The organism is Halomonas sp. NO4 (genome assembly GCF_010994375.1).
Classification (GTDB): domain Bacteria; phylum Pseudomonadota; class Gammaproteobacteria; order Pseudomonadales; family Halomonadaceae; genus Halomonas.
On the sequence record NZ_WHMA01000024.1, the window covers coordinates 1 to 50977 of the forward strand.

Sequence of the window (50977 nt, forward strand, 5' to 3'; positions counted from 1 at the left end):
AGAACACCACCGATGCCGTATCGGCTCCTGAAGCTGGCTGAGCCTTATGCGTAATCAGGACACCTTTTGAGCGAACACGAGCCGTCATTCAGGCACGCGCGTTCCTGATCGAGATCGCACAGGATCTTTCGCTCCCCGAGGCTATCCGCCAGGAAGCCTGGCGCCTGCTGCGACACTACCCTTCCCGAGAGGAGATGCTGTTGGCCGGGAAACTGGAGGAGCGTGCCGGCGAAGGAACGCTCCTCTCGCCGCTCTTCAGCTCGACCACGGATGTGAAGAAGCCGCAAGGCGAGTGGCCGGCATGGTTTGCCAGCGAAGGCGTGAGCGATGATGCCTTCGTCCACCGTGATCAGATTCTGGAGCGTCTGAAGGGGTCGGTGCGTGAATACGACCGACCGTTCGAGCCGGTGGGCGCCGAGGACTGGGAAGCCCATGACAATGCCGCCATGAGTGCCGCGATCATGCGCACCATGCCGAACATCGCTGCCGAGTGGGGCCTGTCGCACGTCGATATGGCGGCTCTGCTCGGCGTGGAGATGGCGACGTATCGAACCTGGTTGGGCGACCCATCCCGAGCGGCACTGAATCCTGAGCAGGCCGAGCGAGCCTCTCTGCTGCTGGGGATCTACAAGGCGCTGGCACTCTTGTTCCCCCCGCCGGAACGGCAACGGCGCTGGCTTCACCAGCCAAACCAAAACGCACTGTTCCAGGAAGTCGCGCCGATCGAGCGTATACGCCATGGCGGACTGGAAGGCATGTGGGCCGTGCGTCGGCATCTCGATGCTGTATGCCAAGGAGGGGAGTCGTGATTGAGCCACCATCGCCACCCGACCGCACGGCAGTCACAGAGTGACCCTGCCTTCATCAGCGATGACCGCAGGACGCTCCATGTTCACGCGCAGCCACGTCTCGCGTAGCGTGCCAAGGTCGCCGCAGGCGATGACTTCCAGTGCTGACCGGCCATCGAAGCCTTCGTTGTCATTGGCCATGCTCATGAAGCCATACAGGTTATCGGGGTTGTCGAAGAGAACCCGAAGCGCGGCATGGATGTTAAGCACGTAGCTGATGCGGGTGAGCTGATCATCGTCCAGACTGACGCGCCATTCCGGATCACGGCGCTGCGCTTGACTGTAAGTGGCAGGAGTGACGTTCAGAATCGCCGTACCCTGATCAGTGGTGGCGCCCCACTTCCCCAGGATCGTGACAGCGGTCTTTAGCCCCGTGGTGTCCCTGTCTTGGTTCGGCATAGTAGCATCCCTCTATCTGTCCACACGCTGCGCAAGCGCTGGAGGCTGCGATGATGGGCCGACGCGACGCGCCACTGGAGCCCACGAAGGAGGATAGCGCAATCGCCGTTTGGCGGGCAGCGATCGAACTGTTCGAAGGTGATCGCAGCGCCGCCGACCGCTGGCTGCACAAAGAAGCGAAGGGCCTGGGGCTGCAGCGTCCCATCGATGTCATGGAAGACGATCCCCAACCAGTGCTGGATCTGTTTGGACGGCTGGATCGAGGAGTTGGCACATGATTCCGCCGAGAGACAGCAATGACGCCTTTACCAGTCGCGCGACGCTGAGCGCTTCCCTGGAACACGAGGACCTGGCCAAGGCGGCAAACCATTCCGAGCTCGAGCAGCTGTTGGCCGAGTGCGATCCGGAGGCGCCCGAGATGGAAGCGGTGCGAGCCTGGCAGGCGACACCGGCCGTGGGGCGAGAGGTGGTGTAAACGACAGGCCCCATGACTACCGCGACCGCTTTCAGCAACCTGCCCCTGATCACCTTCCTCGATGTCGAGGCATCAGGGCTCGAGCAACCGGATAGCTACCCCATCGAGATCGGCTGGGCCGACACACTGGGCAACAGCGATGCCTTCCTGATCCGTCCCATCGACACCTGGTCCCACTGGGATGGCAATGCCGAAGCCTTGCATGGCATCCCGCGTTTACGGCTGTTCGAGGAAGGGATCACCGTGGTCGATGCCGCCTGTCGGCTGAATGACATGCTGGGCATCGAGAGAGTCTTCTGCGACGCCTTGACGTTCGACGGCATCTGGCTTGACCGGCTCTTCAAGGCCGCAGGAATGGAGGCATCGTTCCAGCTGGCTGATGTCTTCCAACTGTACGGTGCGCTGGGTGCCAAGCGGGCAGCACGGATGATGAAAATCCTGAGGGACACACCGGCTCCACACCGGGCACGGGAAGACGCCGAGCGGTACGCGGCGGCATACTGTGCGTCGATCATCGACCCGTAGCCGTCAAGGATGCCGACCCGTGCGAGCAGCACCTCTCCAAGCCACTCTCCTTGCCGCTCTCACCGCCCTACCGCTCTCTGTCAGTGCTGATGCACTGATCGCGAGCTGGAACATCAAACACTTGGGCTGGAACAACGACAAGGCCTTTGATGCCGTCACGCATGTGGCCAACCACTTCGACCTGCTGGCCATCCAGGAGCTGATGGATCCCACGGCCCTGCAACGGCTTGAGCGCGAGCTGGAAGCCCTATCCGGAGAAGCGTGGTCAGCCATGGCCAGTGATGACCTGGGCCGCAGCAGCTACCGCGAGCACTACGGCTTTCTGTGGCGCGAGAGAGAGGTGGAGTACACCGGCGGCGCCGTCGTTTTTCTCGACCAACGCGACGTCTTCGCCCGCGAGCCCTATTCCGCTGTGTTCCAGGACCGAGATGTCGGCACCGAGTTCGCCGCTGCCACAGTGCACGTGGTGTACGGTGACAGCATCAGCGACCGTCTGCCGGAGATCGACGCACTGGCAGACTACTGGCAGTGGCTGGCTGAGGCCTATCCGGACACGCCACGTCTGCTGATGGGAGACTACAACCTACCGCCACAGCATGACGGCTGGTCGCCGCTGCGCGACCTCGGCGCAGCACCGTCGATCACGCAGGGCGCGACGACCCTCAGCAGCACCAACGGCCAATACGCCAACCTCTACGACAACCTCTGGAGCGAGGCGGGCCGGCTGCCCATCACCGGGCAAGGCATTCTGCGCTTCCCGGAGCTGCTGGGCATGGGTCACGAAGAAGCCCGCGATCTGGTGTCGGACCACGCGCCGGTCTACGTCGCACTCAATGGTGCCGAGCTGGATCGGCAGGCAGCCAGCTTCACCACTGAAAGCAGCGCCAGCACGGACGATGCCGTATCCCGCCGCTGCATCGATCTCAACAACGCCTCCGCCGAGCAGCTCGACGCACTGCCGCATATCGGCCCGGCCCGTGCCGACGACATCATCGAAGGCCGCCCATGGCCCAGCGTTGAGTCGCTGACACGCATAAACGGCCTGGGACCGAGCCGCGCCGGAGATATCCGAGACAGCGGGCTGGTCTGCATGTAGTGAACGCAGCCTCACTGGGCCTGGAGCCTCCAGGATAATTGTCCTCCAAGACTCCATCACACGGCCCCGCCCCAATCGAGGGCGTGAAGAATGCGTTTGACCTGCTTGGTACCAGTCTCTGTACCACAGAGCATGATCGGCGGCTGACCTCCCAGCGCCTCATTGGGACGAGCCAGCCAAGTGATTGCCTTATCCCTATCCCCGAAGATCTCTTCAGCGAGGTGGATTACGGACTGGGGAGGAACTGTTGTCTCAGCCATGGGTTGACCTCATCCGACGACAGGGTTGGCTGAACTCAGTATGACACCACACGACCCTCGGCTACTCGAAGCAGCAGATTTTCCGGCTGTCACCGAGAGAGGGAGAAACTGTCGCGAGATGCGACAGGATACGGCGCTACTCAGGAGAAATTGTCACAACCGTGATAATCGGTCAGCCAGTCCAGCCAGCCTCCAGCGACTGGAGGTAGCGGAGAAGGTCGGGCTTGCGGCCCGCCTCGACCAGTTGCTGTGGCGTCTGATGATCGAAGACCGGCAGCGGCTGGCGATACCATGCCAAGGCCTTCGTTCTATCACCGCTGATCTGCTCGGCAGCGCGCAGCACCTCGAAGTCGATGACACCCATGATCACCCTCCATTGCGCAGCCAGCGTGAAAGATGAACGCAGGACGTGGCTTCTGTCATGTATACCCTCCCTTGTCGGCATGTGACAGCAACATCAGCACATCATCGGCATGCCCATCCTCAACCAGCTGCAGAGCGACTGCCTGGCGCGGCAATCAGGTAGCTGCGGTACCACACCCAGGCGGCGTCTTCGGAGCCGGCCCAGGGCGCTGTTTTCTCCGCGATCCGTCGGGCTTGCTGCTCGAGGGAGAGATGTGTCAGTGGGTGAACAGCCATACTCGCAGCAGCCGTCAGGCATTGCTTGCCTTCATCCTAGCCTATCGACCAGACGCTGCTGCCAGGCCAACAGGCAACTACAGCTGCAGTAGGATCTTTCCGTTGGCATCCGGCAGTGAAGCCATTTGCCCCAAGGAGCCTTCTTGAGGCCTTCACCTACGTGCTGGCGAAGTCGGATGTTGCCGAGGCTTCAGAATACATGAATTTCATTGATTCACTGTCCGCACGGTTTTCAATAATTTTCATATGGAGGTGCCGCAAAACGGCTCGATGTCTTCCCCGCCTCTATTCCCAGTCGCTGCACTATATCCAGTAGCGCTGCCTGATATGTTGGACATGCCCTCGATATAATGAATACGTAGTCACACCTTATACTAAAGTATATTTACCAATTAATTAGGTAGTTATACGGCTCTCCTTCGAGGGATTGCCGGATCTTGCTTGCATACGTATGCATCATCGCCTAGAACATCCACTGGGCTTGGCCTCTGGTAAGGGCACCGACTGCAGAGCCCACATCGACGTAGATGACAGACCACAACGACAACGCGCCCAGCGCTAACGCTGGATCACCATCAGGAGTATTGCATGAATCGTTTACAGACCAGGATCTTTCCCCTCATTTCCTTGGCCGGTGCCGTCGCCTTGGCCGCATCAACGACCGCCTTTGCCCAGGCAGAGCGCGTCATCAATGTGAGCCTTCCGCTCGGACCAGAATCACAGCAGGGTATCGGAATCCTCAAGTTCGGCGAAGAGCTGGAGCGCCTTTCCGATGGACGACTGACCATTGAACCTCATTATGACAATGCACTCGGCGCCGAACGTGAAGTGGTAGAGGGCATGGGTTTCGGCATGATCGATGCCGGCATTACATCGACTGGCCCAATGGGAGGCTTCGTCGACGAATTCATGCTCTTCGATCTCCCCTATGTGTTCGAAAATCACGAGCACGCCTACGCCTTCATGGATAGCGAGCATGGCGAGTATCTTGCCCAGCTGGCCGAGGAAGGCATGAACGTCAAGTTCTTGTCGTGGATGGAGAATGGCTTCCGGCATAACACCAACTCGGTACGACCGATCGAGCATCCCAGTGATCTGGAAGGTATCAACCATCGCACCCAAGAGAGCCGTGTCCAGGTCGACACCTGGGAAGCCCTGGGAGCAAACGCCACACCCATGGCATGGACTGAGGTCTATACCGCGCTCCAGCAAGGCGTGATGGACAGCCAGGAAAATCCGCTGGCCACTATCTATGACGTGAACTTCTACGAGGTTCAGGACTACCTGAACATGACCCAACACGTCTACTCGCCGGCGCCTCTGATGATGGGCCTGGACCTCTTCAATTCCTTCAGCGAGGAGGATCAAGAGATCATCATGGAAGCGGCACAGATCGCACTGTCCGTCCAGCGTGAAGCCAGCCAAGAGCTCGAGCAGCGCTACCTCGGAGAACTTGAAGAGCTGGGAATGACCGTGACCCACCCCGATCTCGCCCCCTTCCGTGAAGCGGTACGTCCGGTCATCGTTGAGTGGGCTCCCACTGTCGGTGAGGACCTGGTCGACGCTGCCATCAACTTCGAGTACTGAGCCCCACCCCGCCCGCAGGAGATTTCATGTCCTGCGGGCGCCGCGCTAACGCATGAGGCATGCCATGAAGACATACCTACTGCTGGCCAACAGGGCCATCGATCAGTTCAACCGTCTGATCGGCTGGGGGCTGGCCGCACTTTTGCTGGTGATGACAGTGCTCATCTTCTGGCAGGTCTTCGCCCGCTTCGTGGTGGGCAGTCCCCTGTTCTTCTCCGACGAGATCGCCCGTTTCGCCATGCTCTGGCTGACCTTCCTCGGGGCCGGTTATGCCTATCGCAAGGGGGCGCTGATCTCCGTGGACATCGTGCTGGAATATGCCGGCAAGACGCTGGGTTGCCTGCTGCGGATCTCCATCATCCTCTGCTCCGCCGTCTTCGCCTTCATCATGGTCAAGTACGGCTACGACCTGATGGATCGTGTCTCCAGCCAGACCGCCCCCAGCACCCGCATCTCCATGATGTGGCCTTACATGGCGATTCCCGCTGGCGGCGTGGTCATCATGGTCAACAGTCTTGGCCTGTTGCTCGATGAAGCGCTCGGCATTCCGCATGCACCCAAGCAGGAGGCGAACTGACCATGGCACTTCTCCTGTTTCTGGTACTGATATCGCTGTTCATCATCGGCGTACCCATCGCCTTCTCGCTAGGGCTGGCCTCCGCCGTGACCGTCTGGCATGGCGACCTGATGCCGATGCTGGTTATCGCTCAGCAGCTCATCGCCTCGGTGAATTCCTTCCCGCTAATGGCAATCCCGTTCTTCATCCTGGCGGGCTATCTGATGCAAGGAGGTGGCATCTCCCAGCGTCTGGTCGACTTTTCAAACACCCTGGTCGGCAGCATGACAGGGGGGCTGGCGATGGTGGCCATCGTCACCTCGCTGTTCTTTGCGGCCATTTCCGGCTCGGGAGCGGCCACCACCGCAGCGATCGGCTCCATCCTGATCCCCGCGATGCTGGCAAAGGGCTACCCCGGGAGCTATGCCGCCGCCAACCAGGCCGCCTCCGGCGCCCTCGGCGTGATCATCCCCCCCAGTATCCCGCTGATTCTCTACGGCATTGCCGCCAACGTCTCGGTGGGCGACATGTTCATCGCCGGAATACTGCCGGGCATCCTGGTCACCTTGACCCTCCTGATCTTCGCTTACTTTTTCGCCAAGGCCAACGGCCTGGGAGGCAACGAAAAGAGCTCCCTGATGGACGTCCTGCGCGCAGGACGCAAGGCCATCCTGGCGATCCTCATGCCGATCATCATCCTAGGGGGCATCTACGGTGGCATCTTCACGCCGACCGAAGCCGCAGTGATCGCCGTTGCCTACTCCTTCATGATCGGCTTCGTCATCTATCGAGAAATCAAGCTGACCGATCTGGTCGACATTCTGAAGCAGGCTGCAGTCACCACTGCCGTGGTGCTCAGCATCATTGGAGCCGCGGGGCTCTACGGACGCATCCTGCAGCGCTTGCGGGTGCCGAACATGATCTCCGATTTCGTTGTGTCAGCCATCGACAGCCCGCTGCTGTTCATCATCCTGGCCAACCTCCTGCTGCTGGTGGCCGGAATGTTCATCGAGGCGGCCGCCGCAATTTTGATATTCGTGCCAATCCTGCTGCCCATTGCGATCGGCTTCGGCTTCGACCCGGTCCACTTCGGCGTCATCATGGTGGTCAACCTGGCCATGGGCATGTTCACACCGCCGGTCGGGCTCAACCTCTTCGTGGCCTCGCAGATCACCCATATCGGTATCGCCCGTCTCACCTGGGCCGTCATGCCCTTCGTCGGCATCGTGCTCATCAACCTGCTGATCATCAGCCTGCTGCCCTTCCTGTCCACCTGGCTGCCTTCGCTGTAAGTCCCCTTTAAGGAGTGAACCCTATGTCCGTCGTAGAAAGTCTGGCGCCGCGCCACGGCCTCAGAGTCCTGATCACCGCCGGCGCCAATGGCATCGGCCTGGCCATGGCCAAGGCCTTCCAGGAGGCGGGCGCTCGCGTGCACGTCTGTGATATCGACACTCAGGCCCTGGCGGCCCTTCCCGAAGGCATCACGCACACCCAGGCCGATGTCAGCCAGAAAGCGGATGTCGACCGACTCTTCCAGGATGCAGCCGCTCTGGGCGGACTCGATGTGGTAGTCAACAACGCCGGCATTGCCGGGCCCACCGCCGGGATCGACGAGATCGATGAAGACACCTGGACCCGCACCATCGATATCAATCTCAACGGCCAGTACCGCGTCGCCCATCGCGCCGCATCACTACTGCGCGAAAGTCAGGGCCTTTTGATCAACCTGGCCTCGGTCGCCGGCCGCCTCGGTTTTGCCTATCGCACACCCTACGCCGCCAGCAAATGGGCTGTCGTCGGACTGACCAAGAGCCTGGCCTGTGAGCTTGGCCCCGAGGGGGTGCGAGTGAACGCCATCCTGCCCGGTATCGTGCGCGGGCCGCGCATCGAGAAGGTCATCGAGGATCGCGCCGCCAAGCGCGGGATCAGCTACGCCGAGATGGAGCAGGAAAACCTCGCCAAGATCTCGATGCGACGGATGGTGGAACCTACCGATATCGCCGCCATGGCGCTGTTCCTGTCGGCGCCGGGCGGCACCAACATCTCGGGTCAGGCGCTGAGCGTCTGCGCCAACGTCGAATCCCTGTGACCGGCAAAGGAGTCAACTCATGACAGCTCGCATAGGTATTCTCGGTGCCGGCTTGATTGGTCGCGCCTGGGCCATCGTCTTCGCCAGGGCCGGTATGCCCGTGTCCCTCTACGATGTGGATGCCGGCGCCCTGGACAAGGCACGGGAGGCTATCCGCCAATCCCTCGATGATCTCCAGCAGGCTGGCCTGATCGAGGACGTAGAAGCCCCCCTGTCGCTGATCCAGACAGAGAGCGATCTGGCACGCGCCATGGCTGGCGCAGAGTACATCCAGGAATGCGGTCCCGAGGATGTCGAGGCAAAGCAGCGCATCTACGCCGACCTCGAGGCAGTAACGGCCGTGGACACCGTGCTGGCCAGCTCCACCTCGGGCATCGCCGCCTCGCAGTTCACCGATCACCTGGAGCATCCGGAACGCTGCCTGGTCGCCCATCCGGTGAACCCGCCCTACCTGATCCCTCTGGTCGAGGTCGCCCCCGCCCCGGCCACGTCGGAGGCAGCGGTGAACCGCACCATGCGTCTCATGGAGCAGGCCCGCCAGGCACCCATCCTGGTCCGCAAGGAAATCCAGGGCTTCATTCTCAACCGCCTGCAGGGCGCCCTGCTCAACGAAGCGCTGCGCCTGTTCCGCGACGGTTACGTCTCCGCTGAGGATCTCGACAAGACCGTCAAGCACGGGTTGGGGCTGCGCTGGTCCTTCATGGGGCCCTTCGAGACCATCGATCTCAATGCCCCATCCGGCGTGGTCGATTATGGCCAGCGCTACGGGCCCCTGTACCGCGACGTCGATCGCCAGCGCGGTGACGACGATCCGTGGGATCCCGCGACGCTCGCCGAGCTGGACAAGGAGCGCCGGGAGCGGTTGCCAACCGGCGGTCTCGCCGACCGGCAAGCCTGGCGCGACCGTCGCCTCATGGCGCTGATGGCCCATCAGCGCCGCTTTTCCCCTTCCTGACATCCATTACCCACGAGGAGAAACATTCCATGGCTACCCAACGCAAGGTCATCATTACCTGCGCCGTGACCGGTGCCATTCACACCCCCTCCATGTCACCGCACCTGCCGGTTACCCCGGAGGAGATCGCCGAGGCGGGCATCGCCGCCGCCGAGGCAGGGGCCTCCATCCTTCACCTCCATGCACGCGACCCCGATACCGGAAAGCCCACGCAGGATCCCGCCATGTTCGAGCGCTTCCTGCCGCGCATCAAGGCTTCCACCGATGCAGTCATCAACCTCACCACCGGCGGCAGCCCCCACATGACCGTGGAAGAGCGAATGCGCCCGGCCATGGAGTTCAAGCCGGAGCTTGCCTCGATGAACATGGGCTCGATCAACTTCGGCCTGTTCCCCATGCTCAATCGCTATGACAGCTTCCAGCACGAGTGGGAGCGCGCCCACCTCGAGAACAGTCGCGACCTGGTGTTCAAGAACACCTTCGCCGACATCGAGAAGGCCATGACCCTCGGAGGGGAGAATGGCACACGCTTCGAATGCGAGTGCTACGATATTGGCCACCTCTACAGCCTGCGCAACCTGATGGATCGGGGCATCGTGGGAGGTCGCATCTTCGTGCAGAGCGTGTTCGGCATTCTCGGCGGCATCGGTCCCCACCCGGAGGACGTGATGCACATGCGCCGCACCGCCAACCGACTGTTCGGCGATGACTACGAGTGGTCCGTGCTGGGTGCCGGTAGCGGTCAGATGCGCATCGCCGCCCAGGCGGCGGCCATGGGCGGCCATGTTCGCGTGGGACTCGAGGATTCCCTGTGGCTCTCACCGGGCAAGCTGGCCGAAAGCAATGCCAGTCAGGTGACCAAGGTTCGTGAAATCCTCGAAGGCCTCTCCTTCGAGGTAGCGACCCCCGACGAGGCACGTGAGATGCTGCAGCTGAAAGGCGCCGACCAGGTCGGCTTCTAAGGAGATTTGCTCATGCCGGTCTATCGACTGGAAGGTCACGCGCCAGACATCGAACCTGGCGCCATGGTGCTGGATGAGGCCACGCTGATCGGTCGCATCCATCTCGCCCATGAGGTCACTGTCTGGCCCGGAGCTGTGCTACGCGGTGACAATGAACCGATCACCGTAGGGGAAGGCAGCAACCTGCAGGACGGCTGCGTAGTGCACACCGATCCCGGTTATCCGGTCACCATCGGCCGCCAGGTGACCGTCGGTCACCTGGCCATGCTGCACGGCTGCCGTATCGGCGATGGTGTGCTGGTGGGTATGAACGCGACACTGCTCAATGGCGCCGAGATTGGCGATCATTGCATCATCGGTGCCGGTGCGCTGATCACGTCCGGCAAGCGGTTCCCACCCCGCTCGCTGATCGTCGGCGCCCCGGCGAAGGTGGTGAGGGAGCTGAGCGACGAAGAAGTACAGGGAGCGCTGGACAACAGCTCCGTCTATGTGAAGAAGATTGCCCAGTACCGGTCTCTGGAGAGGCTGTGAAAACAGGGTGGGGCAAGTCACGGTCTCCGGTTCTGATGAATCGCGTTGTGCATGATCTGTCCGATCCTCTGAGAGCGTGATACATGAAAAGGAAATCCGTAACGTCCCGTGATGTGGCCAAGCTGGCTGGCGTGTCGCAGTCGGCGGTGAGCCGCAGTTTTTCGCCTGATCCCAAGGTGGCGGAAAAAACGCGCAAGAAGGTGATGGCGGCGGCGCGAGAGCTGGGGTATCGCCCCAACTCGATCGCCCGCTCGCTGATCACCCGCTCCAGTCGCACCATTGCCGTGGTGACCTACAGCCTTGAAAACCCCTTCTATACCTTCATGCTGGAAAAGGCCTCGCGCTTCTTTCAGCAACAGGGGTATCACCTGCTGCTGTTTTTCGCCCCGTCCGACAGGGGGTTCGCCACGGTCATCGACGACATCATCAGAAGCCAGGTCGAGGGCGTGCTGATGCTGGCCATCACCCTCGACAACGCTCAGGCAGAGGAAGTCGCGGATTTCGGCATTCCTGTCGTGATCATCAACCGCACCGTGAACTATGCCGGGATCAGCCAGGTCGGCAGCGACAACGTCAGCGGGGGGTACTGGGCCGGTCGTTACCTCGCCTCACTTGGCCATCGCCGCATCGCCTACCTTGCGGGGCTGCCCGACTCCTCCACCGATCGGCAGCGACACGACGGCTTTATCGAAGGGCTTGCCACCGAAGGCGTAGCCTGCCAGGCGCTGGAAGTGGGCAACTACCGCTACGCAGATGCCTGTCAAGCCACGCGACGCCTGTTTGCCGCCTCGTCGCCTCCGGATGCGCTGTTCTGTGCCAACGATCTGATGGCGATCGCCGCCATGGAGACCTTGAGCCATGAGTTCGGCCTGACGGTGCCGGATGACGTCTCGGTAATCGGTTTCGACGATGTGCCGATGGCGGCCTGGCCCAGTCACTCCTTGACGACCCTGCAGCAGCCCGTCGATCAGATGATCATGAAGGCCACGGAACTGCTGATGGGACAGATAAACCAGACCGACACCGCCCCGGAGCACATCACGCTGCCGGTCACGCCGATGCTACGCGGCAGCACCCGGCGCCCGGCGCGTGACCCCGAGGACAGTTAAGAGGAGGTACAGCGTGCACATCATCCTGGCGCCAGATAGCTACAAGGATGCCCTGACGGCCCGTGAAGCCGTCAATGCGATGGTGGCTGGGATTCGGCGAGCCTTGCCAACGGCGCAATGGGATGCGTGTCCCATGGGGGATGGTGGGGAAGGAACGCTCGACGCCCTGGTTGTCTCGACGGGGGCGCAGCGGCGTTACCAAACGGTACAGGATGCCTTGGGACGTGCCTGCCGGGCAGAGTGGGGCTGGCACCCGGCTACCCGAACGGCCTACATCGAGCTGGCCGAGGCCTGTGGGTTACAACAGCTAGCGCCACACGAGCGTACCGCGCTGAACAGCTCCACCCATGGGGTCGGCGAGCTGATTCTCGCCGCCCTCGATGCCGGCGCCGAGCGCCTGTTGCTCATGCTCGGCGGCAGCGCGACCAACGATGCGGGCGCCGGTATGTTGCAGGCCTTGGGCGCCAGGCTGCTGGATGACCAGGGACGACCCTTGCCACCCGGAGGTATGGCACTGCTCAATCTGGCCCGGCTGGATCTCGACGGCCTTGATCCCCGCCTGGCTGACGTGGTCGTCGAGACGGCCGTGGATGTGGATAATCCCCTGCTCGGTGAACGCGGGGCCAGTGCCGTATTCGGCCCCCAGAAAGGCGCCAGCAAGGAGGATGTCGCCAGGTTGGACGCTGCGCTTGCGCATTTCGCCGACAAGGTGACCGAGACTCAAGGGGGCGATTACCGCGATTTACCCGGTTCGGGAGCGGCCGGCGGCATGGGGTTCGCGGCACGCACATTTCTTGGGGCAGCGCTGCGCCCGGGCATTGAGCTCGTGATGGCCCAGGTGGGGTTTCGGCAGCGACTGGAACAGGCCGATCTGGTCATTACCGGCGAGGGAAGGCTGGACGGGCAGAGCCTGGCCGGGAAGACGCCGATTGGCATCGCTCGCTGTGCACGGGACGCGGGAGTCCCCGTGGTCGTCCTGGCCGGCAGCCTCGGCGATGGGTGGCAGTTGGCATACCACGAAGGCGTGACAGCGGCCTTTGCCCTTGCCAGTGGACCTATGGACCTGCAGGAGGCTCTGGAGCGCTGTGCCGAGCTGCTGACAGACCGCACCGAAAGCATTGTGCGCTTGTTGGATTCAGTACCAGCACACTCGCCTTGAACCGCACTCGCAAGCCCATAGCGCATGCTGCACCCATCCCAACATGTTCCGGGCAGCCCTTGACCAGCAGGTCGGAGGAGAGACTCACTGCCCCGTCCATCCCGGCTAGGGCATGCCACCGATTGCCGGAAGACACCGTGAGATCATCCCGCCTTCAACACCTCGGCATGCCGGCGGAAATTCTTCGCGGTAACGAAGAAGGCTCTGACGATGGGGTCCTGCGTTTCGGATAGGCGAAATACCGATTCAGGGCAAGGCGCTCCCATGCCGGTGACGGTGATGCGGTGGATGGTATCGGTGCGCCCCGTTCCGTGTCGCCACATGAAACCCACGCCCAGGCGGTTGGCCACTGCCTCGCAGACCCCATCGCGCGTATCCAGCACCAGCCTGGCGCGTGGCTCGAGACCAGCCTGACGGAAGGCGGCGTCGACCATCGCCTGGGTCGACGAGCCGCGGCTACGAAAGATCAGGGGGCTCTGCATCAGCTGTTCGCAGTCGATGCGGTCGAAACGCGAGATAGGGTCGTCGGGGTGAGCGATGGCCACCACGTCCTGGTCGATCAGGCTCTCCCGAACGAAGCGTCTGTCCTGCGGCACGTTGGGCAGCACGCCGACATCCAGCTCTCCTTCCACTACGCCCCGGATGATGTTGGCGAAGTCGCTGAGCACCACCGACAGCGTCACGGCGGGGTATTCACGTTGAAAGGCAGCGATCAGCGCCATGCCGGGCATCGAGTTGCCCAGGCCGATGCGCAGATGGCCCGACTGGATCGATTGGCGGCGTTCCAGCAGCCGGGCCGCCTGCGCTTCCAGAACGTCGATGCCCTCGGTAATGCCGGTCAGCTCCTCGCAGAAGGCAGTCGGCACCAGGTGGCCGTCGCGGCGTTCGAAGAGCGGAGTGCCGCAATGGCGCTCCAACGCCTTGATCTGTTGAGCGATGGCGGGCTGGCTCACCCCGGCATGGCGTGCCGCCGCGGCATAGGAGCCGGTGGTCAGCACGGCATGCAGCGCGCGTCTCGCCGAAGCGGAAAAGGTCATGGTCGATTCCTAGTGAAAGTTCAGTCACTAAAAGATCAGCTTTAGATTGCAACAATATTGTCAAAGCGTGACTTCACTCTGCTCCCGTGAGCCCATTCACCGGAGCCCGACCCTTGCCGCAACGTGCCCCCACCCTGGCCGCCGAAAACCGGCCTTTCCGATCACCCGATGTCATGGACCCGCACTGGCAGGCAATTCTCTGCGACCTGGACGGCTGCTTGATCAGCGGCGAGGTGGCGTTGCCGGGCGTCCAGGCGTTCTGCCGCTCCATTGGCGAACGGCTCTGGATCGTCTCCAACAACTCGACGGATTCGCCCGCGAGCCTTGGGGCTCGGCTGCGCGACCTGGGGCTGCCGATCGCCGACGAGCGGTTGATCCTGGCGGGGGCCGAAGCGGTGAGAGCCTTGTCGCAGCGAGCGCCCGCAACGCCGGTCGCCCTTTTCGCCAGCCAGACGCTGGTCGCCTACGCCGAGCGGCTGGGTCTCGACGTCTCGGAGCAGGAGCCCGGCACCGTACTGCTGTGCCGTGACGTCAGCTTCGACTACGCCGCATTGCAACGCATCCTTGACCTTCTCGAGGCCGGCGCGGAACTCGTCGTGGCGAATCCGGACGTCAGCCATCCCAGCCTTGCGGGCACGCCGGTACCGGAGACCGGCGCGCTGCTGGCGGCGATCCGCAGCATTCGTCCCCGGCAGCGCTTCCACGTGATCGGCAAGCCGGAACCTCACCTGTTCGCCATCGCCATGGAGCGTGCCGGGGCGACCGCCGACCGAGCGGTAATGATCGGGGACAACGAGGCGACCGACGGCGCCGGTGCCGACGCGCTGGGCATGGCGTTTCTTCGGGTGGTGCCGAACCTCGGTCTCGGGCATCTGCTGGGAGACGCGACATGCTGAGCTTTCTGTCGATGCGCCTGGTCAAGCTGGTCGTCACCCTGTTCGTGGTGATCACGCTGGTATTCTTCGCCACTCGCCTGTCGGGAAATGCCATCGACTTCATTGCCGGCGAGGGGCTGGATGCCCAGAGCCGCAGCGAGCTGATCGCCTACTACGGCCTGCGCGAGGATATCCTGACCCAGTACTGGCGCTACCTGCGCGGTATCGTCGAGGGGGAGTTCGGGCTTTCCTTCACCGAACGGCGCCCGGTCACCCAGGTATTCTGGGAGCGCGTCGGCCCCACGCTGCAGCTGATCGGCGGTGCCATCCTGCTGACCCTGGTCGTGGCCGTGCCCGCCGGCATCTTCGCCGCGGTGAGGCGGCGCGACGCCTCCGCCCAGGGGGTCATGACGCTGGCATTCCTCGGCTATGCCACCCCCAACTTCGTGCTGGCCACCCTGCTGCTGCTGGTCTTCTCCTACTGGCTGCAGATCCTGCCGAGTGCCGGCAATGATACCTGGGCCCACTACCTGATGCCGGTCACGGCACTGTCGCTGACCTACATCGCGGCACTCATTCGCTACACCCGCAATGCCACCCTGGATGTGCTGGGGCAGGATTACCTGCGCACGGCGCGCGCCAAGGGACTGTCCGAGCGCGAGGTCGTGACTCGGCATGTGCTCCGCAACACGCTAATCACGGTGCTGTCGGTGTTCGGCCTGATGGTCACCGCACTCGTCTCCTCCGGCGCGGTGGTGATCGAGAGCATCTTCTCCTGGCGGGGCATCGGCGATCTGCTGGTCCGCGCCGCGATACGTCGCGACTACCCGGTGCTGCAGTTCGGCGTACTGGCGGTAGCGGTTGCCGTGGTCACGATCAATACCCTGATCGACATCGCCTATGCGTGGGTCGATCCCCGCGTGCGCCTGGGGGCGCGTCTCACATGACAGTCCTTGTTGCCCATGCTTCCCGTGCGGCCGCCGCCTGGCGCGATAGCGGCCTGTCGTTCCGCCTGGCTGCCATCGCCGGCCTGGTGCTGCTGACGGTGGCTGCCCTGGCGCCCTGGCTGGCGCCGTTCGATCCCGACCAGCAGACGCTGCTGGCACGGTTGAGCCCGCCTGCCGGTTTCGAGGGGGCCAAGGCGGGACACTGGCTGGGTACCGACGAGCTGGGGCGCGACATCCTCTCGCGCGGGTTGCATGCGCTGCGCATCACCTTGGGTATCGGCATGGCCGGCGCCTCGCTCGGCATGCTGCTGGGCCTGACGCTGGGGCTCTTCGCCGGGCTCAAGGGTGGGGTCGTCGACGACCTCGTCGCCGGGGCCATCGACATCCAGATCGCCTTGCCCTTCACGCTGCTGGCACTGCTTGCCGTGGCGATCTTCGGCGGCGACCTGATGGTGCTGATCATCGTGCTGGGCATCGCCGGCTGGGAAACCTTTGCCCGGGTGGTGCGTGGCGAGGTCATGAAGCTGCGTGGCCAACCGTTCATCGAGGCGGCACTGGCGGCCGGAGCGTCTCCCTGGCGGATCGCCACGCGGCATCTCCTGCCCAATCTGGTCTCGCCGCTGGTGGTGATGTTCGCCCTCAGCTTCTCGCAGATCGTCCTTCTCGAATCGACCCTGTCGTTCCTGGGGCTCGGGGTGCGCCCACCGACCGCCACGCTCGGCAGCATGGTCGGCCAGGGCCGCGACTACATGCCCAGCGCGCCCTGGCTGGTGATCGTTCCTTCGCTGCTCGTCCTGCTCGTCACCCTGGTCGTGCAGCTGCTTGGCGACTCCCTGCGCGACCGCACCGACATCCGGCTGCGGCAGCGCTGAACCCAGACCCAAGTACCATCGCAAGTGCCATCAATCGCGGCCCAAGGCCGCTCAAGGGGGAATCATGAAACGTGTCTTGTTAGGTGCCATTGCCGCCGTGCTGGCGGTGCAGTCCGCCAGCGCCCAGGAACTGCGCGTCGGCGTCCAGAACATGAACAACTATCTCGACCCGGGCAGCGACCACTCCAATGCCGGCTCGCAGTACTACTACAACAGCTTCGATACCCTGATCGATCGCGACCACGGCGGCTCGGGCGATTTCGTGCCGGGGCTCGCCACGGAGTGGGAGATCGTCTCTCCGCAGATGATCGAGTTCACTCTGCGTGAGGGGGTGCGGTTTCACGACGGTTCGGAAATGACCGCCGAGGACGTGGTCTTCTCGCTGAATCGCATGTTCTCGCCGACCTACCCGCCCTACCTGGTGCGCAAGCGCGACCGTCTGGGCAACTTCACCCGCGCCGAGGCCACCGAGGATGGCAAGGTGCGCGTCTACACGGCGCGCCCGGAGCCGATCTTCGAGACGCTGCTGTCGATGCAGCAGACCATGATCGTGCCGAAGGGCTACCTCATGGGGCTCACGGGGCATCCCGAGGTCGATGAGGTGGGCGACTACGAGGCCTTCGGCCTGGCCCCGATGGGCACCGGCCCGTACCGGATCGCCGAGTTCGTGCCGGGAGAGCGCATCGTCTACGAGCGCTTCGACGACTTCTGGGGCGAGCCGGCGCCCTACGAGCGTGTCGTCGCCACGCGCATTCCCGAGACGGTCAGCCGGGTCACCGCGCTGCGCTCCGGGGAGGTGGACATGATCACCAACCTGGCGCCCGACCAGCTCGACCTCGTCGACGGCGACCCCAACCTGAAGACGGCCGGTTCGGTCACGCCGCTCTTCCACGTGATGATAATGAACGTCAATCATCCCGAGCTGGAAGATCCGCGCATCCGCCGCGCGCTGAGCCTGGCCATCGACCGCGACCTGCTCAACGAGTCGCTGTGGAAGGGCATGGCCGAGGTGCCCTCGACGCACACCATGGAAGAGTTCGGCGAGCTCTACATGCCCGAGCTCGAAACCTTCCGTTACGACCCCGAGGAGGCACGTCGCCTGCTCGACGAGGCCGGCTACGACGGCGCCACCATCACCTACGACACCCACTCCGCCTACTACACCAACGGCCTGCTGGCCGCCCAGGCGATCATGGAGATGTGGGACGCCGTGGGCGTGAATGGCGAGATCAACGTGACCGAATCCTGGACCACCTGCGTGCCGGAGATGATGACCCGCAACTGGTCGAACCCCATGTACTTCGCCGACCCCTTCGGCTCCTTCGGGGTGATGTGGGGCCCCGGCGGTCCGTCGGAGAGCTGCGATCGCTTCAATACCGACGAGGCCTACCAGGAGTCATGGGAGCGCTTCCGCTTCTCGGAAACGGTCGAGGAGCGTCGCGCCGCCTACGCCGAGCTGATGGAGTTCATCGAGCAGGATCCCCCCGTTCTGCCGCTCTACCGCCCTTATGAGGCCTGGGGCATGCAGGCGGATATCGACTGGGAACCGCTGCCCAGCCATATCCCCTACGTGCTGGACTTCCGCGCCGGCCGGATCACGCCGGCAGCCAACTGATCCGTCAGCGACTGCGCGCCGTCCCTGGGGCGGCGCGCTCGATAGGAGCTCAACCATGCCCCTGCAACTGGCCGTCATCACCGATATTCACCATGGGCCGAACACCCGCACCAAGTGCGGGCAAGCCGCCCTCGAACTGACCCGCGAATTCGTGGCGGACGTCAATGCCCGTCAGCCGGATGCGGTCATCGAATTGGGCGACCGTATCTCCGACGTCGACCCCGGCACCGACCGGCGCCTGGCACGCGAGGTGGCCGAGGTTCTTGCCGATATTCGCTGTCCCCGCTTCCACGTCAACGGCAACCATGACCTCGAGCACCTCTCGGTCGCCGAGAATGCCGAGATCCTTGGCCAGCCCATGGCGCATGAGGTGGTTTCGCTGGGAGACTGGGATCTGGTGCTGTGGCGGGCCGACCCCCGGCTGCATCCGGGCGGCGCGCGGCGGCTGATCCTGCCGGATGCCGATCTGGAGTGGCTCGAACGCACCCTGAGCTGGGCAAAACGGCCGCAACTGGTCGTCAGCCACATTCCGGTTTCGCCGAACGCCCCCTCGGGAAACTACTATTTCGAACGCGCGCCTCACCTGAGCGCCTATCCGGAGGCACCCCGGGTGCGCAATGTCCTGTCTCGGGCGGCAGTGCCGGTGGTTCATCTCTCCGGGCACGTACACTGGAATGCCTTCACCCAGCTGGGCGGTATCTTCTATCTTGCCCAGCAGTCGCTCACCGAGAGCTTCACCACGGATGGCCAGCCGGCCGGGGCCTGGGGACGCCTCGAACTCGGCGACACCGTCCGCTGGCAGGTCGTCGGCAAGGATCCGCTCAGCGTGGGATTCACCCCCCGCGCAGGCCGGTGGATGGCGCCGCTGCAGCCCGAGTCGCGGCCGCTGACCAGGCAGGCGGTCTCATGAGCGCCCCGCTGCTCGAGGTGTCCGACCTGCACGTCCGCTTCGGTGACAACGAGGCGGTGAAGGGGCTCGATTTCACCCTGCACCGCAATGAGACCCTGGCGCTCGTCGGCGAATCGGGGTCGGGCAAGTCGGCCACGGCGTTGGCCCTACTGCGCTTGATCGAGCGTGAAGGAGGCACCATCACGCGCGGACGCATCCGCCTGTTCGATGAAAAGCCCCATGACCTGACCCGGCTCTCCGACCGGCAGATGCAGGCGATACGGGGTCGCCTGGTGTCGATGGTCTTCCAGGAGCCCATGACCGCGCTCAATCCGACCATGACCGTTGGCCGGCAGCTGACCGAGGTACTGGAGCGGCATGCGTCCCTGACGCGCCGCGAGCTGCGCCGTCAGGCAGTGGCGGCACTGGAGCGCGTGCAGGTACCGCGAGCCGCCGAACGCCTGGGCCAGTACCCGCACGAACTCTCCGGCGGCCAGCGCCAGCGGGTCATGATCGCCATGGCGCTGGCCACCGGGCCGCGCCTGCTCATCGCCGACGAACCGTCGACGGCGCTCGACGTCACCACCCAGGCAGAGATCCTGGCACTGTTGCGCCGGCTGCAAGCCGAGACCGAGATGGGGGTGCTGTTCATCACTCACGATCTGGGTGTCGTGGCGGAAATGGCCGACCGCGTGCTGGTACTCAAAGCCGGCAGGCAGATCGAGTCGGCTCCCGCTCGGGCCCTGTTCACCGCGCCGCAAGCCCCCTATACCCGTCGACTGCTGGATGCCGCCCCGCGCCTGGGTGGCGGTTCGCCGACGCCCCCCGCGACGTCGCCGCTACTGGAAGTCAGCGACCTGGTCACCGCCTATCCGGGCCGGCGAGCTCACCCCTTCGCGGCGCGTCAGCCGGTGCGCGCCGTGGATGGCGTCAGCCTGCAGATCGGCCGCGGCGAGACGCTGGGGCTGGTCGGCGAGTCGGGGTGCGGCAAGTCGAGCCTGGCGCGCTCGATCCTGCGCCTGGCCCCGATCCAGTCCGGCTCGATACGCCTGGAGGGGCGCGACGTCTCGCAGCTGCACGGACGGCACCTGCTGCCGATGCGCCGCGCGGCACAGATGATCTTTCAAGACCCCTTCGCCTCGCTGAATCCCCGCCTGCCGGCCTGGAAGCTGGTGACCGAGCCCGCCCTGATTCACGGCCTGGTCAGCGAACGCGAGCGGCGCGACCTGGCCGTCACGCTGCTGTCGGAGGTGACGCTCGACAGCGCGCACCTCGACCGCTATCCGCATCAGTTCTCGGGTGGCCAGCGCCAGCGGTTGTGCATTGCCCGGGCGCTTTCGGTGCGGCCCCGCTTGATCATCGCCGACGAGCCGGTATCGGCGCTGGATGTGTCGATCGCCCGGCAAGTCACCGAACTCCTGCAGGACATACAACAGCGTCACGGCTTGTCCCTGCTCTTCATCACCCACGACATGGCCGTGGTGGAGCGCATCAGCCACCGTCTGGCCGTGATGCTCGGGGGGCGCATCGTCGAGACCGGGCCTACCGCCGAGGTGCTGACGTCGCCCCAGCACGACTACACGCGAAAGCTGATCGATGCGGTGCCCCACACGGAAATCCCCAGACGAGTGTCGACGGCGGTTTCGCCGCCGGAACGCTATGCCGGGGCGTGGGTGTGAGCTCCCAGGTACCGCGATGGCAACGCCTTGACACGCGGCTGTCACACTCGCCCGCCATGCTCGAGGCGAAGTGCCACGGGAGTCCGACTGCATGCCGCCGCGTCAACCGCTCAGCCCAGCAGAGTTGAAAACTCTCACGCGACTGGCCCAAGGCAATGCCTTGACCTTGCAGCGCCAGGTAGCCCAGTAGGGCGCATGCTTGATCAGGCCAAATCCACATGAGACGACGAAGAGCCAATAAACAGGGGCATATCAAGAATCACTGTGGTATTTCTTGAAACGATGAAAGACCTTCCAGCCCGCTTGTGGCGCGGCTATTGGCATTTCCTGGAATGTAACGAAACCTAAATTTGGTGGGCCCAGCTGGACTCGAACCAGCGACCAAGGGATTATGAGTCCCCTGCTCTAACCAACTGAGCTATAGGCCCTTACCGGAGAAACGCCGAACGGCGCCGCCGTATGATAGCGAAAGGCGGTGGCCGAGACCATAGCCACCGCCCTTCGATTCACTCCACGTCGGCCGTGGCCAGCGCCCCGGTCTGCACCCGCCACTGGGCGGCGTAGCGGCCGTCGGCGGCGAGCAGGCTGTCATGGGTGCCGCGTTCCAGCACCCGGCCGCCCTCGATCACCACGATCTCGTCGGCATGGACGATGGTGGAGAGGCGATGGGCGATCATGATCACGGTGCGGCCGTGACCGATCCGCGCCAGCGAGCGCTGGATCGCCGCTTCGGTTTCGTTGTCCACGGCGCTGGTGGCCTCGTCGAGCACCAGGATCGGCGGGGCCTTGAGCAGCGCCCGGGCCAGCGAGAGGCGCTGGCGCTGGCCGCCGGAGAGGCGTACGCCGCGCTCGCCCACCGGGGTGTCGAGCCCTTGGGGGAGCGCCTGGATGAACTCCCACGCCTCGGCGGTCCTGGCCGCCTCGATCACCGCTTCCTCCGAGGCCTCCGGCTTGCCGTAGGCGATGTTGTCGCGCACCGTGCCCTCGAAGAGGTAGACGTCCTGGCTGACCAGGCCGATCGCCTGGCGCAGTGAGTGAAGGCTCACCGCGTCGATCGGCTGACCGTCGATGCACACCCGCCCCGCGCTGGGGTCGTAGAAGCGCAACAGCAGCTTGACCAGGGTCGACTTGCCGGAGCCGGTGGAACCCACCAGCGCCAGGGTGTGGCCGGCCGGAACGTTCAGGCTCACCTGCTCCACGCCCCCTTCGCTTGCCGCGTAGTGAAAGCTCACCGACTCGAAGCTCACCTCGCCGCGCACCGGTGCGGCCAGGGGGGTGTCGTGGTTGTCGCGCACGCGGATCGGTACCGCCAGCAGGTCGAGGATACGCCGCGTGCTGGCCATGGCGCGCTCGAAGAGATCGATCACCTGGGCCAGGCCGGTGAGCGGCCACAGCAGGCGCTGGGTGAGGAATACCAGCACCCCGTAGGCGCCCACATTGAGATCGCCACGCAGCGCCAGCATGCCACCCACGGTGAAGGTGGCCAAAAAGCCGGCGAGGATCGCCATGCGGATCACCGGGATGAAGGCCGAGCTGACCTGGATGGCACGGCGGTTCGACGCCACATAGGCCTCGCTCGTCTCGCGCAGGCGCGCCGCCTCACGCGCCTCGCTGGTGAAACTCTTGATGGTGGCGATACCGGCCAGGTTGTTGCCAAGCCGACTCGACAGGTCGCCCACCTTCTCGCGCACGTCGGCGTAGAGCGGACCGGCCTTGCGCTGGAAATAGAAGGCGCCCCAAATGATCAGCGGGATCGGCGTGAAGGCGAGCAGCGCGATCAGCGGCGAGAGCACGAAGAACACCGCGCCCACCGCCACGACGGTGACCCCCACCTGGATCAGGGCATTGGCGCCGCCGTCGAGGAAGCGCTCGAGCTGGTTGACATCGTCGTTCATGGTCGCCACCAGCTGGCCGGAACTCTTCGACTCGAAGAACGCCATGTCGAGGCGCTGGGCGTGCTCATAGGCATCCTGGCGCAGGTCGGCCTGCAGGCGCTGGGCCAGGTTGCGCCACAGCACCTGGAAGAGGTATTCGAACAGCGACTCCCCGGCCCAGATGAAGAAGGTCAGCACGGCCAGGATCATGATTTGCTCCTGGGCCGACTCGAAGCCCAGCCGGGCCACGAAGCTCGCCTCCTGGTTGACCACCACGTCGATGGCCACCCCGATGAGGATCTCCGGGGCGATGTCGAAGAGCTTGTTGATGATCGAGCAGGCCGAGGCGGCGATGATGCGGCGCCGGTAGCCGCGGGCATAGCGCAACAGGCGCAGCAGGGCCTGGAAGCTGTTGGCGGAAGTCGACATGAGAATGCGTCCGAGTACGAGAAAAACATCAGTGTAACGCGTTTAGCGGCCTAAGGGTTTGCGCAATGCCGCACGAATCATGACAATGATGCACCTGTGTCCTGCATCCTCTCTCCCCGACACGGGAACCGCGCATGCTTGCCGAACTCTTTGCCGTCATGGCCCCGGTGCTGGCCGGTGCCGGCCTGGGCTTCACCTGGATCCGCCTGGGTCACCCCTACCCCGTGGAGTTCGTTACCCGCCTGGTCTTCAACATCGGCACTCCCGCGCTGGTCATTGCCTCGCTCTCCGATGCCGAGATCGACGCCGGCAGTTTCGGACGCACCATGCTGGCCACCGCCCTGGTGATCACCCTGATGGCCGGGGTCGCCTTCCTGCTGGCCCGACTGCTGCGCCGCGACTGGCGAGTGCTGCTGGCGCCCACCATGTACCCCAATACCGGCAACATGGGGCTGCCGGTGGTGCTCTACGCCTTCGGCAGCGCGGGTTTCGTGTACGGCATCACGATGATGGTCACGGTGTCGTTGTTCCAGTTCACCCTGGGCACCATCCTGGCGAGCCGTGGCAATCCGCTGAAGTCGCTGGCCAAGACGCCCACTGTCTACGCCATCCTGATCGCCCTGGCATTGCTGCTCACCGACACCGACCTGCCGCTGTGGGCGGCCAACAGCGTCGATCTGATCTCTGGCTTCACGGTGCCACTGATGCTGATCACCCTGGGCGTATCGCTGGCCAGCATCCAGGTGAAGAGCCTCCGATCGGGCATCGGCTTCAGCCTGCTGCGCATTCCAGCCGCCGCCCTGCTCGCCTGGGGCATCGGCCACCTGCTCGAGCTGCCGCCCATGGCCCAGAGCATCCTGGTGCTGCAGATGAGCATGCCGGTGGCGGTGTTCAACTACCTGTTCGCCCAAAAGGCGCGCCGCGAGCCGGAATACGTGGCCAGCCTGGTGTTCTGCTCCACCCTGCTGTCGCTGTTCTACCTGCCGCTGCTGCTGGCCCTCTTCATGTGAGCGCTTCCGGAACACTCGCTCCCCCGCGAAGTCACTAGCCTGTCAGAGAGCCGGTCCGAAAGAACCGATCCGATAGCAACAACCGGAGGGAAGCGGGATGGACAGCACACGCAAGCGGCGAACCACCACCCTGGTGCTGGGCCTGGCCCTGGTGGCCGGCCTCGCCCAGGCGCAGGAGGTGATCGACGAGCGTCTCACCACCGACCACCTCGACTTGCGCCTGGAGCGCCTGGCCGCCGGCCTTGAACACCCCTGGGCAGTGGCCCGGCTGCCCGACGGCGACTTCCTGATCAGCGAGCGCGCGGGACGGCTGGCACGGGTCGAAGAGAGCGGAACGATCACCCACCTGAATGGCCTCCCCGAGGTCAGCACCCACGGCCAGGGCGGCCTGCTCGACCTGGTACTCCACCCCCGCTACGGCGACAGCCAGGATGGCGAGCACGACTGGGTCTACTTCACCTGGAGCCAGCCCGGCCCGGGCGGCACGGCCACCACCCTGTCGCGTGCCCGCCTGGAGGGCGAGGCACTGGTCGACGTGGAGCAGCTCTTCGTCCAGGATCGCTTCTCCGACCCCGGCCGCCACTACGGCTCGCGGCTCGCCTGGCTGCCCGACGGCACCCTGCTGATGAGTATCGGCGACCGCGGCCGCGAGCCGCCCCGTGCCCAGGACAAGGGCGACCACGCCGGCAGCGTGCTGCGCTTGACCGCCACCGGCGAGCCGGCCGCCGACAACCCCTTCGTCGACGAGCCCGACGCCCACGACGAGATCTACACCATCGGCAATCGCAACATCCAGGGTATGACCGTACGCGCCAACGGCGAGGCCTGGGCCAGCGAGCACGGCCCGCGCACCGGCGACGAGCTCAACCGCCTGGAGGGCGGCGTCAACTACGGCTGGCCGGAGGTCACCCTGGGCCGCGACTACGCCACCAACCAGCCCATCGGCGCCGATTCCCTGCCCGGCATGCGCGACCCGGTGCACGTCTTCGAGGGACGCTTCGCGCCCTCGGGGCTCGCCGAGGTGGAAAGCGAGGCCTTCGCCCCCTGGCGGGGCGATCTGCTTGCCGGCGGGCTGCGCAGCGAGACCCTGCTCCGCCTGCGCCTCGACGGCCATGACGTGGTCGAACGCGAGGTCATCCTCGACGGGCACATCGGCCGCATCCGCGACGTTCACCAGGGCAGCGACGGCGCCCTTTACCTGCTCAGCGACGAATCCGATGGCGGGCTCTACCGGCTCACACCCGCGGACTAAAGCCCCGCGCCCCGACATCGCCCCCCTGGGCAACACCTCCGGGACGATGCCGGGGCCTCCTCCCCCGACCCAGCCGAGCGACCATGCGTCTACGCACCCTCATCCTGCTCACCGTTATCGTCCCGCTGTTTCTCGTGCTACTGGTCTTCAGCCTGGTGGCCATCACCTCTCTCGAGGAGAACGTGCGTTCCCGGCTCGAGCGCGAAGTGCAGGTGATCACTCAGGTCATCGGCACCACGCTCGGTCAGGCGCTGTCTCGCGATGCGGCGGAGCCCTTGGATGAGACGTTGCACTCGGCGTTTTCCTTCCATCGCATCTATGGTGCCTACGTCTTCGATGCCCAGGGCCGCGAGATCTATGGGCTGGGCCTCGGGGAAGCCCTGTTCAGTCCCGAGGATATCCGTGCCGTGGTGGAATCCGGCGAGATGCAGGCCGACTATCGCCAGCATGACGAGTGGCACTACTACTCGGCGCTCAAGCCGCTGACCGCACCCACCGGCGAGGTGCTGGGCGTGCTGCAGGTCAACCGCCTCAACACCGGCATCGAGAACTACACCGGCTTTCTCAGCCAGATCGCCCTGCTCGCCTTCATGATCGGCGCCGCCGGCGTAACACTGGGGCTGTGGTGGTCCTTTCGCCATCACATCGAACGCCCGGTCAATCGCCTGCTGGCGGTCATGCAGCAGGTCGAGGCGGGAAACCGCCACCAGCGCGCCGCGGTCGACGGGCCGGTGGAGTACCAGCAGCTTGCCGTGGCACTGAACGGCATGCTGGATGGCCTGGCCGAGAAGGACGCCGACATCGAGGTGCGACGGCAGAAGGAGATCGAGCTGGAGCAGCGCCTGCGCAAGTCGAAGAAACTGGCGGAGCTCGGCGTGCTGGCTGCCGGCGTCGCCCACGAGCTCGGCGCCCCGCTCACGGTGATCAAGGGCCAGGCACAGCGCCTGGCGCGCAGCCCAGCCATCGGTGACCAGGAGCAGGCGCGCCTCACGCGCATCCACGGCGAGGTGGATCGCATCGTCGACATCGTGCGCCAACTCATGGAGCTGGGGCGTCGCCACAACGTGGCCAAGGAGCGGCTGGCCCTGGACCGGCTGATCGACACCGCTCGCGAACTGGTCGAGGAGGATTTGGAGGCGTACGCCATTCGCCTCGAGCACGACCTCCCCGACCCGTCGCCGGTGGTGCTCGCCAACACCCAGCAACTGGTCCAGGTGCTCACCAACCTACTGCGCAACGCCGCCCAGGCCGAGGGCGTCCACCGGATCGCCATTCGCGCCCACCAGGAGGGCGACTGGCTCACCTTAACGCTGGAGGATGACGGCCCGGGCATCACGGATGACGACAAGTCCCGGATCTTCGACCCCTTTTTCACCACCAAGCCGGTAGGCCAGGGCATCGGCCTGGGGCTCTCCATGGTCCATCGCATCATCAACGACCATGGCGGCACCATCGGGGTCTTCGACAGCGAGCTCGGCGGTGCCGGCTTCGAAATCGGTCTCCCCATGGACGACAACCTGAACGCCCCGGAATCTCCACACCACACGACCCAGAGAGGCAGTACGACGTGACCAGGACGGCCCCCGCTTTATCCTCCTCCCCTTGGCTGTTGATCATCGAGGACGACCCGGCGATTCTCGAACTACTCGAGGAGGAGCTCCAGGACGCCGGCTACGCCACCCTGGGCGCCACCAGTGCCGAGGAGGCCCTCGCCACGCTCAGCCACAGTGAGGTAGCGCTGGTGATCAGCGACGTACGCTTGCCCGGCCTCAGCGGCATGCAGCTACTCGAGCAGCTGCGCGACGCGGGCAACACGGTGGGCTTCATCGTGATCACGGCCTTCGGCACCATCGACCAGGCCGTGGAGGCGTTGAAGATCGGCGCCGACGACTTCCTGACCAAGCCGCTTGACCTGGAAGGCGTCCGCGAGGCGGTCTTTCGCGTGCTCGAGAACCGGCGGCTCGTCGAGCACTTCCGTCAGCAAGCGCCAGAGGTGGATGACTTCCACGGCATCATCGGCGACAGCGAACCGATGCGCGCCCTGTTCCGCGACGCCGCCCGCCTGGCCAAAAGCGACGCCCCGATCCTGATCCAGGGCGAGAGCGGCACCGGCAAGGAGCTGCTGGCACGCGCCATCCATGCCGAAAGCCCGCGGGCCACAGGGCCCTTTCTGGCCATTAACTGCGCCAGCATCCCGGCCGAGCTGATGGAGAGCGAATTCTTCGGCCACCGCAAGGGCGCCTTCACCGGCGCCAACGAGCACCGCCAAGGGCTCTTCCAGGCCGCCCAAGGCGGCAGCCTCTTCCTCGACGAGATCGGCGAGATGTCACTCAACCTGCAGGCCAAACTGCTGCGTGCCCTGCAGGAGAGAACCGTCAAGGCGGTCGGCGCCGAGCAGGAGGAGCCCGTCGATGTGCGCATCATCGCCGCCACTCACCGCGACCTCGAGCGGGAGATCGCGAGCGGCCACTTCCGAAGCGATCTCTTCTTCCGCCTGGAGACCTTCTCGCTGCGCATCCCACCGCTGCGCGAGCGCCCCGGCGACATCGAGCGCCTGCTCTCGGCACTCATTCGCAAGCATACCAGCGAGCAGGGCAAGCGCATCGAGCACGTCGAGCCCGCCGCCCTCCAGGCCCTGCTCGACGCCCCCTACCCCGGCAATGTTCGTGAGCTTGAAAACGCCATCATGCGCGCCGTGACGCTGGCCGAGGAGGGCGTGCTGTGCCACGCCGACCTGCCGGAACGGCTGCGTCAGCAACGCGACGCGCAGCGCCACCAGGCCGGTACCAGCGAGGCGGCCAACGCTCTGGCGGAAGGCCAGGCCAGCGGCAACTGGCCCAGTCTCGAGGAGGTGGAGAAGCGCTATATCGAGAAAGTGCTGGATGCCACCGGCGGCAACAAGCGGCGCACCGCGGACATCCTGGGCATTGCCCGGCGAACGCTTTACCGCCGTCTGGACGAGTAGTGCAGATATAAAAAAGCCCCCGAGAGTTCGGGGGCAAGATGCCGCTGCTTCACCGCCTGACGAAGCAAGGGGAAGGTGGGAAGGCGGTGGGGAACGCAGCAGCGGGCGCAGGGAACCGGTATGTCACCTCAGGCGAGGGGCGGCAACAGATGCGCCGCCCCTCGCCGCGGCCTTACCAGCCGCTCTGTTCATCCTCCTCTTCCCAAGTGGAGCCAGGCTCGTCACTCTGCTCTGGCGCCTGCTGGGCAGGATCGCTGCCCGGCTCGGAACTGCCCGGCATGGGCTCGGTGCCGCCGCCGAATCCGGGTTCGTCGGCCGGCGAGGTGGTGGCGCCTGGCGACTCCGAAGTGGTGCCGGGTGAGGTGCCCGTCGCCGGGTCGGCCGGATCGCTGCCGGGGTCCATGCCCTGCGGCTCGCCCTGCTGCTCATACTCGCCCTGTTGCTGGGGCACACCCTCGTCCTGGGACACGCCTTGGGCAAGAGCCAAGGGGCTCGCCACCATCCCCACGGCAATGCCGAATACACCGAGTTTCTTGAGAAACGCCTGGGACATCATGAAATCAATACCTCCGGTCGGTCTCGTCATCTAACGGAACATGAAGGGCAGCGGGCCGGCTGTCCGCAGCGAGCCACCACCGCCCATGCGGTTCAGAAGCCGTTCTGGTCTTCCTGATTTTCCGGGCTACCCATGGTGCTCTCTTCGCTCATGGGGTCCTGTTCGCCCATGGAGCCTTCCTGCTGGGAATCACTTTCCATCGGGTTGCTCTGCTCCATGCCGGGATCTTCTGCCGGCTCTTCCATCGGCGGCAGTTCGTCATCGTTGCCGCAGCCGGCCAGGGACAGTGTCCCCAACGACAGAGCTATCACCGAGGCAAGTGCAGCCAGGCGTCGCAGGGTGGGCGAGCGTCGAATGTGGGGGTCGATGAGCATTGGCAAGGCTTCTCTCTTCCGTTCGAGTTCGTCTCGAGAATTGCACAGGCCATGCCACACCAGACAAAACTATGATATATTTTTTTAAAATCAAATACTTAAAATTAATCATCGTGTGCCAGAACGGCAACGACTCTGCCCTTGGCCGTGGTGAAAACCGACACATGCGCCACACCTGACACAGCTGCGACAGCCCGGTTTAAGTTGAATGCTCGTTCAAAAACCACTAGGGTATGTCCATTCGCGACCCATCAACGCTACCGCGTGGCAGACTATGCCGCGGTATCACGATTCGACTGAGAACCTTCGTGCGCCCCGCATCGAACCAGGGGCTGACAAAAGGCATAGCCAATGAGCGATAACCGTAACGTCAAGATTCGGGTACGCAACCTGAGCAAAGTCTTCGGCAACCAGCCGAAGAAGGCGCTCGAACTGCGTGACCAGGGGCTGGGACGCTCCGAGATTTTGGACAAGACCGGCCAGACGCTGGGCCTGTCCCACATCGACTTCGATGTCCACGAAGGCGAACTGCTGGTCATCATGGGGCTCTCCGGCTCGGGCAAGTCGACCCTGATCCGCTGCCTCAACCGCCTGATCGAACCCAGCGAGGGCGAGATCGTCATCGACGGCGAGAACATCCCCGAATTGGGCGAGAAGGCGCTGCTCGAGTGCCGTCGCCGCCACTTCTCCATGGTGTTCCAGAACTTCGCCCTCTTCCCCCACCGCACCGTGCAGCAGAACACCGAATTCGGTCTCGAGGTGCGCGGCATCGACAAGGAAGAGCGGCAACGCGTGGCCCGCGAGGCACTCAAGCAGGTGGGCCTGGATGGCTGGGAGGACGCCTACCCCAACCAGCTCTCGGGCGGCATGCAGCAGCGCGTGGGTCTGGCCCGGGCGCTCGCCAACGACGCCAGCGTGCTGCTCATGGACGAGGCGTTCTCGGCCCTCGACCCGCTGATCCGCGGCGACATGCAGCAGGAACTGCTCCAGCTGCAGAACCAGATGCAGAAGACCACGGTGTTCATCACCCACGACCTGGACGAGGCGCTGACCATCGGCGACCGCATCGTGCTGCTCAAGGATGGGGAGATCGTGCAGATCGGCACCCCCGAGGAGATCCTCACCAAGCCGGCCGATGACTACGTGCGCCGCTTCATCGAGGGGGTCGACAAGTCGCGCATCCTCACCGCCGAGAGCGCCATGCGCAAGGTACGCGCCACCGTGCGCGACAGCGACGGCCCGCGCACCGCGCTGCGCAAGATGCGCGACCACAGCCTCGACTCCATCTACATCACCGACCGCGATCGGCATCTGGTCGGCCTGATCGAGGCCGAGGCGGCCAGCCAGGCGCTGGAGCAGGGCAAGGAGAAGGTAACCCAGGCCATGACGCAGGAGTTCCGCAGCGTGGGGCCCAACGAGCCGCTGCATAACCTCTTCGCCATGTTCCACGACAACAGCTTCCCCATTGCGGTGGTGGACGACGACAGGCGGCTGCTCGGGGTAGTCGTCAAGGGCGCCGTGCTCGACGAGTTGGCCCAGGCGGCCGAGACCCCGGAACTTGCAAAGAGCCCAGAGAGCGTAGAGACCGCACCGGCAGGAGACGAGTGATGGCAATCGAACTTCCCCGCGTACCGCTGGGCCAGTGGATCGAAGGCGGACTGAACTGGCTGACCAGCGAATATTCCCTGATCACCCGTGGCATCTCACGGGTCACCCAGACCGGCATCACCGGCCTCAACGAGGCGCTGATGTGGCTGCCCGAGTGGGCCCTGCTGGCAATCATCGCCGGGCTGTGCTGGAAACTCGCCAACCTTCGCCTGGCCATCGGCGCCGTGGCGGGCCTGCTGCTCATCTGGAACATGGGCCTGTGGGAGCCGATGATCGAGACCCTCACCCTGGTGGTGATCGCCACCCTGGTAGCCGTGGTCATGGCCATTCCGGTAGGCATCGCCGCGGCGCTCTCCGAGCGGCTCTATCGTGGCATCATGCCGATACTCGACTTCATGCAGACCATGCCCGCCTTCGTCTACCTGATTCCGGCGATTCCCTTCTTCGGCATCGGCTCGGTGTCGGCGATCTTCGCCACGGTGATCTTCTCCATGCCGCCGGCGATCCGCTTCACCACCCTGGGCATTCGCCAGGTGCCGGTAGAGCTGATCGAGGCCGCCGACGCCTACGGTGCCACCCGCCGCCAGAAGCTGATCAAGGTGCAGCTGCCGCTGTCGCTGCCCACCGTGATGGCCGGCATCAACCAGACCATCATGCTGGCGCTCTCCATGGTGGTGATCGCCGCCATGATCGGTGCCGATGGCCTGGGCAGCGAGGTATGGCGCGCCATCCAGCGCCTGCGCCCGGGCGACGGCTTCGAAGCCGGTATCGCCGTGGTGATCCTCGCCATGCTGCTCGATCGCCTCACCCAGTCGCTGCGCAAGTCGCGCAAGGCATGAGCTGCACCTTGGAAAGAAACGCCTTGTATAACGTTGGTAACAGCCCTTGCATCTTGGCGGTCCGGTCGCCAAGGTGGGTGGGTCTCACGTAAATGGAGGAGTTTCGATGAACAAGCACGTTCTCAATCGCCGCATTCGTCTGGCCGGCCTGGCGCTGGCAGCCGGCACCGGCCTGGCCGCAGGCGCCGCCCAGGCGCAGGACAAGGGCAACGTCCATCTCGCCTACGTCGAGTGGTCTTCCGAAGTCGCCTCCACCAACGTGGTGCGTGCCGTGCTCGAGCAGCAGGGCTTCGAGGTGGAGATGACCTCGCTCTCCGCCGCCGCCATGTGGCAGGCCGTGGCCACCGGTGATGCCGACGCCATCGTCGCCGCCTGGCTGCCCACCACCCACGCCGACTACATCGACCGGGTAGGCGACCAGGTGGTCGACCTGGGCGTCAACCTGGACGGCACCAAGCTCGGCCTGGTGGTCCCGGCCTACAGCGACGTCGACTCCATCACTGAGCTCAACGACCACGCCGATGCGTTCAACAACGAGATCATCGGCATCGACCCGGGCGCCGGCCTGATGGGGCTGACCGAGGACGTGATCGACACCTACGATCTCGACCTGGCCCTGCGCAGCGGCAGTGGCGCCACCATGACCGCCGCCCTGGCCACGGCCATCGAGAACGAGGAAGACATCGTCGTCACCGGCTGGACACCGCACTGGAAGTTCGCCCGCTGGGACCTCAAGTACCTCGAGGATCCGGAGAACGTCTACGGTGGCGCCGAGCAGATCCACACCATCGCCCGCCAGGGTCTCGAGGAGGAGATGCCGGAGGCCTACGCCATTCTGGATGCCTTCGAGTGGACGCCCGAGCAGATGGGCGAGGTCATGCTCATGAACCAGGAAGAGGACGCCGACCCCTACGAGAACGCCAAGCAGTGGGTCGAGGAGAACCAGGACGTGGTACAGGAGTGGGTCGACGGCTAAACGTTTCCTGACCATCGTACCTGCAACGCAAGCGGGGAGGCCACTGGCCTCCCCGCTTGCGTTGGTAGCATTCGTCTCGCGGCTACCTAGCCCGGGCTCACCCCGCGCAGCCGCTCGCCGCGCCGGCGCAACAGCTCGAGGGTGGTGAGCAGCAGCATGGAGAGCAGCACCAGTAGCGTCGCCACGGCCAGGATCGTCGGGCTGATTTGCTCACGAATGCCCGACCACATCTGGATCGGCATGGTGCGCTGCTCGGGCCCGGCGATGAAGAGCACCACCACCACCTCGTCGAACGACGTGATGAAGGCGAATAGCGCCCCCGACACCACCCCCGGGGTGACCAGCGGCAGCACCACCTTGAAGAAGGTGCGCGCCGGGTTGGCCCCCAGGCTGTGAGCGGCGCGGATCAGGGTGGTGTCGAAGCTCGACAGGGTAGCGGTGACGGTGATCACCACGAAGGGGATGCCCAGCGCCGTGTGGGCGAGGATCACTCCCGGGTAGGTCTGGGCCAGGTTGACCTTGGAGAAGAAGAAGAACATGGCCGCCGCGGAGATGATCAGCGGCACAATCATCGGCGAGATCAGCAGCGCCATGATCGCCCCGCGCGCCGGCATGTGGCGGCTGGACAGCCCCAGTGCAGCCAGGGTACCTAGCACCGTGGCGAGCAGCGTCGAGGCGATGCCGATGATGAAGCTGTTCTTGATGGCCCCGAGCCATTCGCTGGAGGTGAAGAAGTCCTCGTACCAACGCAGCGAGTAGCCGGCCGGGTCGAGGCGCAGCATGGCCTCCGAAAAGGTGAAGTAGGGCTCGGCGTTGAAGGAGAGCGGGATGATCACCAGCAGCGGGCCCACCAGGAACAGGAAGATCAGCGCGCAGAGGCCCAGGAAGACGTAGTGCCAGAGTCGCTCGCCGCGGGTGGCGTAGGAAGGAATGGCCATCAGATTACCCCAGCTTGACCTTGTCGACGCCGATCAGGCGATTGAAGACCAGGTAGAAGACGATCACCACCAACAGCAGGATCGAGGCGATGGCTGCCGCCAGGCCCCAGTTGAGCGAGGTCTGCATGTGGTAGGCAATATAGTTGGTGATGAAGCGCCCCGACTGTCCGCCCACCAGCGCCGGGGTGATGTAGTAGCCGATCGCCAGGATGAACACCAGGATGCCGCCGGCGGCAATGCCGGGAATGGTCAGCGGAAAGTAGACGCGACGGAAGCTCAGGATCGGCTTGCCCCCCAGCGAGCGCGCGGCGCGCATGTAGCTCGGCGGGATGGTCTTCATCACCGAATAGAGTGGCAGGATCATGAACGGCAGCAGGATGTGGGTCATCGCCACGATGGTGCCGGTCTTGTTGTGGATCATCTGCCAGCGCGCCTCGTCGGCGATCACCCCGATGGCCACCATCATGTCGTTGAGCACACCCTGGGACTGCAGGATGGCGATCCAGGTGGTCGTGCGCACCAGCAGCGAGGTCCAGAACGGCAGCAACACCAGGATCATCAGCAGGTTGGAGTGGCGTAGCGGCAGGTTGGCCAGCAGGTAGGCGATGGGATAGCCCAGCAGAAGCGTCAGGCCGGTAATCACCGCGCTCATCCAGAAGGTTCGCCAGAACAGCGCGACATGGATCTCCAGGTAGTCGGGCACCTTGACGATCTCGCCCTCGGGACTCAGTTGGCGATCCATCGCCGCCAGGTAGTAGGAGAGCGTGTAGGGCGACGATTCCCGCTCGATCAGCTTCCAGGTGCTCAGCTCCCCCCAGCTGTCGTTGATCTCGATCAGCGCCTCACGGTAGGGCGGTTCGAGGTTGCCAAGGCGCCGCGCCGTACGGCTGATGGCCGAGCGCATGCCCGACTTCTCGTAGTTCAGCCGGCTCGACAAGAGCCCCAGGTCGCGCGCCTCCTGACCCTCGCGCAGGTCCGCCACCAGGGCGGCGAACACCGGCTCCCCGGGCAGCGACTCGCCGTCCCAGCCCTCCAGAGCCTCGACGGTGCGCGACAGGCGGGTGGAGACCTCGGGGTTGTCGACGCTGCGCCACAGCATGTCGAGAATCGGCATGACGAAGGCGATGATCAAGAACGCGAGCAGCGGCGACACCAGCAGCAGCGCCTTGAACTTCGAGCGGCGCACGGCGCGACGCAGGCTCACCTTGAGCGGCACGCCATCGGCGGTGGTCAGGGTGTCAGAGGGCGATTGGGACACGCAGGCCTCTCCATCGGGCAGGGATGCAATCGGAATCGCGGCAACAGGCCGCCGCCCGGCAGTGCCGGGCGGCGGCTAGGCCTCACTGGGCCAGCCAGGCGTCGAAGCGCTGGGTCAGCTCGTCGTTGTAGTCGGCCCAGAACTCGTCATCCTTGGGAATGGCGGTGGCGAAGTTGGGGCCGTAGGTGGGCATGTGGGGCTCCATCTCGATGCCGGTCTCGGCGTGGGTCGAGACGAACTGCGAGGAGGACTTCCGCGCCGGGCCGTAGGAGATGTACTTGGCCTGGTCGGCGAGGCGCTGGGTGTCGGTGGCGAAGTGGAGGTAGTCCTTCACCTTGTCGAGTTTGCCGGTGGGCACCACCCACCCATCCAGCTCGAAGACCTGAGCGTCCCAGATGATCTCGAAGGGCTGGTTCTCGGTGACCATGGCGTTGAAGATACGGCCATTGTAGGCGGAGCCGAAGGCCACCTCCTGGTCGGCGAGTAGCTGCGGCGGCTGGGCGCCCTCCTCCCACCAGATCACCTCGTCCTTGATGGTGTCGAGCTTGGCGAAGGCGCGCTGGATGCCCTCCTCGGTCTCGAGCACGTCATAGACGTCTTCCGGCGCCACGCCGTCGGCAACCAGGGCCCACTCGAGGTTGTTGATCGGCTTGCGCAGCAGGGTGCGCTTGCCGGGGAAGTTCTCCAGGTCGAAGACATCGGCGATGGTGCTCGGCTGGTTGTCCTCGGGGAACATCTCGGTGTTGAAGGCGACGATGTTGGAGTAGACGATCGAGGCCACGAAGCACTCACCCAGGGCGCCGTCCACGAAGTCCTCGCCGGGCGGTGTGCCGTCGGGGGCATCGGCCAGCAGGGCGTCGTGGTCGAGCGGCTCGATCAGACCCTCGGCACAGGCGATCATGGCGTCCGCCGGTAGCATGTCGACCAGGTCCCAGGTGACGTTGCCGGCCTGGCTCTGGGCACGCAGCCCGGCCAGTGCATTGCCGCTGCGGTCGATGTTGACGATCTCGTCGCCGTTCATCTCCATCCAGGGCTCGTGGTAGGCCTTCTGCTGGCTCATGCTGTAGGCGCCGCCCCAGGAGACGATGTTGAGGGTCTCCGCCTGCGCGGTGGCCGAAAGCCCCAGGCCGCTCATGCCGACCAGGGCGACCGCCGCACTCAGGGTTCCCTTGCGAAGGATGCGATGTGTCTGCTTCATGGACTTCTCCATTGTTGTTGTTGCCGTATCGTGCTGTTGTTGCCGTATCGTCGTTGCCGTGATGTCACGCATCGGAATGGCGGCCCGCCAGGGCCGCATCGGTGGCCGGCACCGCAGACCTGAGGCGCCGGCTGCACGGGTGTCGCCGGCCGGCGGATTCAGGCATCCAGGGCGCGGCAGTCCTGCCAGGTCCAGCCGACCGTGACCGACTGGCCGGGGCGCAGCGAGGCGTTTCCCTCGGCGTTTGGGGTCTTGAGGATGAACTCGTCGTTGCCGCACAACTGGAGCCGCGTGCGCAGGTGGTCACCCAGGTAGATCACCTCCTGCACGATTCCCGAGAAGCGGTTGTCGTAGCGGCCCTCATCGTCATCGCCGATCAGCGCCACCCGCTCCGGCCGCAGCGACAGCGTGGTGCGCGTGCCCACGCCACCCACCGCCACCGGCCTGGCGACGACCCGCTCGCCGCTGTCGAGTACCACCTCGCAGCGCTCGCCGAGGTGCTCCACGACCTCACCCTGCAGGCGATTGTTCTCGCCGATGAAGCTGGCTACGAAGGCGTTCTCCGGCAACTCGTAGAGGGTCTCCGGCGTCGCAAGCTGCTGCACCACGCCGTCATTGAACACGGCGATGCGGTCCGACATGGTCAGCGCTTCGGTCTGGTCGTGGGTCACGTAGATCATGGTCACGCCGAGACTGGCGTGGATGCGCTTGATCTCGTACTGCATCTCCTCACGCAGGTTCTTGTCGAGCGCGCCGAGCGGCTCGTCCATCAGCACCAACTCCGGCTCGAAGACCAGGGCACGGGCCAGGGCCACGCGCTGCTGCTGCCCCCCGGAGAGCTGGGCGGGACGGCGACTGCCGAAACCCTCGAGACGCACCATGCCCAGCGCCCGGTCGACCTGCCGCGCGATCTCTGCCTTGGGGAGATGGCGCACCTCCAGGGGAAAGGCGAGGTTCTCGGCCACCGTCATATGGGGAAAGAGCGCGTAGTTCTGGAATACCATGCCGATGCCGCGCTTGTGGGGCGGCAGGCCGTTGATGGGCTGGCCCTGGAGCAGGATCTCGCCGTGGGTCGGCGTCTCGAAGCCGGCCATCATCATCAGGCAAGTGGTCTTGCCGGAGCCGGAGGGGCCGAGCAGGGTGATGAATTCACCGCGCTGGATGTCGAGATTGAACCCTTTCACGACCAGCTCGACGCCGTCGTAGCTCTTCTGGACGTCGATGAAGCGGGCAAAGCAGGTGTCGGCTTCCTGGGGCAACGCCTGGCGGGCGTCGATAGCAGCGCTTTCGTTCATGCAAGCTTCCTGTCGGCGGCCGAGCCGGGAGATTCCGATGCCCTGCGCAGGCCTGTGCCGGCCCGGCCGCTTTGTATTGTTCTAATTCAATGAGAGCGACATTAGTCTTGCAGGGTGTACTGTCGCAATCCCCGCTGGGTTCAACCAGCGTTGAAACGTAAGACGACAATCAGGAGAAAAGTCAGCTAAAAGGCACGAGTTCATTCGTGATCGATACAGGAGGCCACGCATGCCCGGAGCGGACAGGCACGCCGACATCGTCATCATCGGTGCCGGCATCGTTGGCCTGGCCACGGCCTGGGCGCTGCTCGAACGCGGCCGGGCCGTGACCCTGCTCGACCCCGGAGCGCCGGGTGGCGAGGCCTCTTCCGGCAACGCCGCCACCCTGGCCAGCTACGCCGTGGAACCCCTAGGCCATCCCGGCCTGCTGAGTCAGTTGCCCGCGCTGCTCTTCGCGCCCTCCTCCCCGTTTCACCTGCGTTGGCGGCACCTGCCGCGTCTCGCCCCCTGGCTGTGGCGCTTTCTCGCCGCCACGACCCCGGGGCGTACGGCTGCGGCCACCCAGACGCTGCACCGCCTGCTCACCCCTGCCATGGACGACTGGGCGGCCCTGCACGCCGCACTGGGCGCCGACACACCCGAGACGGCGCTGCACCAGCGCGGCGCCCTGACCTTCTTTCGCCGGCGTCGCCACTGGAGGGCCGAGCGCAGCGCTTTCACCGCCCGGGACCAGCTGGGCATTCCCCAGGTCTATCTGCAGGCCCACGAGGTGGCCGAGCTGGAACCGGCGCTGGCTGGCATCGCCCAGGGCGGTGTGCACTTCCCGGCCGCCGGCCATCTGGCAGACCCCCGAGCCCTGGCCGAACGGCTGGCCAGCCGCCTGGCTGAGCGTGGCGCTGACTTCCACGCAGCACGGGTCACCGACCTGAGCGGTGCCGGCGGGCGTGTGCGCATCGACAGCGACCTTGGCTGCTGGCACGCGGAGCAGGCCGTCGTCGCGGCCGGCGCCTGGTCGGCCCCGCTGGCACGCGCCGTCGGCGACCGCCTTCCCCTGGAGGTGGAGCGCGGCTACCACCTGGAGTTTGCCGATACCCCGGCACGCCTCACTCGCCCCTGCAACCCGGCGGAAAACGCCTTCTACATGGTGCCCTTGGCCGGCCGCCTGCGAATCGCCGGCACCGTAGAACTCGGCCATCCCCGCGATCCGGCCAATCCGCGCCGTCTCGCCTACCTGCGCCGTCACGGCGAGGCCATCCTTGGGCCGCTCGGCCCGGCCCAGCATGCCTGGCTGGGGCTGCGTCCCTCACTGCCCGATTCGCTGCCGGTGATCGGCCCCGCTCGCCTACCCGGGGTCGCCTACGCCTTCGGGCATGGCCACCTCGGCCTGACCTTGGCCCCGACCACCGGCCGGTTGGTCGCCGAGAGCCTGGCCGGGACGGCGCCCGCCTGGCTCGCGGCCTGCCATGCCCGGCGCTACTCACGCTAACCCCAAGTGGCAACAGGGAAAAATCCCGCCTAAGCTGTCGGCGTAGGCAGTGCCTTCCTGTACCATTGCGTTACAACGCCGTCCACGACAGGGAAGCGTTGATGGCTCGACTGGCATGGAAGGAGTTGACCACCAGACTACGATGATGAAGGGGCAAGCCATCCATCCATGGCCATTCCTCGACTCACAGGATGCAAGGAGACGCAGTCATGTACCGCAAGATCATGGTGCCGATCGACCTGGCACACCTCGACTTGCTCGAGCCCTCGCTGGCCACCGTGGCCGACCTGGCCCGCCACTACGACGCGGAAATCTGCTATGTCGGCGTCACCGCAGCGCAGCCGACCAGCGTGGCCCGCACCCCGGAGGAGTACCAGCAGAAGCTGGACGCCTTCGCCGGCGAGCGCGCCAAGGTGCACGGCCAGCCGGTGAGCACCCGCACCATCACCAGCCCCGACCCCGTTGCCGACCTCGACGACCTGCTGATCGATGCCATCGATGACGTCGGCGTCGACCTGGTGGTGATGCCGACCCATCCGCCCAGCCATCTCGACGCGCTGATTCCCTCCCACGGCGGCAAGGTTGCCACCCACACCGACGTGTCCGTTTTTCTGGTCAGGCCCTCCAAGCAGTAATCGCCTGCCCCTGAAAACCGCTACCGATACGTCACCCCGACGAACTGAAGGGAGAAAGTTCCATGGCCAATCAGTCTCATGACGAAGGTGCTCAAGAAAAGCCTTCAGAAGGCATTCCGGCCCCGGAAGGGCCCGCCAACCTGATCGACACCGACTACGTGATCGGTCAGGACAACATCACCGCCAGCCCCATGGGGATCAATCTCGACCTGCACGGCAAGGTATTCACCTTCTCCTCGCTGGTGATCCTGTTCTTCGTGATCATCACGCTGGCCCTGCAGGATCAGGTCGAACCCATCTACAACGGCCTGTTCAGCTTTCTCACCGGCAACCTGGCCTGGTTCTTCCTGCTGGCCGCCAACATCTTCGTGATCCTCTCCGTGGTGTTGATCTTCACCCCCCTGGGCAAGGTCCGCATCGGCGGCATGAATGCCACCCCGGACTTCAGCTACCTGGGCTGGTTCTCCATGCTGTTCGCCGCCGGCATGGGCATCGGCCTGATGTTCTACGGGGTGTCCGAGCCGTTGACGCACTACGGCACCGCCATCGGCGGCACCGCCATGGAAAACGGCGCCCGCACCGACTGGGCACCGCTCGGCGCAGCCGAAGGCAATGAGTCGGGCGCCATCTCGCTGGGCATGGCCGCCACCATCTTCCACTGGGGCCTGCACCCCTGGGGCATCTATGCCGTGGTCGCCCTGGCCCTGGCCCTGTTCTCCTACAACAAGGGCCTGCCGCTGACCATGCGCTCGATCTTCTACCCCATCCTGGGAGAGCGCGTATGGGGCTGGCCGGGGCACGTCATCGACATCCTCGCCGTCTTCGCCACCCTGTTCGGTCTCGCCACCTCACTGGGGCTCGGTGCGACCCAGGCCTCGGCGGGGCTCGGCTATCTGTTCGGGGTCCCCGAAACGAACACCACCATGGTGCTGCTGATCATGGGCATCACGGCAGTGGCCCTGGTCTCGATTCTGCTCGGCGTCGACAAGGGCGTGCAGCGGCTGTCGCAGCTCAACATGGTACTCGCCGCCCTGTTGCTGCTGTTCGTGATCTTCGTCGGCCCCACGCTGCTGATCACCACGGGCATCTTCGAGAACCTGGTCGCCTACGTCGTGAACCTGCCGGCGCTCTCCAACCCCTTCGGGCGTGAGGATGCCAACTTCACCCAGGGCTGGACGGCCTTCTACTGGGCCTGGTGGATCGCCTGGTCGCCCTTCGTGGGCATGTTCATCGCCCGGGTCAGCCGCGGACGCAGCGTGCGTGAGTTCCTGATCGCCGTGCTGCTGGTGCCGTCGGTCGTCTCGGTGATATGGATGACCGCCTTCGGCGGTACCGCCATCGACCAGGTCGTCCGCGAAGGCTTCGAAGGCGTTCAGGACGCAGCGCTCGAGCTGCAGCTGTTCGTGATGCTCGGCGAGCTGCCGCTCACCGCCATCACTTCCTTCGTCGGCATCGTGCTGGTGATGGTGTTCTTCATCACCTCTTCCGACTCCGGCTCACTGGTGATCGACTCCATCACCGCCGGCGGCAAGGTCGATGCACCCAAACCGCAGCGCATCTTCTGGGCCATCATCGAGGGGGCCGTCGCCATCGCACTGCTGCTTGGCGGCGGACTCACCGCACTGCAGACGGCGGTGATCACCACCGGGCTGCCCTTCACGCTGGTGCTGCTGGCCGCCTGTTACGCCATCGTCAAGGGGCTGATGAGCGAACCGCGCACCTGACCGGGCACCTTGCCCTTCGACCGACGACAGGCGGCCATGTGGCCGCCTGTCGTTTTCTGGGCTCGCTCACTCGAAAGCATGACACTCATTCACAGTCTTTCGGCGTATTCTGCTACGACTCCGTGGCCGTGAACTGGCACGGGGGTGCCGCTTCGGGCATATTTTCACGACATCCCTACCGGAGCCCCGCCGCCGATGATGGCCCCCGAAGACGCCTTTCGGCTGCTTGCCGACGGCCTGGGCAAGGCAGGAACCCCGCAGCGCTTCGAGCAGCTCGCCGAGCACCTGGCGGCCATCTTCACCGTCAGCCACGTTCTCATCGGCGCCCTTCAACCGGACGGCGTGACCCTTCGCACCCTGGCCCACTGGTCCCGTGGACGACTCCAGCTGCCAACGGAGTATCCGCTGGCCGGCACGCCCTGTGCGCACGTGCTGGCCAATCAGGTGTGCCGCTATCCCGACAATGTCTGCGCCCTCTTTCCCCACGGCGCCCTGCTGCGTGAAATGGGCGTGGTCGGCTACATGGGCGCCCCCATGCGGGCCCCGGACAACGAGCTGCTGGGACTGGTGGCAATCCTCGATGAAACGCCGCTTGACCTCCCCGACTATGCCGGCGAAGTACTGCGCATCGCCGCCGCTCAGGCCGGCGCGGAACTGGCCCGCCATGTCGCCGAGCGCGCACGCCGCTCCAGCGATCACCGCCTGGCGCAGCTCGCCTACTGGGACAGCGTCACCGGGCTTGCCAACCGCCACCACTTCATGGAGCACCTCGCCGAGGCCTGCCGCCGGGCACGGCGCACGGGCGCGTCCCTCGGCCTGCTCTACCTCGATCTGCAGCGCTTCCGGCAGATCAACGACAGCCAGGGGCATGAACATGGCGACCGGCTGCTGACCGACGTGGCCGCGCGCTTCAGCGACGTCGTCCAACCTGGGGAATTCCTCGCCCGACTGGGCGGCGACGAGTTCGCCGTGCTCGTGCCCAACGCCAACCAGGGGCAGCTCCAAGCGACCGTGGCACGCTTCCGACACAGTCTTGCCGCGCCCCTGCATCTGGGCGAGCAGCGCTACGCCCTGACGTTCAGCGCCGGCGTGGCCCGCCTGCCCCAGGACGCCACTGACGCCGCTGCGCTCTTCCAGCACGCCAGCATCGCGCTCAACCACGCCAAGCGCAGCGGCCATCGCACGCGCTTTTTCAGCGCCGCCATGGCCGAGGCGCTGCGCCAGCAGGAGCAGCTCCAGTCGCGCCTCGTCGAGGCCCTCCACCACGGGGGGCTGATGCTGCACTTCCAGCCTCAGTTCAGCCTGGCCAGCGGCAAGCTGATCGGTGCCGAGGTGCTGTGCCGATGGCACGACGAGCGGCTCGGCTGGGTGAGCCCCAGCGACTTCATCCCTCTGGCCGAGCGGCAGGGCCTGGCCCGGCCCCTGGGCGACTGGGTCCTCAGCGCCGCCTGTCGCCAGCTGCAGACCTGGGAACGCCAGGGCCATCCCTTTCCGGGACGGCTGTGCGTCAACGTCTCGGCCCAGCAGATGGATGGCCCACAGCTCGTTCGGCATGTGCAGCAGCTGGTAGCCCAAATGCGGCCGGGGCTGCTGGGGCTGGAGCTGACCGAAAGTGGCCTGATCCGCGACCCGGAACAGGCGGTGGGGATCACCCGCACGCTGCGTGGTGCAGGGATCGGCATGGCGATCGACGACTTCGGCACCGGCTACTCGTCGCTGGCCTACCTCAAGCGCTTCGCCGCCGACACCCTCAAGATCGACATGTCCTTCGTCCACGACATGCTCAAGAGCCGCCATGATCGCGCCATTGTCGCCACCATCATCGCCATGGCGGGGACCCTGGGCATGCAGACGGTCGCCGAGGGGGTGGAGAGCGCCGCTCAGGCCGAGGCGCTCCGCGAGCTGGGCTGTACCGCGGTGCAGGGCTTTTACTGCGGGCGCCCCGTGGATGCCGAAACCTTCGCGGCCTGCTGGCTGGGTCAGCCGGTGTCTTCCACCCAGACGGACGCGATCAACCGGCCGTAATGGCTCTCCTCTCGAGCATTCAGCTCCACAGCTCGCCCACCGGCGTCTCCAGGCGATAGTGGGTGGCGATCTGTGCCTGGAGCAGTTCAGCAGTGGCCAGGGCATCGAGCAGGGCGTGGTGGCCCTGGTAGGCGGGCAGGCCATAGCGCAGCCGGCTATCGTGCAGGCGGATGGAAACCGGCGGTCGCCGCAGCCAGCGGCGAAAGCGCGCCCACAGCGAGAGACGATGGCGGCGCGCTTCCAGGGACATGGTGTCGATCACCGGGAAACGGATCCCCTCGCCGAGGCGCTCCTTGACGGCACCATCCAGGAAGGGGCGCTCGATATGGCGGAAATGCACCACGACCAGCCGCCCGGCCATCACCTCGAACAGTTCGGGCAATATCCGCTCGAGGTCGGGTGCCTCGGCAATCTCCGAGTGGGTGATGCGGTGCAGCGTGACCGACTTGCTGGAAAGCGGCCGGGTGGGCTGCACCACCCAGTAGCACCGCTCGGCCAGCCGGATGCGGTCCAGAGTGAAGGGCACCGCCCCAACGCTGACGACGGCATGGCGACGCGGGTCGAGGCCGGTGGTTTCCAGGTCGAGCGCCACCATCTCCACGTCGCCGACCGGGGTCGTCGGCGCCGCCGTTCCCGACGAGAAGTAGCGTGACAGCAGCGGCGAACGGCAGGCCGCGGCACGCTGCTCGAAATACTCCGGCCAGCTGGGCGCATCGCGAGGAGAGGCTTGGCGCAATGTCCTCATGGCAGGGGCCTGATCACCGCGAACGAGCCGACCGCGACGGCAGCGGATAGCGATACTTGAGGAACTTTTGGGCGTTGCTCAGCGCCTGGAAGGCATCCTTGAGGTTGTGTCGTTCGTTGTCGGAGACGTTCTCCGGCTCGATGTTGTTGTCGGGCTCGCGCTCCTGCTGGATATCGATCATCTGGTGACGAATCCGCGACATGGCAAGGAATTCCAGCGCATAGCGCAGCTTCTCCCCGACCCCCGGCGCCAGCAACTGGGTGTTGCCGATATCGTCGAGGCGATCAAAGCTGTTCTGGGCACTCGAGCCGCACGCCAGGGCATGCACGCGGATCAGGTCCACCATGGGGGCGGTGCCACGGCGCTTGAGGTTGATGGAATTGTTCTGCTTACCATTCTTCTCCATCACGAAGGTGCGAAAGAAGCCCAGTGGCGGAGTGCGGTTCAGGGCATTACGCGCCATGGCGGCGAGGAACAGCGGGCTCTTGGCCGCCTGCCTGGCCACCTGGTCCTGCAGCTGCTCGACGTAGGCTTCCTCGCCATAGGCGCTGTCCAGATCGAAGAAGATCGAGCTGTGCAGCAGTCGCTCGGGGGTGGGGTCCTCGATCCAGTCGCGGAAGTAGCCCCGCCACACCGCGAGCGGCTGGCGCCACTTGGGATTGGTGGCCATCACCTCGCCCTTGCAGTAGGTGTAGCCGCAGGCGTGCAGGCCATCGCTCACCCGCTGTGCCAGGGCCAGGAAGTAAGCGTCGTGGCGCTCGGGGTCGAAGTCGTCGGAGAGCACCAGGGCGTTGTCCTGGTCGGTGACGATGGACTGTTCGTTGCGTGCCATGGAGCCGTTGACCATGAAGCAGTAGGGCACCGGCGGCGGCCCCAGTTCCTGCTCGGCGAGTTCCAGCAAGCGCCGGGTGAAACTGCGCCCGATCGTCGACAGGGCGCTCCCCACCATCTGCGAGTTGGCGCCCTCCTCCACCATGCGCACGAAGGCCGCGCGCACGTCGGGGGCCAGCTTGGCGAGCCCCGCGGGGCTCGCCTGGTTGTAGATATTGCTGACCAGGTAGAGGCTCGAGTGGGTCTCGTAGCGGATGATGTCGGAGAGGTGCACGATGCCCACCGGCCGACGGCGATGCAGCACCGGCAGGTGGTGAATATTGTTGCGCAGCATGGTGAGCATCGCCTCGTGCACCGACTCATCCGACTGGATGGTGATCGGCGGCTTGCCGACCAACCGCCCCACCGGCGTGTCCGGCGGCAGGCCCTCCGCCACCACCCGGGTCCGGAAGTCGCTGTCGGTGAGGATGCCGCACATCTGCCAGAGCCGCTCCTCGCTGTCGGTGAAGCTGTAGCGGGGATTCTCGCCGCCGGCGTCCAGCACCAGGGCCGCCGAGGCCTGCGCCTCGCTGATCTGACGCGCCGTCTCCTGCACCGTGGTGGTGGCCTCGACCATCACCGGGTAGCGCGTCAACAGCTTGCGCACCCGGGTGATCATCATGTCGTTGGCCTTCTTCTGGTCCTCCACGGCCGCTTCGAGGCGTGGCCGGCCGAGTTCGACGAAGTCGGCGAAGTGCACGTCGGATTCGCACAGCCGACGGAATACTGGCTCGGGAATGAAGTAGATCAGGGTGTCTTCCAGGGCCGCGGCCGGAAAGCGCGCCCGGTGGTTTCGCAGCAGGCTGAACTGGCCGAAGATGTCGCCCTCGCCAAGGCGGTTGTAGAGATCGCCGTTGCGCCGGTACACCTCAACGGCGCCGCTGCGGATGTAGCAGAGGTCGTGGACCTCCTGATCCAGCGTGAGGATGTCGGTGCCCGCCTTGTAGTAGCCCACCTCCACCTGCCCGGCGACCTCGTCGAGCAGATCATCGGAGAGGCTGTCGAAGGGGGGAAATTGCGCCATGTGCTGGCGAATCTCCAGTAATTCCACGTCCATGCGTCACCCCCGCTGCCATCACCTAGACACTTGGCTTTCAGTGTGTGTGCACCCTGACGGGCTGTAAAGGACAGGATACGCCGTCCCGATACGCGAAAGGCCACCCTAGGGTGGCCTTCCGCTGTCACGTCGGCGTGGACAATGGCATCAGATCACGAGTCCTGAGCCATCTCCTGCACGCGCTGCATCATCTCGGGGTCCTGCTGGATGGCTTGACCGATGGCATTGAAGGTATCCACGTCGAGACCGCTGTCCTCGACCACCTCGACCATCTTGTCATTGGCTTCCATGCGCACCTCCTGCTGGGTCTGCTCGTCTTCCGCTTCCTGCAGCCGCTGGGTGTACTCCTGAGAGATCACGGCAATTTCCTGCGAGGCGTCAGCGAACTGCTGCAGTTGCTGATCGGAAATGTCCTCAGCAGAAACCGACGGCTGCTGCTGGGTGGCTGCCGGGTCCTGAGCCGGGTCCTGCTGTGCCTGGGCCTGGACACCCATCAGCCCCGCAGCGAGCAGAGCAGCCGAGAACAGTGCAGTCATCCGTTTCATGAATACCTCCAAAGGGTGTTGCGTGTGTGTGCGATAGTGGGACGTCGCCGATCACGGGGGGTTCACTCCGTTTGCGTTACGGAGTGTAAGCTGGCGACCGCGGCCCCTGCCCTTTCCCGCACCGCCGGATCGCAGTATGGTCGACGTTTCGTCGCGACCAGGACTGCTTGACCTCCATGCCCTTTCCAACCTCCCTGCCTTCCCTCTCCGCTGTCTCGCCGAGCCGCCTGTGGCTGGCCAGCATGCCGGTGCTCTTCGTGACCCTCTGGAGCACCGGCTTCATCGGCGCCAAGTTCGGCCTGCCCCATGCCGAACCCTTCACTTTCCTGTTCGTGCGCTTCGCGCTGACGCTGACGTTGCTGATCCCCCTGGTGGTCCTGCTCAAGGGCGGCTGGCCTCGGGGCCTGCAGCTGTGGGGGCACATCGGCGTGTCGGGGCTGCTGGTGCACGGAGCCTACCTGGGCGGCGTCTTCTACGGCATCCAACTGGGCATGCCCGCGGGGCTCGCCGCCCTGCTGGTGGGACTGCAGCCGCTGCTCACCGCGGCCCTGGCGCGTCCGCTGCTGGGCGAGCGCCTCTCGGCGCGGCAGTGGCTGGGGCTGGCCCTGGGGCTCTCCGGCATCACTCTGGTGCTGGGCAGCAAGCTCGACCCCGGCGAGGCGCTGTTCCAGGGATTCGGACTGGGGGCGCTTATCAGCGTGACGGTGGCACTCGCCGGCATCTCCCTGGGCACTCTTTACCAGAAGCGCTACTGCACCGGCATGCCACTGCTTGGCGGTACCGTGGTGCAGTACCTGGCTGCAGGCCTCCTGCTGGGGCTTGGGGCGCTGCTCTTCGAGGCGCGCACCATCGAATGGACGCCCACCTTCGTGCTCACCCTGCTGTGGCTGGTGCTGGTGCTGTCGATCAGCGCCATCCTGCTGCTGATGGCGTTGATCAAGCGCGGCGAGGCCTCGCGGGTGGCGAGCCTCTTCTATCTGGTGCCACCGGTGACGGCGCTGGAGGCGTGGTGGCTGTTCGACGAGCGCCTGCCCCTGGTGGGCCTGGCCGGCATGGCGGTGACCATCGTGGGGGTGGTGCTGGTGGTGCGCGGCCGGCGCTAATCAGCGAGCCGCGCCAGGTAGTCGACGCCGCCGAGATTACGCATCTGCTGGCGGATCCAGGCGCTGCGCCGCTCCACGCGGAAGCTCGGCCGAGCAGCGTCCCAGCCGCGCGGATTGGGCAGGATGGCCGCCAGCCGGCTGGCCTGGGCTGCGCTGAGGCGGTCGGCCGGCACCCCGAAGTAGTGCTGGGCGGCCGCCTCCAGGCCGAACACGCCACTGTCCCACTCGACGATGTTGAGGTAGACCTCGAGCACCCGCTGCTTGGGCCAGAAGGTCTCGATGAGCAGGGTGAACCAGGCCTCTAGCCCCTTGCGCACCCAGCTGCGCCCCGTCCACAGGAAGAGATTCTTGGCGGTCTGCTGGCTGATGGTGCTGGCGCCGCGCAAGCGCGCCCCGTCGCGGCTCGCCTCCCAGGCGCGGCGCATCTCGACCAGGTCGAAGCCGCGATGCTCGGGGAAGCGCTGATCCTCGGCCGCAATCACCGCGAGCTTGGCATGATCGGACAGCTGCTCCCAGGGACGCCACTGATGGCGAAGGGGCAACGACTCGCCGGCCAGCCACGCCTCGACCTTGCGCTCGACCATGACCATGGAGGCGTGGGCCGGGACCTCGCGCAGCCCCAGCACCAGCAACAGGGAGAGCGCCACGAAACCCAGCGCGACAAGGGCGAGTCCCCGCCACAGGCGACGCAGCAGGGCTCGGGGCAGACGACGCACCGCGCTCATGCTCATGCAGCGACCGGCCCGGCGGCGTCAAAACACCGCCGGGCCGGCGACGGGCCGTCAGCGCTTGGAGAGCCGTCAGCGTGTGGAGAGCCGTCAGCGTTTGGTGAGATGCTCGGCATGGTAGCGCAGGTGGTCCTCGATGAAGCTGGCGATGAAATAGTAGCTGTGATCATAGCCGGGCTGGCGACGCAGCGTCAGGGGATGGTCGTGCTCGGCGCACACCGCCTCCAGGCGCTCGGGCCGGAGCTGCTCCTCGAGGAAATCGTCCGCCTCGCCCTGGTCGATGAACAGCCGCTGGCTCGAGGCGCCCTTGGCCACCAGTTCGCAGGCGTCGTACTGGGTCCAGGCCCCCGGATCCTCGCCCAGGTAAGCGCTGAAGGCCTTCCGGCCCCAGGGGCACTGGCTGGGGTTGACGATGGGCGAGAAGGCCGACACCGAACGGTAGTGGCCGGGTCGGCGCAGCGCCATCACCAGGGCCCCGTGGCCACCCATGGAGTGGCCGCTGATCGCCTCGCGGCCGTTGACGGGGAAGTGCTGGCGCACCAGCGAGGGCAACTCCTCGGTGAGGTAGTCGTACATGCGGTAGTGGCGCTTCCACGGCTCGCGGGTGGCGTTGACGTAGAAGCCGGCCCCCGAGCCCAGATCATAGCTGTCGTGCTCGCCGGGCAGGTCGGTGCCGCGCGGACTGGTGTCGGGACAGACGATGGCCATGCCGAGCTCCGCAGCCACGCGATGCGCGCCGGCCTTCTGCATGAAATTCTCATCGGTGCAAGTCAGCCCCGAGAGCCACCAGAGTAGCGGTACCCGCTGCGTCTCGGCCTGAGGCGGCAGGTAGACGGCAAACACCATGTCGCAGTCCAGCGCCCGGGAGCGATGGCGATAGCGGGCGTGCCAGCCCCCGAAGCTCTTATTGGCGGCCACCCTTTCCAGGGTCTCGCTGATGGTCATGCGGTCACTCTCCAAGCGGCGTCAGGTCGAGTCATGGTGCCTGCATTTCGCGGCGATGCGAAGCCAGCCGGCTCAATTCAGTCGCGCGGCGTCGGGCGCCATTTAATAGTGCAGCACCGTGCGGATGCTCTTGCCGGCGTGCAGCAGCTCGAAGGCCTCGTTGATCTGCTCGAAGGGCAGGTCGTGGGTGATGAAGTCGTCGATGTTGATCTCGCCGGCCATGTAGCGCTGCACGTAGTCCGGCAGCTCGGTACGCCCCTTGACGCCACCGAAGGCAGACCCTTTCCACACCCGGCCGGTGACCAGTTGGAAGGGGCGCGTGCTGATCTCCTCGCCGGCACCGGCCACGCCGATGATCACCGACTCGCCCCAACCCTTGTGGCAGCACTCCAGCGCCTGGCGCATGACGTTGACGTTGCCGATGCACTCGAAGGAGTAGTCGACCCCGCCGTCGGTCAGGTCGACGATCACCTGCTGGATGGGGTCGGAGTGCTCGCTGGGATTGACGAAGTCGGTGGCACCGAACTGCTCGGCGAGCCGGAACTTCTCGGGATTGACGTCGATGGCGATGATGCGGCTGGCCTTGGCCATCATCGCCCCCTGGATCACGGCGAGACCGATGGCACCCAGGCCGAACACCGCCACCGTGGCACCGGGTTCCACCTTGGCGGTATTGAGCACCGCACCGATGCCGGTGGTCACCCCGCAACCGAGCAGGCAGATCTTGTCCAGCGGCGCCTCCTTGGACACTACGGCCAGGGACACCTCGGGGAGCACCGTGTACTCGCTGAAGGTCGAGCAGCCCATGTAGTGGTGAAGCTTCCGGCCATCCAGGGAGAAGCGCGAGGTGCCGTCGGGCATCAACCCCTGGCCCTGGGTGGCGCGCACCGCCCCGCACAGGTTGGTCTTGCCGGAGCGGCAGAACTTGCACTGACCGCACTCGGCGGTATACAGCGGGATGACGTGGTCGCCGGGCTTGACGCTGCTGACCCCCTCGCCCACGGCCTCGACGACGCCGGCACCCTCGTGGCCCAGCACCGAGGGAAAGAGCCCTTCCGGGTCGGCGCCGGAGAGCGTGTAGGCGTCGGTATGGCAGACGCTGGTGGCGGCGATGCGCACCAGCACCTCGCCGGCCTTGGGGCCTTCCACGTCGATCTCGGTGAGCTCGAGAGGCTTGCCCGCTTCCCAGGCGACGGCAGCGCGTGACTTCATGGGGAATCTCCTTGCTGTCTAGCTTACGATCAGGGGAATCGCCGCAGGCGTCCATCGTCCGCGGCCGTAGCCTTCAGCATATCAGCCCGGCCAGCGCCTGCTCAGCCCCGTGCGGCGCACGCCTGCCAAGCCGCGTCATCTTCTGCCACGCCACTCACCTGCCCTGCATCGGGTAGGGGCCGGGGTTGCCCCCGGCGCCCTCCCACACCACCGGGCATACGGTTCC

The 50977-nt window shown here is 65.3% G+C and carries 48 protein-coding genes and 1 tRNA gene; 32 read left to right on the forward strand and 17 right to left on the reverse strand.

Annotation, left to right across the window (positions count from 1 at the left end; translation table 11 throughout):
- Positions 1-200: 200 nt before the first annotated feature.
- Positions 201-809 carry an antitoxin Xre-like helix-turn-helix domain-containing protein gene (locus FEF15_RS19275; protein ID WP_205598543.1) on the forward strand — a complete coding sequence of 203 codons (609 nt, stop codon included), beginning with the start codon at positions 201-203 and terminating at the stop codon, positions 807-809.
- A gap of 33 nt (positions 810-842) precedes the next feature.
- On the opposite strand, the gene FEF15_RS14320 is transcribed toward FEF15_RS19275, so the two are convergent.
- Positions 843-1247, reverse strand: a complete 405-nt coding sequence (locus FEF15_RS14320; protein WP_163559852.1) for a hypothetical protein — start codon at positions 1245-1247, stop codon at positions 843-845.
- 50 nt (positions 1248-1297) lie between these two features.
- Between FEF15_RS14320 and FEF15_RS14325 the strand changes: the two genes are divergently transcribed.
- Genes FEF15_RS14325 through FEF15_RS14340 form a run of 4 tightly spaced genes read left to right on the forward strand, consistent with a single transcriptional unit; the run spans position 1298 to position 3343 of the window.
- Positions 1298-1525 carry an antitoxin Xre/MbcA/ParS toxin-binding domain-containing protein gene (locus FEF15_RS14325; protein WP_163559853.1) on the forward strand — a complete coding sequence of 76 codons (228 nt, stop codon included), beginning with the start codon at positions 1298-1300 and terminating at the stop codon, positions 1523-1525.
- Positions 1522-1722 (forward strand): hypothetical protein, encoded by a 201-nt coding sequence (locus FEF15_RS14330; protein WP_205598544.1) that lies wholly within the window; start codon positions 1522-1524, stop codon positions 1720-1722. The genes FEF15_RS14325 and FEF15_RS14330 overlap by 4 nt, the downstream gene beginning before the upstream one ends.
- A 12-nt stretch (positions 1723-1734) precedes the next feature.
- Positions 1735-2247: a hypothetical protein gene (locus tag FEF15_RS14335; protein WP_163559854.1), complete on the forward strand. Its 513-nt coding sequence runs from the start codon at positions 1735-1737 to the stop codon at positions 2245-2247.
- Between the two features lie 19 nt (positions 2248-2266).
- Complete coding sequence (locus FEF15_RS14340) at positions 2267-3343, forward strand: helix-hairpin-helix domain-containing protein (RefSeq protein WP_163559855.1); 1077 nt, start codon at positions 2267-2269, stop codon at positions 3341-3343.
- 432 nt (positions 3344-3775) lie between these two features.
- Here the strand turns inward: FEF15_RS14340 and FEF15_RS14350 are convergent, their stop codons facing one another.
- Positions 3776-3967, reverse strand: coding sequence for an antitoxin Xre/MbcA/ParS toxin-binding domain-containing protein (locus tag FEF15_RS14350; RefSeq protein WP_240454185.1), 192 nt, complete (start codon positions 3965-3967; stop codon positions 3776-3778).
- An 863-nt stretch (positions 3968-4830) separates the two neighbouring features.
- Here FEF15_RS14350 and FEF15_RS14355 point away from each other — a divergent pair.
- From FEF15_RS14355 to FEF15_RS14395, 9 genes are all read left to right on the forward strand, one after another.
- Positions 4831-5829, forward strand: a complete 999-nt coding sequence (locus tag FEF15_RS14355) for a DctP family TRAP transporter solute-binding subunit (protein WP_163559858.1) — start codon at positions 4831-4833, stop codon at positions 5827-5829.
- 64 nt (positions 5830-5893) lie between these two features.
- Positions 5894-6406 (forward strand): TRAP transporter small permease, encoded by a 513-nt coding sequence (locus FEF15_RS14360; RefSeq protein ID WP_163559859.1) that lies wholly within the window; start codon positions 5894-5896, stop codon positions 6404-6406.
- A 2-nt stretch (positions 6407-6408) separates the two neighbouring features.
- A complete protein-coding gene (locus FEF15_RS14365; protein WP_163559860.1) occupies positions 6409-7677 on the forward strand; it encodes a TRAP transporter large permease in 1269 nt (422 codons plus the stop codon).
- A gap of 23 nt (positions 7678-7700) precedes the next feature.
- Positions 7701-8474 carry an SDR family oxidoreductase gene (locus FEF15_RS14370; RefSeq protein ID WP_163559861.1) on the forward strand — a complete coding sequence of 258 codons (774 nt, stop codon included), beginning with the start codon at positions 7701-7703 and terminating at the stop codon, positions 8472-8474.
- 19 nt (positions 8475-8493) lie between these two features.
- Positions 8494-9429, forward strand: a complete 936-nt coding sequence (locus FEF15_RS14375) for a 3-hydroxyacyl-CoA dehydrogenase (protein ID WP_163559862.1) — start codon at positions 8494-8496, stop codon at positions 9427-9429.
- Between the two features lie 29 nt (positions 9430-9458).
- On the forward strand, positions 9459-10391 hold the full coding sequence (locus tag FEF15_RS14380; protein ID WP_163559863.1) for a 3-keto-5-aminohexanoate cleavage protein: 933 nt from the start codon (positions 9459-9461) through the stop codon (positions 10389-10391).
- A gap of 12 nt (positions 10392-10403) precedes the next feature.
- Positions 10404-10922, forward strand: coding sequence for a gamma carbonic anhydrase family protein (locus FEF15_RS14385; RefSeq protein WP_163559864.1), 519 nt, complete (start codon positions 10404-10406; stop codon positions 10920-10922).
- 83 nt (positions 10923-11005) lie between these two features.
- A complete protein-coding gene (locus FEF15_RS14390) occupies positions 11006-12031 on the forward strand; it encodes a LacI family DNA-binding transcriptional regulator (protein ID WP_163559865.1) in 1026 nt (341 codons plus the stop codon).
- Positions 12032-12044: 13 nt separating this feature from the next.
- Positions 12045-13190, forward strand: coding sequence for a glycerate kinase (locus FEF15_RS14395; RefSeq protein WP_163559866.1), 1146 nt, complete (start codon positions 12045-12047; stop codon positions 13188-13190).
- 143 nt (positions 13191-13333) lie between these two features.
- On the opposite strand, the gene FEF15_RS14400 is transcribed toward FEF15_RS14395, so the two are convergent.
- Entirely contained in the window at positions 13334-14227 is an 894-nt protein-coding gene (locus tag FEF15_RS14400) for a LysR family transcriptional regulator (RefSeq protein ID WP_163559867.1), read from the reverse strand.
- 113 nt (positions 14228-14340) lie between these two features.
- Here FEF15_RS14400 and FEF15_RS14405 point away from each other — a divergent pair, with 113 nt between their 5' ends.
- From FEF15_RS14405 to FEF15_RS14430, 6 genes are all read left to right on the forward strand, one after another.
- Complete coding sequence (locus tag FEF15_RS14405; protein ID WP_205598545.1) at positions 14341-15123, forward strand: HAD family hydrolase; 783 nt, start codon at positions 14341-14343, stop codon at positions 15121-15123.
- The gene (locus FEF15_RS14410; RefSeq protein ID WP_163559868.1) at positions 15117-16049 is read left to right on the forward strand and encodes an ABC transporter permease; all 933 of its coding nucleotides are present in this window, start codon (positions 15117-15119) and stop codon (positions 16047-16049) included. Before FEF15_RS14405 ends, FEF15_RS14410 begins: the two co-directional genes overlap by 7 nt.
- Positions 16046-16921 carry an ABC transporter permease gene (locus FEF15_RS14415; RefSeq protein WP_163559869.1) on the forward strand — a complete coding sequence of 292 codons (876 nt, stop codon included), beginning with the start codon at positions 16046-16048 and terminating at the stop codon, positions 16919-16921. Before FEF15_RS14410 ends, FEF15_RS14415 begins: the two co-directional genes overlap by 4 nt.
- 64 nt (positions 16922-16985) lie before the next feature.
- Positions 16986-18536 carry an ABC transporter substrate-binding protein gene (locus FEF15_RS14420; RefSeq protein WP_163559870.1) on the forward strand — a complete coding sequence of 517 codons (1551 nt, stop codon included), beginning with the start codon at positions 16986-16988 and terminating at the stop codon, positions 18534-18536.
- A 55-nt stretch (positions 18537-18591) separates the two neighbouring features.
- Positions 18592-19446 (forward strand): metallophosphoesterase, encoded by an 855-nt coding sequence (locus FEF15_RS14425; RefSeq protein ID WP_163559871.1) that lies wholly within the window; start codon positions 18592-18594, stop codon positions 19444-19446.
- A complete protein-coding gene (locus FEF15_RS14430) occupies positions 19443-21104 on the forward strand; it encodes an ABC transporter ATP-binding protein (RefSeq protein ID WP_163559872.1) in 1662 nt (553 codons plus the stop codon). The genes FEF15_RS14425 and FEF15_RS14430 overlap by 4 nt, the downstream gene beginning before the upstream one ends.
- 351 nt (positions 21105-21455) lie before the next feature.
- On the opposite strand, the gene FEF15_RS14435 is transcribed toward FEF15_RS14430, so the two are convergent.
- Both FEF15_RS14435 and FEF15_RS14440 read right to left on the reverse strand, forming a co-directional pair.
- Positions 21456-21532: transfer RNA gene (locus tag FEF15_RS14435), tRNA-Ile, on the reverse strand.
- Positions 21533-21610: 78 nt separating this feature from the next.
- On the reverse strand, positions 21611-23407 hold the full coding sequence (locus FEF15_RS14440) for an ABC transporter ATP-binding protein (RefSeq protein ID WP_163559873.1): 1797 nt from the start codon (positions 23405-23407) through the stop codon (positions 21611-21613).
- Between the two features lie 134 nt (positions 23408-23541).
- Between FEF15_RS14440 and FEF15_RS14445 the strand changes: the two genes are divergently transcribed.
- The 4 genes from FEF15_RS14445 (at position 23542) to FEF15_RS14460 (ending at position 28634) form a co-directional block, all read left to right on the forward strand.
- Entirely contained in the window at positions 23542-24417 is an 876-nt protein-coding gene (locus FEF15_RS14445) for an AEC family transporter (protein WP_163559874.1), read from the forward strand.
- A gap of 97 nt (positions 24418-24514) precedes the next feature.
- Positions 24515-25669: a PQQ-dependent sugar dehydrogenase gene (locus FEF15_RS14450; RefSeq protein WP_163559875.1), complete on the forward strand. Its 1155-nt coding sequence runs from the start codon at positions 24515-24517 to the stop codon at positions 25667-25669.
- Between the two features lie 83 nt (positions 25670-25752).
- On the forward strand, positions 25753-27240 hold the full coding sequence (locus tag FEF15_RS14455; protein ID WP_163559876.1) for an ATP-binding protein: 1488 nt from the start codon (positions 25753-25755) through the stop codon (positions 27238-27240).
- Positions 27237-28634, forward strand: a complete 1398-nt coding sequence (locus tag FEF15_RS14460) for a sigma-54 dependent transcriptional regulator (RefSeq protein ID WP_240454186.1) — start codon at positions 27237-27239, stop codon at positions 28632-28634. Before FEF15_RS14455 ends, FEF15_RS14460 begins: the two co-directional genes overlap by 4 nt.
- A gap of 172 nt (positions 28635-28806) precedes the next feature.
- Here FEF15_RS14460 and FEF15_RS19280 read toward each other — a convergent pair whose 3' ends face one another.
- Together FEF15_RS19280 and FEF15_RS14470 are read right to left on the reverse strand one after the other, a co-directional pair.
- A complete protein-coding gene (locus tag FEF15_RS19280) occupies positions 28807-29190 on the reverse strand; it encodes a hypothetical protein (RefSeq protein ID WP_205598546.1) in 384 nt (127 codons plus the stop codon).
- A gap of 92 nt (positions 29191-29282) precedes the next feature.
- A complete protein-coding gene (locus FEF15_RS14470) occupies positions 29283-29570 on the reverse strand; it encodes a hypothetical protein (protein WP_205598547.1) in 288 nt (95 codons plus the stop codon).
- A gap of 345 nt (positions 29571-29915) precedes the next feature.
- Here FEF15_RS14470 and FEF15_RS14475 point away from each other — a divergent pair, with 345 nt between their 5' ends.
- From FEF15_RS14475 to FEF15_RS14485, 3 genes are all read left to right on the forward strand, one after another.
- Entirely contained in the window at positions 29916-31172 is a 1257-nt protein-coding gene (locus FEF15_RS14475; RefSeq protein WP_163559878.1) for a glycine betaine/L-proline ABC transporter ATP-binding protein, read from the forward strand.
- A 5-nt stretch (positions 31173-31177) separates the two neighbouring features.
- A complete protein-coding gene (locus tag FEF15_RS14480) occupies positions 31178-32011 on the forward strand; it encodes a proline/glycine betaine ABC transporter permease (protein WP_163559897.1) in 834 nt (277 codons plus the stop codon).
- A gap of 106 nt (positions 32012-32117) precedes the next feature.
- Positions 32118-32987, forward strand: a complete 870-nt coding sequence (locus tag FEF15_RS14485; protein WP_163559879.1) for a glycine betaine ABC transporter substrate-binding protein — start codon at positions 32118-32120, stop codon at positions 32985-32987.
- A gap of 86 nt (positions 32988-33073) precedes the next feature.
- Here FEF15_RS14485 and FEF15_RS14490 read toward each other — a convergent pair whose 3' ends face one another.
- The 4 genes from FEF15_RS14490 to FEF15_RS14505 form a co-directional block, all read right to left on the reverse strand.
- Positions 33074-33925, reverse strand: coding sequence for an ABC transporter permease (locus tag FEF15_RS14490; RefSeq protein ID WP_163559880.1), 852 nt, complete (start codon positions 33923-33925; stop codon positions 33074-33076).
- Positions 33926-33929: 4 nt separating this feature from the next.
- Entirely contained in the window at positions 33930-35183 is a 1254-nt protein-coding gene (locus FEF15_RS14495; protein ID WP_163559881.1) for an ABC transporter permease, read from the reverse strand.
- 82 nt (positions 35184-35265) lie between these two features.
- Entirely contained in the window at positions 35266-36381 is a 1116-nt protein-coding gene (locus FEF15_RS14500) for an extracellular solute-binding protein (protein WP_163559882.1), read from the reverse strand.
- Positions 36382-36539: 158 nt separating this feature from the next.
- Positions 36540-37676 (reverse strand): ABC transporter ATP-binding protein, encoded by a 1137-nt coding sequence (locus FEF15_RS14505; RefSeq protein WP_163559883.1) that lies wholly within the window; start codon positions 37674-37676, stop codon positions 36540-36542.
- Positions 37677-37905: 229 nt separating this feature from the next.
- Between FEF15_RS14505 and FEF15_RS14510 the strand changes: the two genes are divergently transcribed.
- From FEF15_RS14510 to FEF15_RS14525, 4 genes are all read left to right on the forward strand, one after another.
- Positions 37906-39162 (forward strand): FAD-dependent oxidoreductase, encoded by a 1257-nt coding sequence (locus FEF15_RS14510; protein ID WP_163559884.1) that lies wholly within the window; start codon positions 37906-37908, stop codon positions 39160-39162.
- A gap of 209 nt (positions 39163-39371) precedes the next feature.
- Positions 39372-39797 carry a universal stress protein gene (locus FEF15_RS14515; protein ID WP_163559885.1) on the forward strand — a complete coding sequence of 142 codons (426 nt, stop codon included), beginning with the start codon at positions 39372-39374 and terminating at the stop codon, positions 39795-39797.
- A 62-nt stretch (positions 39798-39859) separates the two neighbouring features.
- Positions 39860-41521 carry a BCCT family transporter gene (locus FEF15_RS14520; protein WP_163559886.1) on the forward strand — a complete coding sequence of 554 codons (1662 nt, stop codon included), beginning with the start codon at positions 39860-39862 and terminating at the stop codon, positions 41519-41521.
- A gap of 195 nt (positions 41522-41716) precedes the next feature.
- Positions 41717-43546, forward strand: a complete 1830-nt coding sequence (locus tag FEF15_RS14525) for an EAL domain-containing protein (RefSeq protein WP_163559887.1) — start codon at positions 41717-41719, stop codon at positions 43544-43546.
- 19 nt (positions 43547-43565) lie between these two features.
- Here FEF15_RS14525 and FEF15_RS14530 read toward each other — a convergent pair whose 3' ends face one another.
- From FEF15_RS14530 to FEF15_RS14540, 3 genes are all read right to left on the reverse strand, one after another.
- The gene (locus FEF15_RS14530) at positions 43566-44291 is read right to left on the reverse strand and encodes a 3'-5' exonuclease (RefSeq protein WP_163559888.1); all 726 of its coding nucleotides are present in this window, start codon (positions 44289-44291) and stop codon (positions 43566-43568) included.
- A 13-nt stretch (positions 44292-44304) separates the two neighbouring features.
- Entirely contained in the window at positions 44305-46218 is a 1914-nt protein-coding gene (locus FEF15_RS14535; RefSeq protein WP_163559889.1) for a DUF294 nucleotidyltransferase-like domain-containing protein, read from the reverse strand.
- Positions 46219-46370: 152 nt separating this feature from the next.
- The gene (locus FEF15_RS14540) at positions 46371-46763 is read right to left on the reverse strand and encodes a DUF4168 domain-containing protein (RefSeq protein WP_163559890.1); all 393 of its coding nucleotides are present in this window, start codon (positions 46761-46763) and stop codon (positions 46371-46373) included.
- Between the two features lie 176 nt (positions 46764-46939).
- Between FEF15_RS14540 and FEF15_RS14545 the strand changes: the two genes are divergently transcribed.
- The gene (locus tag FEF15_RS14545; protein ID WP_163559891.1) at positions 46940-47866 is read left to right on the forward strand and encodes a DMT family transporter; all 927 of its coding nucleotides are present in this window, start codon (positions 46940-46942) and stop codon (positions 47864-47866) included.
- Here FEF15_RS14545 and mtgA read toward each other — a convergent pair.
- From mtgA to FEF15_RS14560, 3 genes are all read right to left on the reverse strand, one after another.
- A complete protein-coding gene (gene mtgA / locus FEF15_RS14550) occupies positions 47863-48597 on the reverse strand; it encodes a monofunctional biosynthetic peptidoglycan transglycosylase (protein WP_163559892.1) in 735 nt (244 codons plus the stop codon). The genes FEF15_RS14545 and mtgA overlap by 4 nt on opposite strands.
- Before the next feature lie 87 nt (positions 48598-48684).
- Positions 48685-49539, reverse strand: coding sequence for an S-formylglutathione hydrolase (gene fghA, locus FEF15_RS14555; RefSeq protein ID WP_163559893.1), 855 nt, complete (start codon positions 49537-49539; stop codon positions 48685-48687).
- A gap of 102 nt (positions 49540-49641) precedes the next feature.
- Positions 49642-50751: an S-(hydroxymethyl)glutathione dehydrogenase/class III alcohol dehydrogenase gene (locus tag FEF15_RS14560; protein WP_163559894.1), complete on the reverse strand. Its 1110-nt coding sequence runs from the start codon at positions 50749-50751 to the stop codon at positions 49642-49644.
- Positions 50752-50977: the final 226 nt, after the last annotated feature.

What these genes read in the sequence shown, in the direction of transcription:
- FEF15_RS14320 (WP_163559852.1), bottom strand. Translation starts at nt 1,247, where the DNA reads ATGCCGAACCAAGACAGGGACACCACGGGGCTAAAGACCGCTGTCACG.
- FEF15_RS14325 (WP_163559853.1), top strand. Translation starts at nt 1,298, where the DNA reads ATGATGGGCCGACGCGACGCGCCACTGGAGCCCACGAAGGAGGATAGC.
- FEF15_RS14330 (WP_205598544.1), top strand. Translation starts at nt 1,522, where the DNA reads ATGATTCCGCCGAGAGACAGCAATGACGCCTTTACCAGTCGCGCGACG.
- FEF15_RS14335 (WP_163559854.1), top strand. Translation starts at nt 1,735, where the DNA reads ATGACTACCGCGACCGCTTTCAGCAACCTGCCCCTGATCACCTTCCTC.
- FEF15_RS14350 (WP_240454185.1), bottom strand. Translation starts at nt 3,967, where the DNA reads ATGGGTGTCATCGACTTCGAGGTGCTGCGCGCTGCCGAGCAGATCAGC.
- FEF15_RS14355 (WP_163559858.1), top strand. Translation starts at nt 4,831, where the DNA reads ATGAATCGTTTACAGACCAGGATCTTTCCCCTCATTTCCTTGGCCGGT.
- FEF15_RS14360 (WP_163559859.1), top strand. Translation starts at nt 5,894, where the DNA reads ATGAAGACATACCTACTGCTGGCCAACAGGGCCATCGATCAGTTCAAC.
- FEF15_RS14365 (WP_163559860.1), top strand. Translation starts at nt 6,409, where the DNA reads ATGGCACTTCTCCTGTTTCTGGTACTGATATCGCTGTTCATCATCGGC.
- FEF15_RS14370 (WP_163559861.1), top strand. Translation starts at nt 7,701, where the DNA reads ATGTCCGTCGTAGAAAGTCTGGCGCCGCGCCACGGCCTCAGAGTCCTG.
- FEF15_RS14375 (WP_163559862.1), top strand. Translation starts at nt 8,494, where the DNA reads ATGACAGCTCGCATAGGTATTCTCGGTGCCGGCTTGATTGGTCGCGCC.
- FEF15_RS14380 (WP_163559863.1), top strand. Translation starts at nt 9,459, where the DNA reads ATGGCTACCCAACGCAAGGTCATCATTACCTGCGCCGTGACCGGTGCC.
- FEF15_RS14385 (WP_163559864.1), top strand. Translation starts at nt 10,404, where the DNA reads ATGCCGGTCTATCGACTGGAAGGTCACGCGCCAGACATCGAACCTGGC.
- FEF15_RS14390 (WP_163559865.1), top strand. Translation starts at nt 11,006, where the DNA reads ATGAAAAGGAAATCCGTAACGTCCCGTGATGTGGCCAAGCTGGCTGGC.
- FEF15_RS14400 (WP_163559867.1), bottom strand. Translation starts at nt 14,227, where the DNA reads ATGACCTTTTCCGCTTCGGCGAGACGCGCGCTGCATGCCGTGCTGACC.
- FEF15_RS14410 (WP_163559868.1), top strand. Translation starts at nt 15,117, where the DNA reads ATGCTGAGCTTTCTGTCGATGCGCCTGGTCAAGCTGGTCGTCACCCTG.
- FEF15_RS14415 (WP_163559869.1), top strand. Translation starts at nt 16,046, where the DNA reads ATGACAGTCCTTGTTGCCCATGCTTCCCGTGCGGCCGCCGCCTGGCGC.
- FEF15_RS14420 (WP_163559870.1), top strand. Translation starts at nt 16,986, where the DNA reads ATGAAACGTGTCTTGTTAGGTGCCATTGCCGCCGTGCTGGCGGTGCAG.
- FEF15_RS14425 (WP_163559871.1), top strand. Translation starts at nt 18,592, where the DNA reads ATGCCCCTGCAACTGGCCGTCATCACCGATATTCACCATGGGCCGAAC.
- FEF15_RS14430 (WP_163559872.1), top strand. Translation starts at nt 19,443, where the DNA reads ATGAGCGCCCCGCTGCTCGAGGTGTCCGACCTGCACGTCCGCTTCGGT.
- FEF15_RS14440 (WP_163559873.1), bottom strand. Translation starts at nt 23,407, where the DNA reads ATGTCGACTTCCGCCAACAGCTTCCAGGCCCTGCTGCGCCTGTTGCGC.
- FEF15_RS14445 (WP_163559874.1), top strand. Translation starts at nt 23,542, where the DNA reads ATGCTTGCCGAACTCTTTGCCGTCATGGCCCCGGTGCTGGCCGGTGCC.
- FEF15_RS14450 (WP_163559875.1), top strand. Translation starts at nt 24,515, where the DNA reads ATGGACAGCACACGCAAGCGGCGAACCACCACCCTGGTGCTGGGCCTG.
- FEF15_RS14455 (WP_163559876.1), top strand. Translation starts at nt 25,753, where the DNA reads ATGCGTCTACGCACCCTCATCCTGCTCACCGTTATCGTCCCGCTGTTT.
- FEF15_RS19280 (WP_205598546.1), bottom strand. Translation starts at nt 29,190, where the DNA reads ATGATGTCCCAGGCGTTTCTCAAGAAACTCGGTGTATTCGGCATTGCC.
- FEF15_RS14475 (WP_163559878.1), top strand. Translation starts at nt 29,916, where the DNA reads ATGAGCGATAACCGTAACGTCAAGATTCGGGTACGCAACCTGAGCAAA.
- FEF15_RS14485 (WP_163559879.1), top strand. Translation starts at nt 32,118, where the DNA reads ATGAACAAGCACGTTCTCAATCGCCGCATTCGTCTGGCCGGCCTGGCG.
- FEF15_RS14490 (WP_163559880.1), bottom strand. Translation starts at nt 33,925, where the DNA reads ATGGCCATTCCTTCCTACGCCACCCGCGGCGAGCGACTCTGGCACTAC.
- FEF15_RS14500 (WP_163559882.1), bottom strand. Translation starts at nt 36,381, where the DNA reads ATGAAGCAGACACATCGCATCCTTCGCAAGGGAACCCTGAGTGCGGCG.
- FEF15_RS14505 (WP_163559883.1), bottom strand. Translation starts at nt 37,676, where the DNA reads ATGAACGAAAGCGCTGCTATCGACGCCCGCCAGGCGTTGCCCCAGGAA.
- FEF15_RS14510 (WP_163559884.1), top strand. Translation starts at nt 37,906, where the DNA reads ATGCCCGGAGCGGACAGGCACGCCGACATCGTCATCATCGGTGCCGGC.
- FEF15_RS14515 (WP_163559885.1), top strand. Translation starts at nt 39,372, where the DNA reads ATGTACCGCAAGATCATGGTGCCGATCGACCTGGCACACCTCGACTTG.
- FEF15_RS14520 (WP_163559886.1), top strand. Translation starts at nt 39,860, where the DNA reads ATGGCCAATCAGTCTCATGACGAAGGTGCTCAAGAAAAGCCTTCAGAA.
- FEF15_RS14525 (WP_163559887.1), top strand. Translation starts at nt 41,717, where the DNA reads ATGATGGCCCCCGAAGACGCCTTTCGGCTGCTTGCCGACGGCCTGGGC.
- FEF15_RS14530 (WP_163559888.1), bottom strand. Translation starts at nt 44,291, where the DNA reads ATGAGGACATTGCGCCAAGCCTCTCCTCGCGATGCGCCCAGCTGGCCG.
- FEF15_RS14535 (WP_163559889.1), bottom strand. Translation starts at nt 46,218, where the DNA reads ATGGACGTGGAATTACTGGAGATTCGCCAGCACATGGCGCAATTTCCC.
- FEF15_RS14540 (WP_163559890.1), bottom strand. Translation starts at nt 46,763, where the DNA reads ATGAAACGGATGACTGCACTGTTCTCGGCTGCTCTGCTCGCTGCGGGG.
- FEF15_RS14545 (WP_163559891.1), top strand. Translation starts at nt 46,940, where the DNA reads ATGCCCTTTCCAACCTCCCTGCCTTCCCTCTCCGCTGTCTCGCCGAGC.
- mtgA (WP_163559892.1), bottom strand. Translation starts at nt 48,597, where the DNA reads ATGAGCATGAGCGCGGTGCGTCGTCTGCCCCGAGCCCTGCTGCGTCGC.
- fghA (WP_163559893.1), bottom strand. Translation starts at nt 49,539, where the DNA reads ATGACCATCAGCGAGACCCTGGAAAGGGTGGCCGCCAATAAGAGCTTC.
- FEF15_RS14560 (WP_163559894.1), bottom strand. Translation starts at nt 50,751, where the DNA reads ATGAAGTCACGCGCTGCCGTCGCCTGGGAAGCGGGCAAGCCTCTCGAG.